Source organism: Lentibacillus cibarius (genome assembly GCF_005887555.1).
In the GTDB taxonomy this organism is placed as follows: Bacteria; Bacillota; Bacilli; order Bacillales; family Amphibacillaceae; genus Lentibacillus; species Lentibacillus cibarius.
The window spans coordinates 1,038,083-1,095,753 of record NZ_VCIA01000001.1; the positions used below are offsets into that span (position 1 = coordinate 1,038,083).

At 43.2% G+C, this 57,671-nt stretch carries 50 protein-coding genes, 7 pseudogenes and 1 riboswitch (2 of these 58 running past the window's edge); of the genes and pseudogenes, 25 read left to right on the plus strand and 32 right to left on the minus strand.

What is annotated here, in order from left to right; all coding sequences use genetic code 11:
• On the minus strand, window positions 1-479 hold the 5' portion of the coding sequence (locus FFL34_RS05055; RefSeq protein WP_138602062.1) for an EamA family transporter. 382 nt of this gene lie to the left of the window's left edge; 479 of the gene's 861 nt are visible here — the first part of the coding sequence; it begins with the start codon at window positions 477-479; the stop codon falls past the left edge of the window.
• A gap of 349 nt (window positions 480-828) precedes the next feature.
• On the opposite strand from FFL34_RS05055, the gene FFL34_RS05060 reads away from it, so the two are divergent.
• Entirely contained in the window at window positions 829-1,218 is a 390-nt protein-coding gene (locus FFL34_RS05060) for a reverse transcriptase-like protein (protein ID WP_138602064.1), read from the plus strand.
• A gap of 55 nt (window positions 1,219-1,273) precedes the next feature.
• On the opposite strand, the gene FFL34_RS05065 is transcribed toward FFL34_RS05060, so the two are convergent.
• Window positions 1,274-1,831, minus strand: a complete 558-nt coding sequence (locus tag FFL34_RS05065; protein ID WP_138602066.1) for a Maf family protein — start codon at window positions 1,829-1,831, stop codon at window positions 1,274-1,276.
• 257 nt (window positions 1,832-2,088) lie between these two features.
• On the opposite strand from FFL34_RS05065, the gene FFL34_RS05070 reads away from it, so the two are divergent.
• From FFL34_RS05070 to FFL34_RS05080, 3 genes are all read left to right on the plus strand, one after another.
• Entirely contained in the window at window positions 2,089-2,559 is a 471-nt protein-coding gene (locus FFL34_RS05070) for a DinB family protein (protein WP_234031427.1), read from the plus strand.
• A 334-nt stretch (window positions 2,560-2,893) separates the two neighbouring features.
• Window positions 2,894-3,610 (plus strand): sugar isomerase domain-containing protein, encoded by a 717-nt coding sequence (locus FFL34_RS05075; RefSeq protein WP_138602068.1) that lies wholly within the window; start codon window positions 2,894-2,896, stop codon window positions 3,608-3,610.
• 449 nt (window positions 3,611-4,059) lie between these two features.
• The gene (locus FFL34_RS05080) at window positions 4,060-4,902 is read left to right on the plus strand and encodes a YitT family protein (protein ID WP_234031428.1); all 843 of its coding nucleotides are present in this window, start codon (window positions 4,060-4,062) and stop codon (window positions 4,900-4,902) included.
• A gap of 101 nt (window positions 4,903-5,003) precedes the next feature.
• Here FFL34_RS05080 and FFL34_RS05085 read toward each other — a convergent pair whose 3' ends face one another.
• A complete protein-coding gene (locus FFL34_RS05085; RefSeq protein ID WP_171046434.1) occupies window positions 5,004-5,927 on the minus strand; it encodes a glycine betaine ABC transporter substrate-binding protein in 924 nt (307 codons plus the stop codon).
• 640 nt (window positions 5,928-6,567) lie between these two features.
• On the minus strand, window positions 6,568-7,995 hold the full coding sequence (gene nhaC, locus FFL34_RS05090) for a Na+/H+ antiporter NhaC (protein ID WP_138602074.1): 1,428 nt from the start codon (window positions 7,993-7,995) through the stop codon (window positions 6,568-6,570).
• Window positions 7,996-8,448: 453 nt separating this feature from the next.
• On the opposite strand from nhaC, the gene FFL34_RS05095 reads away from it, so the two are divergent.
• Window positions 8,449-9,279, plus strand: coding sequence for a metallophosphoesterase (locus FFL34_RS05095; protein ID WP_138602076.1), 831 nt, complete (start codon window positions 8,449-8,451; stop codon window positions 9,277-9,279).
• Window positions 9,280-9,423: 144 nt separating this feature from the next.
• Here the strand turns inward: FFL34_RS05095 and codA are convergent.
• Window positions 9,424-10,670: pseudogene (gene codA, locus FFL34_RS05100) on the minus strand (cytosine deaminase).
• A gap of 338 nt (window positions 10,671-11,008) precedes the next feature.
• Here codA and FFL34_RS05105 point away from each other — a divergent pair.
• A complete protein-coding gene (locus FFL34_RS05105; protein WP_138602078.1) occupies window positions 11,009-11,752 on the plus strand; it encodes a metal ABC transporter ATP-binding protein in 744 nt (247 codons plus the stop codon).
• Complete coding sequence (locus FFL34_RS05110; RefSeq protein WP_138602080.1) at window positions 11,752-12,612, plus strand: metal ABC transporter permease; 861 nt, start codon at window positions 11,752-11,754, stop codon at window positions 12,610-12,612. Before FFL34_RS05105 ends, FFL34_RS05110 begins: the two co-directional genes overlap by 1 nt.
• 156 nt (window positions 12,613-12,768) lie before the next feature.
• On the opposite strand, the gene FFL34_RS05115 is transcribed toward FFL34_RS05110, so the two are convergent.
• Window positions 12,769-13,998 carry an IS110 family RNA-guided transposase gene (locus tag FFL34_RS05115; protein WP_138601661.1) on the minus strand — a complete coding sequence of 410 codons (1,230 nt, stop codon included), beginning with the start codon at window positions 13,996-13,998 and terminating at the stop codon, window positions 12,769-12,771.
• Window positions 13,999-14,378: 380 nt separating this feature from the next.
• Here FFL34_RS05115 and FFL34_RS05120 point away from each other — a divergent pair, with 380 nt between their 5' ends.
• The 3 genes from FFL34_RS05120 to FFL34_RS05130 all read left to right on the plus strand — a co-directional run bounded on the left by FFL34_RS05120 (window position 14,379) and on the right by FFL34_RS05130 (window position 17,476).
• Window positions 14,379-15,323, plus strand: coding sequence for a metal ABC transporter solute-binding protein, Zn/Mn family (locus tag FFL34_RS05120; protein ID WP_138602082.1), 945 nt, complete (start codon window positions 14,379-14,381; stop codon window positions 15,321-15,323).
• 158 nt (window positions 15,324-15,481) lie between these two features.
• Window positions 15,482-16,519 (plus strand): LLM class flavin-dependent oxidoreductase, encoded by a 1,038-nt coding sequence (locus tag FFL34_RS05125; RefSeq protein WP_138602084.1) that lies wholly within the window; start codon window positions 15,482-15,484, stop codon window positions 16,517-16,519.
• Window positions 16,520-16,549: 30 nt separating this feature from the next.
• On the plus strand, window positions 16,550-17,476 hold the full coding sequence (locus FFL34_RS05130) for an NADP-dependent oxidoreductase (RefSeq protein WP_138602086.1): 927 nt from the start codon (window positions 16,550-16,552) through the stop codon (window positions 17,474-17,476).
• A gap of 88 nt (window positions 17,477-17,564) precedes the next feature.
• Here FFL34_RS05130 and htpG read toward each other — a convergent pair whose 3' ends face one another.
• The 6 genes and pseudogenes from htpG to FFL34_RS05165 form a co-directional block, all read right to left on the minus strand.
• Window positions 17,565-19,448, minus strand: coding sequence for a molecular chaperone HtpG (htpG, locus tag FFL34_RS05135; protein ID WP_138602088.1), 1,884 nt, complete (start codon window positions 19,446-19,448; stop codon window positions 17,565-17,567).
• Window positions 19,449-19,671: 223 nt separating this feature from the next.
• Window positions 19,672-20,703, minus strand: a complete 1,032-nt coding sequence (locus tag FFL34_RS05140; RefSeq protein ID WP_138602090.1) for a hypothetical protein — start codon at window positions 20,701-20,703, stop codon at window positions 19,672-19,674.
• Window positions 20,704-20,976: 273 nt separating this feature from the next.
• Window positions 20,977-23,967, minus strand: a complete 2,991-nt coding sequence (locus tag FFL34_RS05145) for a type I restriction endonuclease subunit R (protein ID WP_138602092.1) — start codon at window positions 23,965-23,967, stop codon at window positions 20,977-20,979.
• 15 nt (window positions 23,968-23,982) lie between these two features.
• The gene (locus tag FFL34_RS05150; protein ID WP_234031549.1) at window positions 23,983-25,254 is read right to left on the minus strand and encodes a restriction endonuclease subunit S; all 1,272 of its coding nucleotides are present in this window, start codon (window positions 25,252-25,254) and stop codon (window positions 23,983-23,985) included.
• Window positions 25,254-27,259: pseudogene (locus FFL34_RS05155) on the minus strand (type I restriction-modification system subunit M). Before FFL34_RS05155 ends, FFL34_RS05150 begins: the two are co-directional and overlap by 1 nt.
• 506 nt (window positions 27,260-27,765) lie before the next feature.
• Window positions 27,766-27,968: pseudogene (locus FFL34_RS05165) on the minus strand (23S rRNA (pseudouridine(1915)-N(3))-methyltransferase RlmH); the annotation flags it as partial.
• A 92-nt stretch (window positions 27,969-28,060) separates the two neighbouring features.
• Here FFL34_RS05165 and FFL34_RS05170 point away from each other — a divergent pair.
• Window positions 28,061-28,491 (plus strand): annotated as a pseudogene (locus tag FFL34_RS05170) (DUF4188 domain-containing protein).
• 262 nt (window positions 28,492-28,753) lie between these two features.
• On the opposite strand, the gene FFL34_RS18765 reads toward FFL34_RS05170, so the two are convergent.
• Window positions 28,754-28,879: a hypothetical protein gene (locus tag FFL34_RS18765; RefSeq protein ID WP_267900356.1), complete on the minus strand. Its 126-nt coding sequence runs from the start codon at window positions 28,877-28,879 to the stop codon at window positions 28,754-28,756.
• A gap of 94 nt (window positions 28,880-28,973) precedes the next feature.
• Between FFL34_RS18765 and FFL34_RS05175 the strand changes: the two genes are divergently transcribed.
• Window positions 28,974-30,401, plus strand: coding sequence for a VWA domain-containing protein (locus FFL34_RS05175; RefSeq protein WP_138602096.1), 1,428 nt, complete (start codon window positions 28,974-28,976; stop codon window positions 30,399-30,401).
• Between the two features lie 159 nt (window positions 30,402-30,560).
• Here the strand turns inward: FFL34_RS05175 and FFL34_RS05180 are convergent.
• A pseudogene (locus FFL34_RS05180) lies at window positions 30,561-30,832 on the minus strand (23S rRNA (pseudouridine(1915)-N(3))-methyltransferase RlmH); the annotation flags it as partial.
• A gap of 110 nt (window positions 30,833-30,942) precedes the next feature.
• Complete coding sequence (ltaE, locus tag FFL34_RS05185; protein WP_138602098.1) at window positions 30,943-31,971, minus strand: low-specificity L-threonine aldolase; 1,029 nt, start codon at window positions 31,969-31,971, stop codon at window positions 30,943-30,945.
• 219 nt (window positions 31,972-32,190) lie between these two features.
• Between ltaE and FFL34_RS05190 the strand changes: the two genes are divergently transcribed.
• From FFL34_RS05190 to FFL34_RS05215, 6 genes and pseudogenes are all read left to right on the plus strand, one after another.
• The gene (locus tag FFL34_RS05190; protein ID WP_138602100.1) at window positions 32,191-32,532 is read left to right on the plus strand and encodes a hypothetical protein; all 342 of its coding nucleotides are present in this window, start codon (window positions 32,191-32,193) and stop codon (window positions 32,530-32,532) included.
• 39 nt (window positions 32,533-32,571) lie between these two features.
• Window positions 32,572-33,234 (plus strand): hypothetical protein, encoded by a 663-nt coding sequence (locus tag FFL34_RS05195; protein ID WP_138602102.1) that lies wholly within the window; start codon window positions 32,572-32,574, stop codon window positions 33,232-33,234.
• Between the two features lie 94 nt (window positions 33,235-33,328).
• Window positions 33,329-33,886, plus strand: a complete 558-nt coding sequence (locus FFL34_RS05200; RefSeq protein ID WP_138602104.1) for a cupin domain-containing protein — start codon at window positions 33,329-33,331, stop codon at window positions 33,884-33,886.
• A 111-nt stretch (window positions 33,887-33,997) separates the two neighbouring features.
• The gene (locus FFL34_RS05205; RefSeq protein WP_138602106.1) at window positions 33,998-34,369 is read left to right on the plus strand and encodes a hypothetical protein; all 372 of its coding nucleotides are present in this window, start codon (window positions 33,998-34,000) and stop codon (window positions 34,367-34,369) included.
• A gap of 220 nt (window positions 34,370-34,589) precedes the next feature.
• Complete coding sequence (locus tag FFL34_RS05210; protein ID WP_138602108.1) at window positions 34,590-35,039, plus strand: hypothetical protein; 450 nt, start codon at window positions 34,590-34,592, stop codon at window positions 35,037-35,039.
• Window positions 35,040-35,273: 234 nt separating this feature from the next.
• Window positions 35,274-36,373: pseudogene (locus tag FFL34_RS05215) on the plus strand (MFS transporter).
• 141 nt (window positions 36,374-36,514) lie between these two features.
• Here the strand turns inward: FFL34_RS05215 and FFL34_RS05225 are convergent.
• Window positions 36,515-37,828, minus strand: a complete 1,314-nt coding sequence (locus FFL34_RS05225; protein WP_138602115.1) for a thermonuclease family protein — start codon at window positions 37,826-37,828, stop codon at window positions 36,515-36,517.
• A 435-nt stretch (window positions 37,829-38,263) separates the two neighbouring features.
• Between FFL34_RS05225 and FFL34_RS05230 the strand changes: the two genes are divergently transcribed.
• On the plus strand, window positions 38,264-39,664 hold the full coding sequence (locus tag FFL34_RS05230) for an alanine/glycine:cation symporter family protein (protein ID WP_138602117.1): 1,401 nt from the start codon (window positions 38,264-38,266) through the stop codon (window positions 39,662-39,664).
• Window positions 39,665-39,801: 137 nt separating this feature from the next.
• On the opposite strand, the gene FFL34_RS05235 is transcribed toward FFL34_RS05230, so the two are convergent.
• Both FFL34_RS05235 and FFL34_RS19020 read right to left on the minus strand, forming a co-directional pair.
• Window positions 39,802-41,958, minus strand: coding sequence for a YhgE/Pip domain-containing protein (locus tag FFL34_RS05235; protein ID WP_138602119.1), 2,157 nt, complete (start codon window positions 41,956-41,958; stop codon window positions 39,802-39,804).
• Between the two features lie 233 nt (window positions 41,959-42,191).
• Window positions 42,192-43,609 (minus strand): annotated as a pseudogene (locus tag FFL34_RS19020) (ISLre2 family transposase).
• Between the two features lie 233 nt (window positions 43,610-43,842).
• On the opposite strand from FFL34_RS19020, the gene FFL34_RS05245 reads away from it, so the two are divergent.
• Entirely contained in the window at window positions 43,843-44,274 is a 432-nt protein-coding gene (locus FFL34_RS05245) for an Hsp20/alpha crystallin family protein (RefSeq protein WP_138602121.1), read from the plus strand.
• 145 nt (window positions 44,275-44,419) lie between these two features.
• Here FFL34_RS05245 and FFL34_RS05250 read toward each other — a convergent pair whose 3' ends face one another.
• From FFL34_RS05250 to FFL34_RS05260, 3 genes are all read right to left on the minus strand, one after another.
• Window positions 44,420-44,938, minus strand: a complete 519-nt coding sequence (locus tag FFL34_RS05250; RefSeq protein ID WP_138602123.1) for a QueT transporter family protein — start codon at window positions 44,936-44,938, stop codon at window positions 44,420-44,422.
• Between the two features lie 220 nt (window positions 44,939-45,158).
• The gene (locus FFL34_RS05255) at window positions 45,159-45,914 is read right to left on the minus strand and encodes a 3-oxoacyl-ACP reductase (RefSeq protein WP_138602125.1); all 756 of its coding nucleotides are present in this window, start codon (window positions 45,912-45,914) and stop codon (window positions 45,159-45,161) included.
• A 255-nt stretch (window positions 45,915-46,169) separates the two neighbouring features.
• Window positions 46,170-46,391: a DUF2829 domain-containing protein gene (locus FFL34_RS05260; RefSeq protein WP_138602127.1), complete on the minus strand. Its 222-nt coding sequence runs from the start codon at window positions 46,389-46,391 to the stop codon at window positions 46,170-46,172.
• Window positions 46,392-46,675: 284 nt separating this feature from the next.
• On the opposite strand from FFL34_RS05260, the gene FFL34_RS05265 reads away from it, so the two are divergent.
• On the plus strand, window positions 46,676-46,894 hold the full coding sequence (locus tag FFL34_RS05265) for a hypothetical protein (RefSeq protein ID WP_171046278.1): 219 nt from the start codon (window positions 46,676-46,678) through the stop codon (window positions 46,892-46,894).
• Window positions 46,895-46,905: 11 nt separating this feature from the next.
• Here the strand turns inward: FFL34_RS05265 and pilO are convergent, their stop codons facing one another.
• The 9 genes from pilO to FFL34_RS05310 all read right to left on the minus strand — a co-directional run bounded on the left by pilO (window position 46,906) and on the right by FFL34_RS05310 (window position 54,428).
• Window positions 46,906-47,418, minus strand: a complete 513-nt coding sequence (gene pilO / locus FFL34_RS05270) for a type 4a pilus biogenesis protein PilO (protein ID WP_138602131.1) — start codon at window positions 47,416-47,418, stop codon at window positions 46,906-46,908.
• Window positions 47,408-47,953, minus strand: a complete 546-nt coding sequence (locus FFL34_RS05275) for a hypothetical protein (RefSeq protein WP_138602133.1) — start codon at window positions 47,951-47,953, stop codon at window positions 47,408-47,410. Before FFL34_RS05275 ends, pilO begins: the two co-directional genes overlap by 11 nt.
• 13 nt (window positions 47,954-47,966) lie before the next feature.
• Entirely contained in the window at window positions 47,967-48,872 is a 906-nt protein-coding gene (gene pilM / locus FFL34_RS05280; RefSeq protein WP_138602135.1) for a type IV pilus biogenesis protein PilM, read from the minus strand.
• Window positions 48,873-48,972: 100 nt separating this feature from the next.
• Complete coding sequence (locus tag FFL34_RS05285) at window positions 48,973-49,428, minus strand: competence type IV pilus major pilin ComGC (protein WP_138602137.1); 456 nt, start codon at window positions 49,426-49,428, stop codon at window positions 48,973-48,975.
• A gap of 31 nt (window positions 49,429-49,459) precedes the next feature.
• Window positions 49,460-49,542, minus strand: a riboswitch (cyclic di-GMP riboswitch).
• Window positions 49,543-49,597: 55 nt separating this feature from the next.
• Window positions 49,598-50,797, minus strand: coding sequence for a type II secretion system F family protein (locus tag FFL34_RS05290; RefSeq protein ID WP_138602139.1), 1,200 nt, complete (start codon window positions 50,795-50,797; stop codon window positions 49,598-49,600).
• 74 nt (window positions 50,798-50,871) lie between these two features.
• The gene (locus tag FFL34_RS05295; protein WP_138602141.1) at window positions 50,872-51,912 is read right to left on the minus strand and encodes a type IV pilus twitching motility protein PilT; all 1,041 of its coding nucleotides are present in this window, start codon (window positions 51,910-51,912) and stop codon (window positions 50,872-50,874) included.
• Between the two features lie 15 nt (window positions 51,913-51,927).
• Window positions 51,928-53,553, minus strand: coding sequence for a GspE/PulE family protein (locus FFL34_RS05300; protein ID WP_138602143.1), 1,626 nt, complete (start codon window positions 53,551-53,553; stop codon window positions 51,928-51,930).
• Window positions 53,554-53,589: 36 nt separating this feature from the next.
• Window positions 53,590-54,012, minus strand: a complete 423-nt coding sequence (locus FFL34_RS05305) for a hypothetical protein (RefSeq protein ID WP_138602145.1) — start codon at window positions 54,010-54,012, stop codon at window positions 53,590-53,592.
• Window positions 54,009-54,428: a type II secretion system protein gene (locus tag FFL34_RS05310; protein WP_138602146.1), complete on the minus strand. Its 420-nt coding sequence runs from the start codon at window positions 54,426-54,428 to the stop codon at window positions 54,009-54,011. Before FFL34_RS05310 ends, FFL34_RS05305 begins: the two co-directional genes overlap by 4 nt.
• A gap of 110 nt (window positions 54,429-54,538) precedes the next feature.
• Here FFL34_RS05310 and FFL34_RS05315 point away from each other — a divergent pair, with 110 nt between their 5' ends.
• From FFL34_RS05315 to FFL34_RS05330, 4 genes are all read left to right on the plus strand, one after another.
• Window positions 54,539-55,900 carry a prepilin-type N-terminal cleavage/methylation domain-containing protein gene (locus FFL34_RS05315; RefSeq protein ID WP_138602148.1) on the plus strand — a complete coding sequence of 454 codons (1,362 nt, stop codon included), beginning with the start codon at window positions 54,539-54,541 and terminating at the stop codon, window positions 55,898-55,900.
• A gap of 118 nt (window positions 55,901-56,018) precedes the next feature.
• On the plus strand, window positions 56,019-56,246 hold the full coding sequence (locus tag FFL34_RS05320; RefSeq protein WP_138602150.1) for a hypothetical protein: 228 nt from the start codon (window positions 56,019-56,021) through the stop codon (window positions 56,244-56,246).
• Window positions 56,247-56,329: 83 nt separating this feature from the next.
• Complete coding sequence (locus FFL34_RS05325; protein ID WP_138602152.1) at window positions 56,330-56,671, plus strand: DMT family transporter; 342 nt, start codon at window positions 56,330-56,332, stop codon at window positions 56,669-56,671.
• Between the two features lies 1 nt (window position 56,672).
• The gene (locus FFL34_RS05330; protein WP_138602154.1) at window positions 56,673-56,987 is read left to right on the plus strand and encodes a DMT family transporter; all 315 of its coding nucleotides are present in this window, start codon (window positions 56,673-56,675) and stop codon (window positions 56,985-56,987) included.
• Window positions 56,988-57,107: 120 nt separating this feature from the next.
• Here FFL34_RS05330 and FFL34_RS05335 read toward each other — a convergent pair whose 3' ends face one another.
• Together FFL34_RS05335 and FFL34_RS05340 are read right to left on the minus strand one after the other, a co-directional pair.
• A complete protein-coding gene (locus FFL34_RS05335) occupies window positions 57,108-57,299 on the minus strand; it encodes a response regulator transcription factor (RefSeq protein ID WP_171046279.1) in 192 nt (63 codons plus the stop codon).
• Window positions 57,300-57,361: 62 nt separating this feature from the next.
• Window positions 57,362-57,671, minus strand: partial view of a response regulator transcription factor gene (locus tag FFL34_RS05340; protein ID WP_138602158.1) — the 3' portion only. It continues 110 nt past the right edge of the window; only the last 310 of its 420 coding nucleotides appear in the window; its start codon lies off the right edge, out of view — the gene reads right to left on this strand; its stop codon occupies window positions 57,362-57,364.

Consider the following 57,671-nt stretch of genomic DNA (forward strand, 5'->3'; position numbering starts at 1 on the left):
AGCACCCCGATTAGCAATCCATATAAAAGCGGAACAAATGTATTAGCTTTTTTAATGGCTTGCATTCCGCCCGTTATAACAAAAATACTGCAGGTAATTAGTGCTATCCCAATGATTCCTAGTGTTGTCAGTCGTTCATCGTAAATAAAAACAGCAGCAATGGCTACCAGTAAAGGACCCGTACCACGGCAAACCGGATATACAAGAGATAGATCACCAATTTTATAACCTTTTTGCAGTAGCAACGAGTAAGCTAAATGAATCGCTGCACTTCCAGCCATAAACCCTAATTCCAGCCATCCAATGTGATGGTCCATTAGCATCAAGAGACCAATGACAAACGGTGCGTAAACGACAATGCTGACGACCATGTAAAGCCATACAAACGTATAACCACCGGCCGACCGTTTAGCTAGATAATTCCAAGTAGCATGCATAAACGCAGATATAATAACAAGTACAAGCGCTAAAAACGACATAACATAATTCCTTTCAAGCGGGGTTAACTATATATCCCGCCATTTTTTTACTTTTAGTTAGAGAATAGACGATGAAAGCTAAATATAAGTATAATCTAAATGAAAAAATCAAACAAATGTGATATTGCACATTATTCTAGAGAAATTTGTGAAAATAAGAAGAAAGACGAAGCAAACATCAAATATCATTAGAAAATCAACAAACCTAGTGACATGACAGTATAAAGTATAATATGAAGAAAACGCTCGTGTTTCCATCAAAATACTTTTTTCTTTTATGAAAACAGGCTAAACTAGATGGGACTAGGGACAATTTTTCCATGAAGGTGCAGACAAAGGAGCATGAGACTTGATTGAAATATACACAGATGGGGCAACAATCGGTAATCCCGGTCTCAGTGGGGCTGGGGTTTTTATAAGAGGTAACAATCAATCATTTGAGTACGCTTTTCCTTTAGGAATTATGTCAAACCATGAGGCTGAATTTCACGCCGTTTTGAAAGCGCTGGAAGTTTGTAAAAAACTTTTTCCCGGCGAAATACTGTCACTACGGTCGGATTCAAAAGTGGTTGTGGATGTGCTCGAAAATAACTTTACTAAAAATAAAACTTTCCTCCCCTTTCTTGAAACGTTTCGGGAAGAAGTAACCCATTTTCCGCACGTTTTTATTAAATGGATACCTGAAAAGCAAAATAACCACGCAGATTTATTGGCAAGAAATGCACTTCAGGAGCTATGATATACGCCGTATAGGGGATGTGGAGCAAGGGGCCAGCCTGTCTTCACGTCCCGGTTTAAAATAATGCCATTTCCCGTACTAAACGTGATAAAGGTAGCCCAACGACATTATAGTAGTCACCGTTAATACATTTGACTAACACCGCTCCCTTGCTTTGAATCCCGTAAGCACCTGCTTTGTCAAAAGGGTCGCCGGTTGCGATGTAATGGTCTATCTCCTCGTTCGATAACGGCCAAAACACTACGTCCGTTTTCACTGTGAATACCCGTTCTATATACCTTGTCTTAAGCATTACACCTGTGTATACTTCATGCACGTTCCCGCTAAGTGCAGACAGCATAGCATGTGCCTCCATTTCACTTTGCGGTTTACCAAATATGTTATGTTGAAAAGACACAACTGTATCTGCTGCCAGTATTAATTCACCTTCATCTTTGATTGCCACATTTCTTCCTTTTAATTGTGCGAGCTGTTTCACTTTCTCTCGCGGGTCCGTTTCCGTAATCAGTGATTCATCTGCATCCTGACTGCGCACCGTAAAAGGGATACCAGCCTGCGCTAACAACTCCTGTCTCCGTGGTGATGAAGATGCCAAAATAAGTCGATGCTTCACCAGCTCACCTCCATGTAAATTCTTGTACAAAAAGGGCGGTCGGTTAAGGTCACAACGTACTGTGCGGGCGTTTTTAGTAGAAGTGCTCCTAATGAAACGTTATTTTCACCGGACTTTTGAACAACCGCTAAAGCTATTCTTTCTTCATATTATAACTAGACAGCAAGGACAGGTCCATTGTCCCAGGCAAATCAATGGGCACTTATTATAAGAGACGTTATACTGAACGTAAATACATAAAGAAAAGAGGGTGTTATATGAGTAGCGGTATGGATGATGTAGCACAAGGATGGTTGCAGCATCGGATGGTTCTCGATGATTTACTTGCATTGACCGATAACGACTATGTGGACTACAGACCATGGGATGGTGCAATGTCGCTTGGAGAGCTGGCCATTCACATTGTCACGTCAACCGATATGTTTATTAAAGGGATTAAACAAGGGGAATTCAGCGCCCCTGCTACAGAAGATAATTTTAAAACCATCAATGATGTACGCACCATTGTTCAGCGTTATACGGATCAGACAAGGGAAGACATCAAATCCATTTTTGACTTCCAGCTGAAAGGCTATATCTTGTTCAACGGCGTTCGGGCGCCAGGTACCTATTGGCTGTCAAACGCCATTGATCACGAAATCCATCATAAAGGACAACTTTTCACTTACGTTCGCATGACCGGCGCACAAAATCTGCCATCTTTCATGCGACAGCCTAATGAAGTATAGAACAAAGGCGTAAGCGCCCGATTAGCGACGTACGGACTGGACTGAGCCGCAGGAGATAAAGGAAACACGACGACCATGGGGAGTCGATGTTGACTTATCGGACGGAGGTGAAGGAAGTCGCGCTAGTCGCTGGGCGCTGAAGCCGGACGTGGCTTAACCTTGCAAGTAAAAGTTATATCGCTAAATTTTATAGTTTCTTATCTGTGAACAAAGGGGATGAGGCTTCCTTGTCCCCTTCTTTGCTAATGAAAAAAACACCTCACCTACTATAGGCCATTTGACATTGTACTCGAGGGACAAAAGGCTGCCCCACACCCCAAAAGGAGGATAACGCATGTTTGAGTATATGGAAAAGATGAAGGGACAAATGGATCGTTTAGAACAAGTGAATAGCGAAAATTTGCAAGCGACGTCAAAGTTAATTGGGGATACACTCATTAATGATAAAATAATTCACATTTTAGGCACCGGTCATTCACACATGATAGGCTTGGAACTTTTTATTCGTGCCGGCGGATTGGCCAACGTAAATGCAATCCTCGACTCGACTGTATTGACAGCAGATGGTGCCATCAGAAGCAGCAAATTGGAAAGAGTTAGCGGCATAGCTGATATATTGTGGGAGGAACAAAACATTGCCAAAGATGACCTGGTGATGGTGATCTCCAATTCGGGCAGAAACGCACTACCAATTGAATTTGCCATGCGAGCGAAAAAAGAAGGACACACCGTGATTGCATTAACTTCATTGGAGCAGAGCAAACAATACCCAAGCAGACACAGCAGTGGTAAAAAGTTATACGAAATAGGAGATATTGTACTGGATAACTGTGTTCCTTCTGGTGATGGCCTACTTGAAATAGAAGGAATCCAGACAGGTGCGCCATCGACAGTATCAGGCATCACATTGCTCCATACCGCTGTGACAGAAGGAATGAAAATAGCTGCCAAACATGGCGTAAAGCTTCCAGTCTACACAAGTCAAAATATCGATGGCTACAGTAACAGTGAATTGTACGAAAAATATAGTGGCCGAATTAAGCATATGTAAAAGGGACGGATTCCTCCTCACACTACCTCAGCAACTTTGGACATGCCTCATGCTGTCCTGAATACAACAAACCAGACAAGGAGCCTGTCACTGTCACCAAGTCCCTCATTCCACCGATAGGAATTGTGTCATTTGATTACAAGTGGAGGCACCCAGATTCCTTACTATTCCTGATGTTATAAGCCTTATGTGCATAACCCTCACCAAATGCCACTTATAGAATATCCCACCTCTTCATCCGCAAAGATTACTTGCTTTTAAAAAGATGAAACTGTAAACTCGCTATAGATTTGACTGATAAAATTTCAGATTGGTTGTAAACCCCATTTTGACATGACGATCATGATTTAATTATATTCAATTCGGGAAATAACAGACTATATATAACGGTTTGTCTCTATAAGATAAACCGTTATAATAATGCGCACAACAAATAACAGGAGGAGGAAATGATGGGAAAACTTTTAAAAGATCTTATTTTAATTATCACTGGTACACTTATGTACGCCTTGGCACTGACCTTTCTGGCTATTCCAAACAACCTGGCTGATGGTGGTCTTCCTGGTCTGTCCATCATCTTGCACTACGCATTCGGATGGTCACCCGGTATCGTAAACTTTATTATCGCATCTATTATTATCTTGATTGGGTATCGTGTGCTGCCAAGACGATCGGTACTGTTGACGGTTGTCACAACTCCGCTCATTTCCTTCTTCATCTACATTACAGAAGGGCTTGGTGAGCCGTTGGGGGACACGCTCGTATCTGCCATTTTTGCCGGATTTTTTATTGGCATCGGAGCAGGTTTAATCTTCCGCACTGGCAGCTCTATGGGCGGGACAAGTGTCATCGCTAGAATGTTTAACCATAATCTGGGCTGGGATTTGACACGGACAAATTTTGTGTTTGACGCAGCCATTGTTTCATCGGGACTTTTTATTATCGGACCGCTTAACACGATGTATACCATTATCTCGTTATTCGTCGGCAAAAAAGCGACCGATCTCATTATAGAGGGGCTTGACACACGCAAAGCCGTCAGCATTATTTCTGCTTATGCGCCGGAAATTACTGACGAAGTGGTACAGCAGATGAAAACAAGTGCGACCGTTTTTGAGGGTTACGGAGGCTATATGAAAGAGAATGCTGATATGGCCTATATTATTATCAGCAAATACCAGCTGTTGAAACTTAAACGTATTATTAATTCCGTCGACGAAAAGGCATTTGTCGTCATCCATGACGTTCGCGACGTATTCGGTGGCAGTTTCTCCTGGGCAAAAAAGCCCTAAATGAGGCGCCTACCAAGCTTTTCTTATAAGGTCTTCCAAAATTTATACTTTCTGACGTTACAAAACAGGGCTGTCTGCACAGCCCTGTTTTTATAAATCAATTATTCAGTTGGAACGCCATCTAGCCACTCGTCTACTTTATCCGGATTATTATCGAGGAAGTTCTTTACAACCTCTTCAACAGGCTGATCGTCTTTATGAACTTTAGGCATCAGCTTGTTAATCATTTCATAACTTTCATCATATTGCTCCATCACCTTATAAGCCCGTGGCGCATCTTCTTTCAAACCTTTGCGGGCTATTGTGTAAATCTGGTCACCTTCTCCGCCGTAGATTCCCTTGGAGTCATCAAGCATTTTCAGGTCCATGACACCGAAAGCCCAATGCGGTTTCCAGAGCGGAACGATGATTGGTTCTTCATTTTCTATTGCTGACTGCAACTCAGTAAGCATTGCCGCTTCTGAGCTACGTAACAAACTCCAGTTGTCCAAACCATACTCTTTAATAGCTTCTTCTGTATTCTGCATAATGCCAGCGCCCGGATCGATTCCTGTAATTTCCCAATCGACTGATTCACCGAGCTCTTCGTTACCTTTCAAATCTTCCATGGAATCCACATCGTCCATGTAACTTGGAACAGTCAGGGCTAATGGTGCTTTATCCAGCACTTGTTTAACCTTGACAAGATCATCACTATATTTATCCCAGTATGGTTTATGGGTTGCCGGCAACCAGGTGGAAGTCTGGAAATCCGCTGATCCGTCGGCAACACTGGAGAACATGGCGCCTGCTTCTACCTGTTTCTTTTCAACGTTATAACCAGCTTTCTCAAGCAGTTGTTTTAACATCTCGGTACTGATAGTCTCCCGAGCCCAAGCAACGTAAGGCTCCGTCAAGTCTTTCTGACCCAGTTCAGGTCCTTCACTTTTTGCTTCTGCGTTTTCGGAATCCCCGCCGTTCGAGGAACCAGTATCTTCTTCCTTCTCGCCGTCACCACCACATGCGGCTAAAAGCATGGACAGCATAAGAATCAAAGCAAAAGCTACCAAGCTAAATCTAAATTTGCGGTTTGTGAAAATGGTAATAACCCCCTACAGTATTTTATGTTGGCAATCCTTATAGGTCTTTCATCTGAAAAACATATAAAGAAAAGCCTTACTTGCTGGTAATCTATCAAACCATCAAGCGGCAAATACTTACTATGTATCAAGACCGCCGGATTGATAGACAATTATTAATTGTTTAATAACCAGCAAATTGCAATAACTATTAATAATAGTAACAAAAGAACTGGAACAACCCAAATGAGCATTCCGGAGATATTAGGCGCATCTTAAACGCTCATCGCATAAATAGAAACTCAATTAAATTATTGAATAATTTCCCAAGTTTACAAACAATTTTGCCTCCATTTGGCATTTTTTAACCAGAGAGGACAATGGGGATAGGCTTTTTGCCCCATTTCAACTGCTAGATGAAGAAAGTTTAGACACTTTATATATTTTTACCAACATAGCGTATTAAAAGACGGAAAAAATACTACAAATAGCATATTCTTTCCGTCTTCTTACGGGATATTGCGTTTTTCAGTTGCGTTGATGATGAACCTAGATCCTACCGAAAACAGCTCAAACATCCTTAGATAGGACGTTTGAGCTGCTGTAACTAAACTTTGGCTAATTTTTTGATGCGGGTATGTGGTGACTTTTCGGTTTTCTTTTCCTTCATACAATAGCCAGTGATGCCGTAGAACAGTGTAAACATTGGTGTAAAAATGGCCAAAAAGCTGAACGGAATATACACTAGTGGCGATACACCTAAAGCGGCAGCAGTGAACAGGCCACCTGCCGTCCATGGCACAAGTGGTGCGCTTTGTGTTGCGGTGTCTTCTATAATTCTCGATAAATTTTCCGGGCGTAAGTTGAACTTTTCGAACAAAGGCTTCAACAATGTACCCGTCATTACCCCGGAAAAGGAGAAAGAACCACCGATTCCAAGCATCGCATAACCAGTAAACATCGATACAAAAACGAGCATCCCTCGACTTTTAATACGGGATACAACCGATTCGAGTATAACTTCCAGCACACCATACGAATATAAAATCCCGCCTAATCCTAATGCGAACAAATATAACGCAACTAAAGGAAGCATGCTGGTCAAACCGCCCTGTTGAAGCAGGGTGTCCACCATTTCTATACCGGATTCCACATAATAACCATCAAAAAATGTAGTTAACACCTGATTAACTGATACACCTTGATAAGCGATCGCTACCGCCGCACCAGCCAAGGCACCAATGAATATAGAAGGGACCGGTGGCTTTTTCATTACTAGTAAAGTGATCACAATAGCAGGCGGAATTAACGGAATGAGGCCGAGGTTGAAGTTTTCTGCCAGATAACCGGTCAGCGTATTTACTTCCGACGAGCTTACTGACGAGCCGCCGTAAATTAATCCAAGCACCGTAAAGATCATCGCGGTGATTATATAAGCGGGTCCGGTTGTTAACAGCATGTGTTTGATATGATCCATTAATTCTGCCCCTGCTACAGCTGCCGATAGGTTTGTGCTGTCCGATAACGGGGACATCTTATCGCCGAAAAAAGCCCCACTGACAATGGCCCCGGCTGTCATTCCTACTGGCACGCCAAGACTGTGACCGACACCCATCATAGCAATACCCGCTGTCCCGACGGTTGCCCAGGATGCACCGGTAGCAAGCGATACAACTGAACACAAGACAAGCGTAATAACAAGAAAAAAACTTGGTGAAATAGATTCAATTCCGTAGTAGATGATTGAAGGAACCGTACCAGACGCCATCCATGCGCCAATCAGAATGCCAACAGTTAGAATAATCATCCCCGGCTGCAATGCCTTAAGCATAGATTCATAGGCGCTTTGTTCTACTTCTTTAAATGTGTAACCTAACCTTGTAATCAAAGGAATAACCGCAATTAAAGCGGTAAACATCATAATCTGTATGGATGCTCCAAAAACTAGCATACCTGTAGAAATAATGGCTATTACCATTACCAGAATCATGAACGCATACATAAACGAGGGCTTTTTTGTCGCCTCTTTTTCCATCTAAACACTCCTTATAGTATTACCCTTCGCAAGCGAATATCAGGAGCGCTCCATTATTGTTCGAACAATTGATAAGTCAGTTTTTACTGTGGATCCATCCAGATGTTCAACTAAGTAAGTAATTTAATTCTAACAAATTGACTGTAAATTTAAAAATCCGATAAACAGCCATTCAGCTTGATTGAATCCAGTCAGAACGCATCAGCAGTACCAAAAGCACATACATTCTGATTTTTCTTCTGATTTATGGCTAGATGCTCCAAAATGATACGGAGGGACAGGCTCGTTGGCCCAGCAGATTTTGCTTGGATAAAGCCAAACCATGGAAACAATCCGCATTCTCATCATCCCCAAAATACGTTGCAACGTTTTCCTGCTTCGTTGCTTTCAAACGTGATAACGTGCTACACTTAACTCCTTATTACCTTCGTCTTATATGTTGGGTGGTGTGTTATGAAGAAAATTTCGATTGGTGTAATTACGTGTGTGGCAGCTTTAATGACGGTTTTCGTTAAAGTATATCGTGATACGCATACGTTCAAACGTGAAAGGACAACGTTTTACAGTAGTAAATTGCAAAAAGGCACGGAACTACGTATTATGCAGATTAGTGACCTGCATAATCACGTATTCGGGTTGGATAATAAGGCTTTAATAGATGCCGCCAAAGAAGAAACCGTTGATATGATAGTGATGACTGGTGATCTTATCGACAGGAAAACGATGTCATTCCAACATGTCTTTTCTCTTGTTGAGCAATTACAGGCTATCCAGCCGCACATTTATTTTGTTACCGGTAATCACGAGTGGGGAAACGCCGCCACCAACCTATTTTTGCATGGTCTGCGCCAGCGAAATGTAACAATCCTGGACAATACAAACACCCGGATTGTGAAAAACGGGGAAACGATTAACCTAGCCGGTGTTGCCGACGCATCAACCAAAAATGCGGATATCCATGCAGCATTTCGGGATTTGAATCCTGATTATTATACCATCCTGCTTTCCCATTCGCCGGGAATTGTCGGTATTTACGACACGATACCGGCCGATTTAATTTTGAGCGGGCATACGCACGGAGGGCAAGTGCGCCTCCCATTAATTGGAGCTATCGCATCGCCTGACAAGGGGATTTTCCCAAAAATGGAAAAAGGAACCTATTCCCTCGGATCACATCAATACCTATACATTGATAGTGGCCTCGGAACTACCAGACTTCCAATCCGCTTCCTAAACCAAAGCCAGTTCAGCCTAATAACGATTACTTCACGAACGAAAGAATAAATTCAAACGAGACATGGAGAAAGGCATCAAGTTGAAATCCAATCAGTTAACATTTCGTCGCCCAGGACAACGCGACTTTCGGGCCGGGACGCGCGAGTTTTCTGATTTTCGCGCGACTTCCGAACCTGCCTCGCTTCCAGCAAACTAAAAAGCCATATTTGTTTCGGATGGTTTCGTTTCGACGATGATTTCTCCGTTTCGGATGGAATATAGCACTGGTGCCTGTGTGCGAATCGCTTCGTATTCAGAATCAGTATCAATCACGATTAGATTAGCCTGGTTTCCTTCTTCCACGCCGTAACCGTCCTCGATGCTCAGCGTTTTTGCACCATTATTTGTAATTAAATCAAGTGCAGTTACGATATGGTCGTGGTCGGTCATGTGACAGGCGTGCAGGCCAAACTCCAACACGTTCATCAAATTGCCATTACCAAGTGGATACCAAGGATCTTTGATGGAATCAAGTCCGAAGCAAACATTAATGTTCTCATCTAACATATCCTTTACCCGTGTCACTCCGCGCTGGACAGGAAAGCTGTCAAACCGTCCCTGCAAATGCAAATTGGCTTTAGGCAGGGCGATAAAGTGCATGCCCGTTTTTTTCAGCGTCTGGAAAAGCTTATAGGTATACGCATTACTGTAGGTGGCCATTGCTGCTGTGTGACTGGCTGTAACCCGATGCCCCATTTTTCGTTTCAATGCCTCACCTGCCAGCACTTCCAAATACCTTGATTGATCGTCATCAATTTCATCGCAATGTACATCAACCAGCTTATCGTATTCCTGCGCCAAGTCGAGAATTCTATGGATAGAATGAACACCATCTTCACGTGTCAGTTCATAATGCGGAATGCCTCCAACGACATCCGCTCCCATTTCCAGTGCTTTAATGAGCAATGATTCGCCTTCCGGTTTTGTATAAAGACCTCCTGAGGAAGCGCAACAATCTGAATGTCCATATATTGTTTAACTTCTTCTTTTATCTCAAGTAAAGCCTTTAAACCTGTCAATGTCGGTTCACTGACATCGGAATGGGTGCGGACATGTTGGACGCCGTGCTTAAGCTGCATCCTGATTGCTTTTTTTGCACGTTTTTTTATATCCTCTTTTGTTTCCTGAACTAGCTGTTTTCTTTCCGACCAAATCTCTATTCCCTCAAAAACGGAGCCGGATTCGTTCCATCTAGGCGTACCGGCAGTGAGTGCATAATCAAGATGAATGTGTGGCTCCACATAAGGCGGCAATACCATTTTCCCCTGTAAATCCAGCGTTTCACCATCACTTGCTTTCGTGTTATCGCCAGCCGCAGTTATCGTTTGAATGCTGCCATCTTTAATAGCAATATCCCAGTTACCTTCCTGGCCATACATTTTTGCATTTTTTAAAAGCATTTTTCTCTCTCCTTCTTATTTTTCACAATTATTATTTCGCATTAACTGGCAGCGAATCCCTCACTAAATAAAATTTCACTTAATATCATAGCACATTTCTTTACAGGCAAGAAACACGAGCAAATCACGGCAATGATGGCCTTTTCTTAGCCTGTTTTTAAAATAAAATATACATAACCTGCACCAAATGATTGCGCGCTGCATTAACTGCCTAATATAAAAAGGTGTTTACTTTCAGTTGTAAATGTATTATACTGATTAAAAGTTGCACAGAGGAAACTTTCTATCGTATGTAAAACAATGTTAGTACAGGACACTACTTTTAGGAGGGTGAAATAATGCCAAAAGCAATTAACGTGAAGGGTTTGCACGTGTCCTATTATGGCAAGGAGGTGCTTAAGAATGTCAGTTTTTCTTTTGAAACTGGCAGTTTGATTGGCATCCTTGGACCGAATGGCGCCGGCAAATCGACATTGATGAAAGCTGTTCTCGGATTGATTCCACACGACGGCGGTCAGATTACAATTGGAGACAGACCACTAAAAGAGATACGCAAGCGAATTGCATATGTTCCGCAACGGTCTAATATCGATTGGGATTTCCCTATTATCGTCAGGGATACCGTTTTGCTGGGGACCTACCCGAAACTTGGCTTGTTTCATAGACCAAAAAAAGCCGATAAAGAATGGGCATTGGCGTGTCTCGAACAAGTCGGTATGGAGAAGTTTGCCAACTCCCAAATCGGAGAACTGTCAGGCGGACAGCAGCAACGGGTGTTTCTAGCGCGGGCATTAGCACAAAACGCTGAATATTTCTTTCTTGATGAACCGTTTGTTGGGATTGATGTAGGAAGTGAAGAAGTCATCATTAATAAGTTAAGAGAGTTACAGAAGAATGGAAAAACCATTTTTGTTGTACACCATGATTTATCAAAGGTAGAAAATTACTTTGATGATCTGATTCTCATTAACAAAGAGTTATACGGGGCCGGACCAGTTCAACATGTATTTCAGATGGAAAACATGGAAAAAGCCTACGGAATGCCGTTTGCCATGGCCGGTAGTTTGGGAGGTGGCGTGTGATGGATTTTATCCAAGATCTATTTGACTATGAATTTATGCGCCGAGCATTCATAACATCCGTTGTTGTCGGTATCATATGCGGCATTATTGGAAGTTTCATTGTATTACGCGGCATGGCATTGATGGGAGATGCGATTGCTCATGCGGTTCTTCCAGGGGTTGCTATCTCGTACATGATGGGCATTAACTATTTTTACGGGGCTGCTGTTATAGGCATATTGAGTGCACTTGGCATTGGGATCATTAACCAGAACAGTCGTGTTAAGAGCGATGCATCCATTGGTATTGTATTTTCGGCGGCTTTTGCCCTTGGAATTGTGCTCATCACCATTGCCCAAAGTGCCACCGATCTGACACAAATTTTATTTGGAAATGTGCTGGCTGTAAGACCGTCGGATATGTGGCTAACGATAGTTATCGGTGTAATCGTGTTAGTAGCAGTGTTTCTTTTTTACAAAGAGCTGCTCGTATCTAGCTTTGATGAAACAATGGCTGCAGCGTACGGACTGAAGACGCGAATGATTCATTACGGTATTATGGTGCTTTTGACGCTTGTAACTGTCGCATCGCTGCGCACAGTCGGTGTCATTCTGGTAGTATCCATGCTCATCACACCAGCGTCAACGGCTTATTTGCTGACAAACAGGCTATCAACCATGATTGGTCTGGCTGCATTTTTCGGTGCCCTGTCATCGGTTATTGGTCTATACATCAGTAATATGTCCGACTTGCCTTCAGGACCGATTATTGCCATGGCTACAACCGGCATTTTTATCCTAGCATTTTTATTCGCACCTAAGCAGGGCGTTGTATGGCGCAAACTGAGAGTTAATAAACATCGAGCAAGTCTCGGTAATTAATACATGATAAGACCTGCGGTGATATGTCAAGAGGAAAATAACTAAATATTCGATTGTCAAGGTTCAATTTTGCGAAAAAAGGCATCAGGAAACTAGACCAGTAAATAAATGGAAATTACTGGTAATCAGTAAAAGGATTTAGAAGCTATTTGTGCTTCATGCATTCACGCTCCTTTTTGGCGTGTAGATTTGGTGATTGCGTAGTAGCACATCCACCAAACGCACTAATTTTCTTGCGGTTAAGACGAGTGCTCTTTTGTGTTGATGCTTAGGTACTTCACTGTATTTTTTCGCGTAATATGCTTGATACTCAGGAACGTGCCGTCTTACCGAGTTGGCGGCTTCAACCAGGTAATATCTGAGGTACTGATTCCCGTTACGCGTAAGTGAAGTGTCGTCAGCTGTGAAGCGGCCTGATTGGTGCTTTCGCCAATAAAGGCCTGCATATTTGGCTATCTTAGTTTCATCATCAAATCGCTCAATTTGGCCGATTTCGGCGATGATTCCCGCAGTAAACACGGGCCCGATGCCTGGGATAGTGACAAGCGTTTGTGGCAGTCCAGCCATGATACGCTCGATTGCTTTATCAATTTCCTTTATCTGTTTTTGGAGTGTGCGAATGACTTCGATAGTTGTACCAAGAATAACATCGATAGAGTCTTCCACAACCTTGTCCAGACGGTAAGAAGAACGAACGGCTTTCTGAATGGATTTCGCAACACATTCCGGGTCACCAAAGCGATTTCTGCCCTTTTCTTGTAGAAAATCAGCTAGATCTTCAACCGGCATTTGCGCAAGTTCATCCAGACTGAACTTCTCGAAAAACAGTTCCATCATGGCATTCCCAAAAACGGAAGAATCGACTTCCTCTTTGAAGGTATTGCATTTAAAACTCAAGTGTTGAAGGAAGTGCTGCTTTTCCTTGGTAACCTGATGAACTAGCTGATACCTGGAGCGTGTAAGCTGTTGGAGCGCAACATATTGGCTCTCTTTGACAACAGACATTGGCAATCGGCCAAAACGCAGATAATCGGCGATGACGAACGCATCAATTTCATCGGTTTTGTCCATGTCGCTATAACTCTTTTTAAAGTTCGCAATCTGTTTTGGATTCATGACAAATACCTCTGCGCCAAGTGCTTTGAGTGCCTCATCATGATGAAGAAACATGGATGGATGAAAACTATAAACGGACGTGGATTCAAGCCCGAATTTGAGCGTATCAACAGCCTGATCACGCAAATATTCCAAAACAGTATCCCGAAGCTCACTAGCACCAGGAAGGTCATTGGAAACCGTGAAGGATTTAACCTTTTCTCCTTCACCATCCAGCAAACAAATCTTGATATCAAAAGAACTAACATCTAATCCAGCAAATAATTTCATGGGGGGTTCTCCTCCTTTCGATTTAGAATCATTGGTACTATTTCTTGGACGCCCTGAGATATCCCTAGTGTGAACGCCGATCAGCAACCTCGTGTATAAGTACTAACCCTGATTCGAAAGCCGCCCTGGGGCTACTAACACCCAGGTTCGAGATTCAGGGTGCACAGCCTGCGAGTAGGAAGGTCCGAACGCACACTGGGAAACAGTCTTTACGTGTGGTCTAGCCACAAGGGGGAAAAGAATTGTCCCAAATGATCCTAAGACCATTATCTAGGAACATCACGGGACGTCCAAGACTTTTGACTATATCCAGCAGGAAAAGTAAGAAAATATGGGCTCAAATGATAGGGCCTAAACATAATATACGAGGAGGAAGAGAAATGAAAAAACTTTTATTTGCAGCTGTTATGGCTATCACGCTCATTCTGGCTGCCTGTGGAGGCGAAGAGAAAAGCGCTACTGGGGACGACGGAGGCAATGGAAATGGTAAACTCCAAGTCGTCACATCATTTACCATACTTAAGGATATGGCAGAACAAATCGGCGGTGAGCACGTTAGCATCCATAATCTTGTACCAACAGGAACAGACCCGCACGAATATGAGCCACTACCCGAGGATATTAAAAAGGCAACAGACGCTGATGTTTTGCTGTATAACGGGCTAAATCTGGAAGGCGGTAAAGAAGGCTGGTTTTTCAAAATGATCGATTCCGTTGGTCAGGATGAAGCGAACGTTTTCAGCGTGACTGACGACGTCGATCCCATGTATATTGGCGGAGGTGAACACGAAAAGGAAATCAATCCGCACGCATTTATTGATCCAGATGCCGGCATTAAAATGGCCAAAAGCATACGTGATGCCTTCATTGAAGTAGACCCTGATCGGAAAGAGGAATATGAAAAACAGGCAGCTGCATATGTTGACCGATTGACGGAAATCGAAAAGGAATACGATAAGAAAATGAGTGAGATTCCTGAAGAAGAACGGATACTGGTAACGAGCGAGCGGGCTTATCAATACCTGGCAGACCACTATGGACTGAAAGAAGGCTTTGTCTTTGAGATTGATACGGAAGAAAACGGGACACCAAAGCAGATCAAAAACCTCGTTTCCTTTATTGAAGACAATGATACACCAGTGTTATTTGTTGAATCGAACGTTGATCCAAGACCAATGGAGACTGTTTCCAAAGAATCGGGGGTTCCGATTTATGACAAACCGATTTACTCCGATGAAATTGGGGAACAGGGCGAGGAAGTAGACACGTACGTAAAGTATTTAAACTATAACCTGGAAGTCCTTTATGACGGCCTAACCCGGTAAAAACCAAACGCCTCTTTGCATGTTTATATGCAGAGAGGCGTTTTGCTGTTTCAGGTGCTATAAGCGTCCCCTCTTAACCACTTTCTTTGACATCTCCAGGTCCCTACTATTTAATGGAATATATCGGTATTGGAAACGATTCTTGAGGAGGTAACCCTATGCGTACGAATACAAACGAGAACGACTTCAAACTTTCCGTTCTCGATTTAGCAACCATTTATAATGGGGAATCGGTAACGCAAACATTACAAAACTCGACAGAACTTGTTCAACTGGCGGACAAGCTCGGGTACACGCGTTACTGGTTTGCCGAACACCATAATACGAAACACCAGATAAGCACATCACCTGACTTGCTTGCGGCCCATGCTGCGGCAGTTACAGAACATATTCGCATCGGTTCCGGCGGTGTCATGCTGCCAAACCACAGTCCGCTTAAAGTAGTGGAAAACTTCTCCTTATTAGAAGCATTACACCCGGGCCGAATTGATCTTGGAATGGGCCGTGCACCGGGAACCGACGGAATGACTGCGTTGGCATTACGCCGCTCCCGTGAGGCAGTCAACAGTGATCAGTCCGGTGAGCTGCTGAATGAACTACTCGCGTATTTTACAGGTAATTTTCCAGATGATCATCCGTTTGGCAAGATTACCCCGACACCGGATCGCTCCCTACGACCGGAGTTATTCATGCTTGGATCGAGTGATGGTGGAATGAAAATGGCATCCCAACTTGGACTTGGCTATGCATTTGCCGCGCAGATCAACCCAGATTGGGCGGATCCTGTTTTGCAAAACTACCGCAAACAATTTCAACCGTCGGAATTCCTGGCTGAGCCGTACAGCATCCTGTCCATTGTCGTCGTCTGTGCCGAAACGGATGAAGAAGCGGCGTATTATGCAGGACCTGCCGAACTCCAATGGGTACGCTGGGGCACTGGCCAGTTCCAATTCGCACCACCAACATTAGAAGAAGCAGCAGCCCATACGTACACACAAGAAGAAGAAATGGTACGCCAGCAAAATAAAGGGCGCTTTATCATCGGCAGTGTGGATACGGTAAAAGAACAAATTCTACAACTGAAAGAAGATGCGCAAATTGATGAGCTGATGGTCTTGAATATGATTTCCGATAAAGAAGCAAGAAACAAATCCTTTTCATTACTTGCTGACGCTTTTCAACTGACCAATCACTAAACTAAATCCAGCCTAAGGAGGAACGCTACCATGCAAACCATGCAAGCATTCGTTCGAACCGACGCCAATAGCAGAGAGGTGGAAATTGCTAATGTCCCGATACCTTCCATTAATGATGATGAGGTCCTTATACAAGTGGAAGCATTTGGTGTCGGCATACATGACCGATATTTTATCCCAAAAAATGTAGACTTCCCCTACCCGATTGGCATAGAAGGAGCAGGCACGATTGTCCAATTAGGGGATCAGGTTACCGATGTTGCAGTCGGCGACCGAGTGATATTTACGACCAGCTTCCAGCCAAAAGGCGGCTCATGGGCGGAGTATGCTGCTGCTAATCAAGCGACACTCATTCCCATGCCCGACCACCTTACCTTCCAGCAGGGTGCAGCGGTTCATGTCGCTGCAAAAACAGCACTGGAAAGCATGCGTGCCCTCGACCTTAATAAAGGTGACAGTCTGTTTATCGCCGGTGCATCCGGGGCGATTGGGACCTTTGTCATTCAGCTGGCGGCAGCCAAAGGTATTCATGTAGCCGGGTCAGCTTCAGCAAGAAATCATGACTACATGGCATCCCTCGGCGCGGAAAAAACCGTCGACTACCATGACGCCGACTGGCAAAAGCAAGTCAACGAATGGGCTAGTGGCGGTGTCACAGCAGCCTTAGCCATTCAACCGGGCACAGGAAAAGATAGTTTGCCCGTTGTCAAAGATGGTGGCAAGGTCATTACCGTGTCAGGTGATCAACTGGAGGGTGAACGAGGAATCACCATCCAGCAAATGAGCCATCACCAGGATACCCATCAAGACGTCATCCAGCTAGTTCGTGACATTGCTGATGAAAAAATCAAGCTTGTTATCGAAAAAGAATATCCGTTCGAACAAGGCTTAGAGGCACTTGAGAAAACCGAAACAAGACACGCAAGAGGAAAATTAGTCGTTACAACGCCTTCGTAGGCAGGGATTATGGGGGACGGGCGCTTGGTCCCCTCCAACAAAAAGGGAACGGTGGCCGTTTATGCGGCTCCGTTCCCTTTTTTATTATTTAAGAAGTCATGACTTTACATATATCATTGGTAAAGGTGACCGGATCATTGACTGGTAATCCCTCAATCAAGAGTGCCTGGTTGTACAATAGATTTGTATACAACTTGAATTGTTCCTCATTCTGATCATACACCTGCTTTAAGGCGTCAAATACTTCGTGGTTGACGTTAATCTCCAGGACTTTTTCTGCGTTTATTTGCTGATTGTTTGGCATCATATTTAGTGTCTTTTCCATTTCTAATGAGATATCGCCATCGGTTGTCAGGCAGACTGGATGGGATTTCAATCGCTTGGAAACACGTACCTCTTTTACCTTATCGGACAAAATGGATTTCATTTCGTCGAACAAAGCTTTATTCGCATCCGCTGCTTCATCTGCTTGCTGATTTTCTTCGTCCAAGTCAATGCCTAAATCACCACTGGATACCGAGCGGAATTCTTTGCCTTTATAATTCATCATCATGGTGATGGCAAATTCATCCACTTCATCCGTGAAGTATAAAATCTCATACCCTTTATCCGCCACCAGCTCGGTTTGCGGAAGCTTTTCAATTCGATCGCGGGATTCCCCTGCAGCATAGTAAATATATGGTTGATCATCTTTCATTCTAGATACATATTCATCCAAGGTGACCAATTTCTTTTCCGTAGACGAATAGAACATTAACAGATCCTGCAATGTCTCCTTGTTAGCACCGAAGTCACTGTAGACGCCAAACTTTAACTGACGGCCAAAGGAATCATAAAACGTTTCATATTTTTCACGGTCATTCTTCAGCAGTTGCTCGAGCTGCTGTTTCACTTTTTTATTGATATTTTTCGCGATCAGTTGAAGCTGTCTATCATGCTGGAGCATCTCCCGCGAAATATTCAGCGATAAATCCTCAGAGTCAACCATTCCTTTGACAAAACTGAAGTGATCCGGCAATAAGTCCGCACATTTTTCCATAATCAGCACACCATTGGAATACAGCTGTAACCCTTTTTCATACTCCTGTGTGTAATAGTCAAATGGCATGGTTTCCGGAATGAACAAAATAGCATTATAGCGAATCGTACCGTCCACTTGCAGATGGGCATGCTTCAGCGGTTTATCATGACCGAAATGCTGTTCCTTGTAAAATGTTTCATAGTCTTCATCGGTCAGCTCGCTTTTATTTTTCTTCCAAATCGGCACCATGCTGTTGATCGTTTCTTCTTCAACATAATCGACGTATTCATCGCTATCGTCGTCTTTCGGCTTGCTCTTTGTCACGTCCATCTTAATCGGATAACGGATAAAGTCGGAATATTTCTTAACGATGCTTTGCAGCCGCTGCTCGTCCAAATACTGATCGTAATCTTCATCTTCACTGTTTTCCTTCAGTTTTATATAAATTTCCGTACCTGCTTCCGCTTTTTCGTGCGGTTCAATGGTATATCCATCAGTGCCTTGTGACTCCCATTTAAATGCTTCATCACCGCCATGCGCCTTGGTGATGACAGTTACGGCATCGGCAACCATAAATGCGGCGTAAAACCCTACACCAAATTGCCCGATAATGTCGTGGCCATCCTTCATTTCATTTTCATTTTTAAACGACAAGGAACCACTTTTGGCAATAACGCCAAGATTGGATTCCAGTTCTTCTTTTGTCATGCCAATTCCGGTATCGATGACTTTTAATGTGCGATTGTCTTTATCAGCCTCAATCTTAATATAGTAATCTGCCGGGTTAAATTGGATAGAGTCATCGGTCAGCGCTTTATAATAAATCTTGTCGATCGCATCACTCGCGTTGGAAATCAGCTCCCGCAGGAAAACCTCCCGCTGCGAATAGATGGAGTTAATCATCAGTTCTAATAACCGTTTCGATTCCGCTTTAAATTGTTTTTCAGCCATCCGTATTCCCCTTTCGCCATTGTTATCGAGGTAATGCCAGGGCTTTTGCAGTCCAATAACCCCTATTAGCACTCGACCTTGTAGAGTGATAATTACAATATATTAAATATCACATTCATTTTTTTGTGTCAATGAATGGGGGGTGGTAGGAAGGCTTTGATGCTCATTTGTATCAATAGCATAGACGTTTTTTAATAGAAGTGGTTGGAACCGTCATAATGCTCTATACTTCCCATGTTTTGTTGTTTAATAGATTAGCAATATTAAATGCATTCATATCTTGTTGAAAACCATCTATCTCCGTTAAATCAATATAACGTGTGCCTTGCACAGCACCTTTTGTTTTTTTCATATAATTAGTTTCATGGAATTTCTCAACAAAGAAATATCTTCTTCCTTCTTCAAGTGGATAGCTGTAGTTTTGCTTCGCTTCAATTGTTACCTCTTTAATAATATCCTTTTGTGTTTCTGATACTTTTCCTTTTACTTCATTAATAATATTTACCTTATTCTCTTTAGGCAAGTACTGTGCGTCTACAATACATGTAATTTCACCAATTGCCCGTACAGCCTTATTTTTATATAGACCTAAATATCTCGTATTTTGGTAACCCCTATCGGCAGGATTATAGTAAACATTATGTTTTAGATTTTGTTCCAACGTTTTGCTTGTTAATACAACTCTAATTTTTGAATCAGAATTATCGATTAAGTTTGATTCATTGCAAAAGGATTCATAATCAACTATTAAACCTTGCATTTCTAAATCATATTCATTTAGAACGGTACTAAAACTATTACAGATATCCTTAAAAGTTGTTGCCACAAATTGAATATTTTGTCGGTTGTTATCGTTATAATTATTCAATTCTTTGTTTATCTCATCAAGATAATCAACTGAGATAGGCTCTTTATTTATCCATAGGAAAATTTGTTGGTCTTCATTTTTAAACGCATCCAAATGTTTTGTTATTTGGGATAACTGTTTCTGTCCATAAAGTTTTGTTTCAATTACCATTTTAATGCTTTCTTGTTCAATTAAGCCATCAGGAACACTACCACTTGATGCTTTTTCCTGCTGCTTAAATTTTACCGTCGTATTTAACACTATGTCGTTGTTTTCGATAAGGGTATTCATAAACTCAGTAAATTTAATAGGACTATGATTGTATAGTCTTCTAAATAATAATAATGTATTGTTGGTAACCATGTTTTCTTTTTGCGAGTATCTAGGAAAATAATGAACCTCTGACATTTAAAATCAATCCTTTATTGTGTTATTGGAATCACGAAGTTACTTTAGTTTTTATTGTCTAATTACTAATATTTAATCTCTGTCTGCTTCGCCCGTAAGTCAGGATATTCAACCTTATTTATCGTGAATTGCCTTGGGCTCCCTTGAAAAGTCCATTTTTGAACAACGCCACTCCTCCATAAGCTTTTAATTTTCATTAAGTACTCCATTCGTATCTAGTATAATTATTCAATCCAGCAAAATAAGCTAAGCTTATTTTGCTGGATATCTATGTCACGTTTCCTTCAACCGATAATAAACTTCCTCCTTCATCTCATTCATCAGAAACGCCCGTTGCTCTTCATTTTCCATCATTTTTTGGAAGAAGTTTCGCTCAGTCATGCGATCGATCAAGAAATCCATAAACCTGCCCTCGAAACTGAAGGTGAAGTTATCAATGGAATTATTTTTAGCTCTAACCTGCAGCTCTTCGTCTTGTACCATATCCTCTACAAGCTGATCTCGTGACAATTTATCCTGCGGGTCAAAGTTAGTGCCGAACTTTTCATTCATGCGGTCAATGACGGAAGACAATCGTTCCTTTTCTTCCTCCTTCGCTGAACCTCCCCCTGCATGTTGGGGCGGATCAATATCCACTCTACCTTGGGTCTCAAGTTGAATAGTCCCTTCAAATACTTTTTGATTTCGATAGTATTCAAGTGCAACATCATCAGCTAAATAGACGCGTTCATTTGGTTTCTTAGGTAATTTACGCAGAAGATAACTTAAATAAACATATAGCTTATGAAGATCAACATCGGTAAATGGCCCAATCTGCAGAACAAAAGAGTACGTGCGGATAAACTTGGACGCTGAACTCTTAAACTGGTCTTGGTTTTCTTCTGTTAACTCTTTATTAAACCGGTCAACCGCCTGGTCCAAGATGGGATTTAGTCGTTCCTGAGTACGTTTGTCTTTTAACTTACCGTTAAATTCCAATTCACTGACTGAATTGATCTCACTTGCTGTATACACTTGCATAGCATCAAGTTCATACTGCAAATCATATAGAATGTTTGGATCGGTTACATCGCTTAGGCCAGTTACTTCATAGTAACTCTGAAATGCTTCTTGAATATCTTCAGGTTCATTCACAAAATCAAGGACAAATGTATCTTCTTTGCCTCGGCACGTTCGATTCAGTCGAGACAAGGTCTGCACTGCTTTTATACCATTTAATGGCTTATCGACATACATTGTATGAAGTAAGGGCTCGTCAAAACCTGTCTGGTATTTTTCGGCAACAATCAGCACTTGATATTCGTCCGTCGAAAATTTATCTGTCAATTCACTTTCACTTATCTGATTGATTCCGGCTTCCGTATATGACAACCCATCGTCATCAACCGTACCCGAAAAGGCAATAAGTGTTTTCATATCTGTATAATTCTTTTTCTTAATATACGCATCAAACGCATGCTTATATCTGACAGCATGGAGCCTGCTGCGGGTCACAAGCATGGCTTTCGCCCGTCCGCCAATTTTGTGCCGTGTCACCCGGCGGTAGTGTTCCACAATGATGGCTGTTTTCTGGGCAATGCTATGCGGGTGGAGGGATACAAAACGGGCAATCTCCTGGGTAGCTTTTCCTTTGGCTACTTCCGGATCATCATTAATATTTTTTTCGACTTTGTAGAAGGTATCGTATGTGACATAGTTCTGCAGCACATCAAGAATAAATCCTTCTTCAATTGCCTGACGCATCGAATAGATATGAAAAGGTTCCGGTACTTTCGTTTCCGGATTGATAGTACCGAATTTTTCAATCGTCTTAGGTTTAGGGGTTGCTGTAAAGGCAAAGAATGAGATATTATTCTGCTTCCCACTCTTCTCGACCGTTTCTACAATCTTTTCTTCTGTACTATCCAACTCGTCTTCCAAAACCTTATCCGCTGCGTAAGCATCTTCCAGCGACTTGTCGGATAAAATACTTGTCATTGCTGTGGAGGCTTTTCCGCCCTGTGAACTATGAGCTTCATCAATCACAATACCGTATTTACCACGTGAAAACTCACCCACTTTTTCGATGATAAATGGGAATTTCTGCAAAGTCGTAATAATGATTCGCGTTTTATTCTGAATCGCTTCAGCAAGCTGGTTGGAGTCTTTGTCAATCTTCTGGACGACCCCTGCTTCATGTTCCAACTGATAAATCGCATCCTGCAGCTGTTTATCAAGTACACGACGGTCTGTAATCACAATAACACTGTCAAAAATGGGTTCATTGTTTTCGTCATGGACTTTCGCCAGGCGGTGTGCCAACCAGGAAATGCTGTTCGTTTTCCCACTTCCTGCCGAGTGCTGCACAAGGTAATTTCCACCGACCTTGTTCTTTTGGATATCGGTTTCAATGTCACGCACAACATCCAGCTGGTGATAACGGGGAAAAATAACGATTTCTTTCTTATCAACGATCTCCCCTGTACTATCACGTATATCCTTTTGTTCGATATACACAAAACGGAATAAGAGGTCTAAGAGGCTATCTTTTTGTAAAATATCATTCCATAAATAGGAAGTGCGGTAATCATTGTAGATAATAGGATTTCCTTTACCTCCCTGATTGCCACGATTAAATGGCAAGAAGGAAGTACTATCCCCATCCAGCCTGGTCGTCATCCATACTTCATCCGTATCCACAGCAAAATAAACCATGACACGTTTTTTCGGCTGGAATAACAATTCTTTCGGGTCACGGTCTTGCTTGAACTGGCGTTTGGCATGTTCAACAGTTTGCTTTGTTAAAGGGTTCTTCAGTTCCATGACGACAAGTGGAAAACCATTGAGAAACAACACCATATCAAGACTGTTGTTGTGCTTACTGCTGTAATACACTTGCCGGCTAACCGTAAAGATGTTGTTTTCATAGTTCTGCATTAGGAGCTGATTCAAGGTGCTTGGCGGTTTATTAAAGGCTAACCGCAATGACACCCCTCTGTCTTTAATCCCATGCCGCAGACAGTCAATAACACCCCGACGATTCAGCTCTTGGTCCAACCGGTCAAGGAAACGTTTCTCGAATTTATCACCGTGAATCGTTTTGAGACGTTCGAATTTCTTCGGTTGAGTTGCTTCCAGGAATTGAAACAACATCTCGACGTCGATGGCACGTTCCTGAAAGACTTTAAGTGCTTCTCCGTGCAGACGACGCTCTATATATCCGGCATGTGTTAAACTTGTTTCAATATTTTCTTCCAGTCCCGTCTCTGAGTAATCTATCGCCATTTGTAAGCCTCCTTTCTAGTGAACTTCTTCTGTTTCCGTTGCATAATCACGTACATCTATCTTGCCTGTGACAGCTTCGTAAATTAAGGATTCACGGTATTCTTTTAGTTTGGAGATTTGAATCCTAATATATTCTATCAATTCTTTTGTTGTTGAATCTAATTCATCTAGCTTGCTTACTATTTTAGCCAACTCACTTTTTGGTGGTTTAAGAAGAGATAACCACTTTAAATCCTTATAATTCATTGTTTGCCTTACTCCGTCTCCCAAACCATAATATATTTTTTGTAAATCGTAACTGTGCAATAAGTAATAGTAGTACTTACTTCTCTCTCTACAGTTATTAGATAAAGATAGGGTGGTATAGGCTGAAGTGATAATGCCCTTCTCTGTTACATATCCTACCCGTAAACTTCTTTTATCATTTTGCAGATCCGTAAGCCTCATTACTATATCACCTTGATTTACTATATTGTACGTATTAAAGGAGGCTGGGATTAAGCCAAAATTTGCCTCAACATTTCTCCTTATAATTCTTCCATAACTTAGAGACAAAACGTTTTGTTCTTTCAGATTGATGTTTTTATGTTTCACCTCAGCTAATTCTAAAAAAAGAGGGGATACTTCCCAATGCTCTGGTATCTCACCAATCCACTCGATCCCTGAATCTTTCATTTTTACATTTGGATCAAGCCCTTTGGTCACGGTCTCCGTAATCATCGCCTGACGCTTTTCTTCCAGTAATTCAATTAAGCGTTCTTTGTCTGAGACGAGAGCATCTATTTCGGACGTTCTTTGATCAAGGTAATCACTTATAGCTTTTTGCATCGGTAATATTGGTACCGATAATTCAAGGTTTTTTAAAGCTGAATTTGATAACTCAAGAAAAGTAGTACCTCTTCCTAATTGATTAAGATATTCTTCATTAATACTCAAGTAATAATAAAAAAACCTAATATCCGTTTTCTCATTTTGTTCTAAGCTTTTACAACCTTGATTTGTCGCGTATGGAGTTTTAACAATTTTCACATTACCTATCGGCGCTCTGGTTGAAAGAACGATGCTTCCTGCTTTAACAAGGGTTGCCGAGGAGTTTTCTAAACCTTTAAAGCTTATTTTTCTAATTGAATTTCTAATATGTGAATTTCCAGTGCTCAAATCTTCTGGGGTAATCCATTTTACTTCTCCAGGTTCCCAATATGAAGGTTCATTACTTTTGGGTGTCCCCCCATTTTTTATCTTAAACAATCTTTTTAGTTTTTGTTTATTCCAGTTTTTTTGCGCCATCACTCCATCACCTTCTTCAACTTCTCCATAATACTTTCTTCCAATTCTTGTATTTCTGCCTTAATCTCACTGGAAGGTCTGAGTTTCGTATATTTATAAAAATACCGTGTAAATGGGATTTCATAACCAATGCGCGTCTTTTCTTCATCTATCCAGGCATCTGGCACGTGTGGCAATACTTCTCGTTCAAAATAGGCATCGATATCATCATTCAAAGGAATGATTTCCGTGTCACGCAGCTCTGGGTCCGGCTCGATGTCGTTCTTATTTTTCATGCAGGCATCTGCTGTTTCATCCCGTTCAGATAAAGCAGTCCAAATCGCTTTTAATAAAGGTGCACGAAGGGTGATATCCGTATCTTTAAAAGCTGTTTTAATAACATCAATAAACACGTCACGATTTTTATATACCTTATCGCTTTGCATATCGGTTAAGACCTTTTTAATCGTTTCCTGCTGTGCTTTTCCTGCTTCTATCTCTTCTTCTTTTTTCTCACCGCTTTTACGAGATTTGGCCAAGTTAGCAAAGGCTTTCTCCTCATCAAGTCTCGCGATGCGTTCCTCTGTAATTTGGAAATTTAACCGTAACGGGCGTTCAACGGTTACACGGTAATAGCCAAAGTCTTCATTGTTAAAGATTTTCACGTTTTCGCTTTCTTTTGTTTGGCCGTACATTTCCACGATCGTGTTAATCTGCTCTTCTGATATTTCATTACGCTTATTCCCAAGACTTTTACGCATTTTTTGATACATATCCACGGCATTCACAAGCTGTACTTTCCCTTTTTGGTAAGAGGTTTTGTTATTGGTTAAAATCCAAATATAAGTAGATATGCCTGTGTTATAAAAAAGCTGTTCAGGAAGTGCAACGATTCCTTCGACTAAATCATTTTCAAATAGATAACGGCGGATTTCACTTTCTCCACTGCCGGCATCTCCTGTGAAGAGCGGTGAGCCATTCATAATAATCGCAACACGGGAGCCATTAGGATTCTGTTCTGTGACCGGCTTCATCTTGGACACAAGATTCTGCAGGAACAGTAATTGCCCATCACCAACCCTTGGCAGCCCAGCACCAAAACGACCACTAAACCCTAAATCTTCATACTCTGCCTCAACCGCATCTTTCGCAGGCTTCCACTCAACACCGTAGGGCGGATTCGTTATCATGTAGTCAAACTTTTCGTTTTTAAACTGGTCATTGGAAAGTGTGTTCCCTATTTTAATATTACGCGCATCTTGTCCTTTAATAAGCGTGTCTGCTTTCGAAATTGCGTAGGATTCACCGTTAATTTCTTGAGCGAAAAACTCAAGGTGGCCTGTTGGATTATATTCCTGTATATAATCCTGGGCAACCGTGCCCATCCCCCTGTTCCCGCACAGCTGTCATATAGCGTACGCGTGACATTTGGCAGAAGGATTTCGTCATCGTTTAAAAACAACAGATGAACCATAAGCTTAATTACTTCACGTGGGGTATAATGATCCCCTGCTTCTGCATGCTCTGAGAATCGTCGAATAAGCTCTTCAAAGATATAACCCATTTCAATGTTTGATACTTGATCAGGATGTAGGTCAATCTCACCAAACCGTCTTACAACAAGATACAACAAGTTATTTTCATCCATCTTATCGATTTCATTGTCGAAATTAAAGTGACTCAGTATCTCGCGTGCTTCTGATGAAAAACCATTTATATAATCACGCAAGTTGTCCGCAACATTATCGGGGTCACTCAATAACTTAACAAAGTCGAATTGACTTGTATTGTTGAACTTTTGCTTGGCAACACGGTTTAGGATTTCATCTCGCGTTGTTTCCGGAAGAGATTCATATTTTTTATTTTCACGCAGCACATCTTCTTTCGTATCAGACAGCACAGCATCAAAGCGTCTCAGAACGGCCATTGGTAAAATGACATCCCCATAATTTTCTGGCCGATATGGACCTCTCAGTAGTTCTGCTATCGACCATATAAAACTAACTTTTTCTTGGAAGTTTTGCATTATGATTCTCCTTTAACTGTATTCCAGTTCTCGTTTAATTGTATATATAGTGCTTCTCGCTACATTTGTTTTTCCATGACTATCCATTACACGTGTGTCTAATAAAAGGACAGTTATTGACTATATATCACTTTGATAATAGCCGAACAAACCCTTATTTTATTATACAATAGTGTATAATCTTTATTAAGGCTAAAAAAATTCAACCTTAACTAAATATTATCAACCGGCACTTTCCGGTTTGACTCCGTGACATTTCTTTATATAGTATCCTTGGCATAAATTGTAGATTCAATGTTTGATTGAGTTAACAATACCGGTCAGAGCGAATATCGCGGATGCGTTCAAGCAATTCATCGAAATAATCCTGACTAAAATTACCCATTTCCTTCAGTCAGTAATAGTCCATTGTAAAGCCTTTGATAAGATATTCATTCAAACGTTCTACTTCACCGGAAACATCCATTACATCTTTCTCCAGTTAGAGTTAATGAATCCGATCACATATCCGGGTTCAAGTATGCTAAAATTCGTTCGCTTTCCTTTTTGTCAGTCATGTCTGCTTCACTCATGTTTTCCGGGGCCTTTTCGTCAGCGACTTCGACGATTTGGACGTTCGCATAGGAACGCAACCGCTTCAAATATTCCTCGATGCCTTCTTCATATATTTTTCCTTTAATTTTCCGACTGTGAGGAGAATTATTTTCATGGATTGAACTTCCTTTTCCGTTGAATTCTTTTCTTCAGTTTATCAGAAAACCTATACAAAAACATGCACCTATATAGGAGGACGACCGGAACATGGTTGTGTTTCTGATTGGCATGCGGATTAATAAACGGCTGGCCGTCCGGAAATGGCTGCCAGTGTTCACCGCAATCCGGCGATGATCTAGGAACTGTATGAAATTCAGGAGGAGCTCGGTTTTCTGTCGATGGAAAATTACTTCGGCCTGCGCACAACGATTATGATTATCTATTGGCGATCGGAGGAGGTTCTGCTTGCCTACTCAATGGTTCAAAAGCATTTGACGGCGTGGAAAAATTTCAACCGAAAAATCGGGGATACGGATGCGGTTGGGATTAACCACGAAACCTATGTTGTGCCAGCGGGAAGGTATGAGGCAATTTATGGGAATATGCCAATTTACGGGCTTGCTAAAGAGACTGGGCATATGCCGGTCACTTCTGAGAAGAGGTATGCTAAGAAGCGGTTGCGGACGGGGGTGAAGTGAACCACCCCATAGTCCGATTAACTGGTTTAGAGGCCCAAATAAATGTGTACAAACATTGATTTTGTGGTATAATTATCATAGAAAGATGTTGAGTGCATAAACTAATAAAGACCGTTCCATGCAAGTACATGAAACGGTCGCTATAGACTGAACCCCAACAAGAGGGGTCGGCAGCGTTGAGAATAATCCCTCACTTACCGTTCAAAGTGCATGAGGGGTTATTTTTTATGGTTTCATTCAATACCTTCCAGCCATTTTTCCTTCAGGTCGGGTTGTTGTCAATAAATTTCTGTGCAGCAGCTTCTTCTTCCATGCCTTTTTTAATATCAAGCATCATCGCTTGCGTACCTTCTTTTTTAATTGAAAATTGTTCAAGAACGGATTCCATGAACTGGTTTATGGGACCGTTTACTTCCCGCCCGAAGTCTTTTATACTATCTAATAATGAGCGTAAATATGGAAATGTTTAGGAGGAGAAACATTTGAGAAACAAACATTACATTGTATTACTGCTATTATTCGTCATGGCTATTCCAATCACTGCATGCAATTCTAATCAGGATGAAGAATCCGGAGATAGGAAATCCCCGGAACAACATGTGGAAAAGAAAGCTGAAGCAAACGAATCAGATGAAACAAAAGACAGTGAGCGAGAAGAGAAACAATCCGAAGCCCCCGATACATCTGACATTCCGGAAGCACCACCTTTAGCAACCACCTTTGAAGAAGTAGCTGACTATCCAATTATCGGAAAGTTTTCTGGAGAAATGCATCAAAAAGAATTAAAGGACAATAAAGACATAACGGAAGTTCTTGATGCCATACCGCCACTGACCATTGACAGTGAAAAGGAAACGATTGAAAAAGCAAAACGGTATATTTATTCTTTGTTTAAGGAAGATCTGAATAAGCCGAATGTACCACTGGATCAATGGAAATCAATGCAATTTGGTGATCCGGAGTCTTCAAGTGAAAAGGTTCATTTAAAAGAAAGCTATAATGTTGCCATTTTGCTAGACTCAAGTGGCAGTATGGGGTACATGGAAGGTAATGAAACAAGGATGGCTTTGGCTAAAGAAGCCATCAGCCAATTCGCCGAAAACCTTCCTGAACAGGCGAATGTTTCCCTGCGCGTGTTTGGACATATTGGAACGGGTGATGACAGCGATAAGGAAAAGTCGTGCTCCAAGGTAGAAGAAGTCTACCAGCTTGATCACTATGATGCGGATAAATTCTCTAAAAGTCTGGACCGGTTTGAACCTGCTGGATGGACTCCCATGACCAAAGCGATAAAGCAAGTGGAGAAAGATTTTGCATTATTGGATGGTAAGAACAATACAACCATTATTTATGTTGTCAGTGATGGTGTGGAGACGTGCGGCGGTGACCCGGTAGCTGCCATTCAGTCGCTTGACGAATCGGGTATTGATCCGGTTATCAATATTATCGGCTATCAGGTGGACAATGAAGGGTTAAAACAGCTTAAAGAAATGGCAAAAGCATCAGAAGGGCGCTACATTAATGCCAAATCACAAGCGGATTTAACCACTGAGTTTGAACAGACAGTTGATATGTCACAGCTTTGGAGAGAATGGCAAAGCGATTCAAAAGATATTATCAGGGATTTGCACAGTACCATTAAACACCAGCTATATGACTGGAATAATAACGAAAAGAAAAAACAGTACCGGCAGCAGGAAAACTTAAAATATGCATTAAAGTACCTGTTTGATACTGAAATTATTGATCATGACCTCCGTTCGGCATTTTCCGATGAATACCGAGGTAATTATTTGGACATTTCCGATGAACGGGGCGAAATTTACTCTGAGCTGTATGATATCAACTATGAAACATACAACGATAAATTTAATGAGGTAGAAAAACGATTTGAGGACGCCCAGGAATGAACTATTAAACAATGCTTGGAAATTGCTTGATCCGGAAGTGTAGATTTTTTAAGTCCGTGATTAGGCCGCGAAACAGGCAAGTATGACTTTAACAACCAAAACCGATTCTCTCTTCTCGCGGGAAATCGGTTTTTGGTTTATATTTCAGGAATCTGATATTTATTTATGATATGGCTCATTCCTATTGATACGAAACCTCCCGATAAACCTGCTCCAGCAAAACCGGTCGCATCAATGATGAGAAAATGCCATTTTGGAAAACGATAACGCCAGATCACTCCGCTTCTGAACCTCCTCACTAATACTGAGTGAACCGCCAATGACAAATGACACTTTACTTTTTCCATACGTTTCGAGCTCGTCCATTTTGGCTGCCAGCTATTCGGAGCTAGCATTTTTCCGTTTATCTCGAGGGTGATGACGTACATATCCGAATTCACGTAGGAATAAAATCCGCTCTTCTCACGAGACTGCATCTAGCCGTTTGGCAAACGAAAAGGAGGACGCAAACACCACCCCCCTTTTTCAATCACTTATTTATTCACTTTTCCCCTACCACTTCTTCAACAGCTTTTATCGCTAATTTGATTTGCTCCCTGTCTACATCTAGATGTGTTACAAAGCGAACGGTATACGGACCTGCTGGATTAGCTAGAACCCCTTTCGATTTGAGCCCTTCCGAAAATTGCTCACCCGTTAGTCCAGCTTTTTCCGTATTCACAAATAATATGTTCGTCTCCACCGTATTTTCCATTGTCACGCCAGGAATCGCACGCAAACCGTCTTCCAGCAATGTCGCATTGGCATGGTCGTCAGCGAGCCGGTCGACCATCGTCCGAAGCGCAATTAGTCCAGGCGCGGCAATGATACCTGCCTGCCGCATACCACCACCGAACCGTTTACGCCATTTACGTGCCTTGTCGATAAATGCTGCCGAACCAGCGATTATCGAGCCAACAGGTGCGCCTAACCCTTTGGAAAGGCAAAATTGAACTGAATCGGTACAGGCTGCATAATCTTTGACATCAATCCCCGAAGCAACCGAAGCATTAAATAGACGTGCACCATCCAAATGAACGGGAATGCCATGTTGCTGGGCTATGTTGTATATCTCCTGCATGTTTTCCAATGGCACAATCGCACCGCCTGCACGGTTATGGGTATTTTCCAGACAAATCAGCCCTGTTTCCGGAAAATGGATATCGTCCGCACGAATCGCACTTTTAACGGCCTGTGGATCCATCACGCCACGCTCACCAGCGATCGTTCGCGGCTGTACACCGGCAAAGGCAGCTATGGTCGCACCTTCATTATAGAAAATATGAGATGTTTCCTCCACGATGATTTCCTGACCGGACTGGCAATGGGTGACGACTGCGATTTGATTTCCCTGGGTACCACTTGGAACGAACATCGCCTTTTCCTTCCCAAGCTTGTCGGCCGCTAGTTTCTCCAATTCGATAACCGTTGGATCTTCTTCATACACATCATCCCCAACTACCGCATCAAAAGCGGCTTGTCGCATGTCTGTGGTTGGTTTTGTAACCGTATCACTCCGCAAATCTATCATACATTTTCCCTCCCAATGCTACTACTCTTTACTAGCAGTCTAGCGTAAAATACGAGGTCTGGAAAGGGAAAATTGTTTTCTGACCTGCGTGGTTGTGCAAAGTGGACTTCGAGTAGTATGATTTAAACGAAGACCCATATCCGGTTGCATTAATATCAGAACCAATGTTTAGCTTAAGCCGGCTTGATGCTGGCAATCCATATACTTGGAGGAAGAAAAATGAGTGACACTGTTTCATTACATGCGTTGAAAGCTTTGGTGGAGAAGAAAACCAACAAAAAGACCCTTGTTAAAGTGATCTGGAATGAGCAGGAAAAATTGACGCTGTTCATCATACCGAATATGAAGATCCAATCGTTTATTTATGATGAAAAAGAAGGCTATATGTTTTACGATCAAGAAGGAAAGCCTGTGACACGTGACATCCCGCTTATTGTGTCGGAAAAGAATTTAGCTGACGGGAAAGTATTGCTAGGCGAGTCTGGCAACCGCGGGTTATTACTGAACCATCAGCCTTTAACCCACGAGGATAGATTATTTTTACAAACATATTCGTTGTAGTAACATGAACATGGACGATTATTTAGAGGGGGAATGAACTTGCGTTTGCGTTTATTAACAGTTATGGCCATTCTATTGGTATTCGTGTTAACCGCGTGCACGGATACAGATGAATCGGCACCAGAAACAGATCCTGATAAGAAAGGTGATGCAACTATTACCAAAGCAGATTTAACGGAATTTGAAAAACAATTAATGGATTTGTCCAATTACACGGCATTTGCCTATGACATTAATCTTCATAATCAGAAGGCAAAAGGGTTACAAATAACGGTGGAACACTATGAAAATGGCGAAAAAGTCGATAAGGTGATCAATATGGAATCCGGCTTAGAAAGGGTGAAACCATCTGATCAACTAAGGGTCGTGTTTTTGCGGCAACAGATGAATCAGGGAAAAGAAAAGTGGATCGGCTCCGTTATAAGGGATAACGGCTATGGCAACACTGAAAACATCATTGATTCACCGTCCGACGACTATACAAGCGTCTCCTCGGGCGGCATCGGTTCCGACATGCCAATGAACATAGGAGAGCGGCAACACGCGGCAACCATAAAACATACGAACAAAACAAGTGTATCGCAGCGGACCAATTTGGAAACGGAAGAAGACATCAAACAAGCAACAGATTATGAACAAGTTTATCTGCTGTCGGTACAATTAAATGAAAAAGCACTGGACGAAAAAGCAAGTGAGAAATGATAAATGCGTTAAAAGGGAGATTATCGAAAAATGCACACTTTCCCTGCCCTCACACATAGGATGGTGTCATCACCTTTGAAAGGAATGACCCTAAATGTACAATTATCCTTACATGTACCCCTATCCATATGATGTGAATCAGCCAGTGTACCCTGCTGATATGCAGCGTGGTTGGACTTACCCGGGGATGGTTAATCACGGTAGCTATAACCAGCCTATGTACGGAGCATATAACGGAGCTTTTGCAGATTTCGGCAGACAGCCGTACACCGTGAATATTAACCAGGCCGCCAAACACAACAACATGTACCGTACGGCAATTTGGACTGGTGAACACTTACAGGTGACGTTGATGAGCATCCCGGTTGGTGGCGATGTCGGCTTAGAAGTGCATGCGGATGTAGATCAGTTCCTGCGTATTGAAGAGGGGCAGGGCCTAGTGCAGATGGGCGATCGCCGAGACCGCTTAAATTATCAGCGGCATGTCGGTGATGATTCCGCCATTATGGTTCCGGCACGAACATGGCATAATATCATCAACACAGGGCATCAACCGCTTAAACTATACTCTATCTATGCACCTCCCCATCACCCATTTGGTACGGTTCATCCAACCAAGGATATCGCTTTTGCGTCTGAAGAAAATCATTGATAACGGGACGGTGGCGCCGTCCTGTTATCCCGACATTCTCTAAGACGAGACCGTTTGCATATGATTTTTATATGATAGCATTTAGCCAATTTTAACCAAGAGGGTGTGTTTATGTATTATGTGAACGGTCCAGGTCATTATTATCCGCATCATTATCCTCACATGCCATACTGGTCGGCTCGTCCGCAGTATCCAACGGTTGATACATCCCTCCTCAATCAATCAGCTAATGAAACAAAAAAGCTTATGAATGATGCGAACACTATTATCGACAAGCTAGCGGAATCGCAGCAATTTAGCACAGAAGTCATGCAGGCTGCACAGAGGTCCGATCACGAAAAAGTTAAAAGCTTAATGCATGCTACCGGTATTGCCTCTGACGTAGAAACTCAATTCAATCCAGACGGTCTCCGTTTAATTTTCAAATCACAAATTGATGGCAAAGACTGCTGCATACTAAGAATAGCATTACGCTGGCGATGAAAGATGCGGGGATAGGCGTCTGTACTACCCTTTTCAACTAGCAAGATGTTGGACCTATCCCCATGTCCATGATCGTAAAAATCATTCAACGTCTGAATATTCAGATAGGTAGCAAGTAAAACAAGTTCTGACGTGCTCATGATCGTTACGCTTATACAAAACAACCTATAAATGATATCATAAAAACCAAATTCTAAATCACATTTGTTATGGAGGTCTCATGCTTACATTTGAAGAAAAACTGACTATCATTGAATCCTTTCCTGAACTAACGCGTAACGACATCTCCCTTGGTCGTGTCAACTTTCACTTTGAAGAAAGTGTCAAAGATAAAAAGGTGGTCGTGTATCGCCTTCACCCGAATGGCAATGGTTTTGTGTACGCTGGAGAAATAGAGAACAGCGATTATGTGACTGATTCAAAAGGAATGGTCAACATACGTGATTTTACCGAGAAAGAGCTTCGTGATGTCATACAACAATCAATTGCATCTCTATCGGAATCCGAGCCTGTTACTGAAACATGGATCAACAGTGAAGGCGTGACGCTTCTGTTAACGGAGGAGTCTGATGTGTGGAATATATACGCAGACACTATATTAGAGGCGACACACGCCACTTACCATGCAGCAGCTGATTATCTGTATCAAGAAGGATTTCGGCTTTTATAAAAAACGGACCACAGGGACACGCGGGACCACAGGGACACGCGGGACCACAGGGACACGCGGGACCACAGGGACAGGTTCTTTGGTCCATTTAAAGGGCACGAGAATAGACCTGGACCGATGAACCTGTCCCCACGGGCCGGGGGTGATGAAACTATACGAGGGAGGGTTGCCATGTCGGCGTTTGCAAAAGCAAAAGATAACATTCCATTGATTTCGTTAGTGGGGTTGCTGACAATGTCTCTTGTTTTCGGCTGGGTCCGTTACGGTTACGGGCTGCTGTTGCCTGACTTTCAGGCGGACTTCCATCTGTCGAAAACAACGCTTGGCATCATTTCGAGCCTTTCCTTTCTGTCCTTTCTGGTTGGTGCGTTATTGGTTACCTTTTTTATTGCAAGATTCGGTCCGAGAATGTTTATCGTCAGCGGCCTTGCTGCAGCGTCGGTTGGCTTATTGATGGCCGCCTTCGCACAAAATGGGCTGCTGTTTTCAATTGGCTGTATAATTGCCGGGCTATGTCCGGGGCTTTGCTGGGCGCCGTTTTCGGAGAGTGTCAGTGAATATGTAAGAGAGCGTTTACAAAAACGATCTCTAGCGGTTATTAGTACGGGATCGTCGATTGGTCTGGTGCTTATTTGTGCACTTTATTTGTTTTTTTCTGAAGGCAGTTGGCGATTATTATGGACGATTGGCGGCGTTACGGGGTTGATTTTATTGCTCGTTGTGCTCAAAACCATCCCGGCTCGTACCGTAGCTGCGTCGCCACACGAAACCAATCGCAATCGCCCGAACCTTCCTTCTTTTCATAAACATTCAGTGCATCTGTTTACTGCGGCGATTATTTTTGGTGTCACGGAAGCCACATATATTGGACGTATGCGGCTGATTTTGCGGAGGAGTCATTTCATATGGACGCCTCGAACGCCCTATTTTTCCTTATTACGGGAATTGGGGGGATTGCAGGTTTATGGGCCGGGGAACTTATTAATCACTTGGGTTTCCGCAAAAGCTTTTTTCTTACGGTGCTGGTATACGCGTTAAGCATGTTTGTCCTATTTGTATCGCAATCATGGCTGGCGATAGGCTTATCCGGGTTTCTATTCGGACTCACCTTTATGATGTATGCAGCCTTTTTGCCAATTTGGAGCGCGGAAGTATTTCCGAGTGCACCGGCTCAAGGCTTCAGCATCAGCGTCGTTATTTTGAACATCGGTACCATCATCGGGCCAGCACTATTCGGCGGCATGTTAACATTCACCGGGTACAAATGGATGTTTTTGCTTGCGGGCTTGGTTGCCTGCAGCAAACTCTTTCTTGCCCCTATAGAAGAAAACTAACGCAGGAACCACAGGGACAGGTTTCTCGGTTCATTTGGCGCGGGCGGACCACAGGGACAGGTTCTTTGGTCCATTTAACAGGGCACGAGGATAGACCTGGACCGATGAACCTGTCCCCTTGGTTCAGTTCCCTTGGTTCAGTTACGGCAGGCTTTCACAGACGACGCCGTCATTGTCGCGGTCCAGGCGGTGTGGGTCACTTTCTGGTCCGCCCGCTGCTTTAAAGAAATTTTGGGCTTGCTGTTGGGTATCAAAGTCGCCACAGTCACGATCAGGTCCATTCGGGTCATATTTCTGGTCGCCTGTCTGCTGTGCGGATGAATCACCCCGTGTGTTGCTGTCGGATGAGGTATCCTTACCTTTCTGATAGTAAAATCCTTCATCTGTTACATAGCCATCTCTGCTCCAGATTCCTCGTTCAGCACGTTTGGCACGGTTTTGTGCTTTCATATACGTCTGATAATGGGTATACGGCGGGTCATAGACATAGGCCAGTCGTGCAAGTCCCTTTTCCAGAAGCATTTGATTAAACATCTTTCCGTCCACCCACACGTATGCAAGCAGCCGGTCATATTTATCACGTTTCGGCCCATCATATTCCAGTTGGATTGATTTGCCAGACAGTGTTCGCTTGGCAAAATCACTTGCTTCCGGGCCGAATGGCTGCACCGGTTTGGATGGATGTTTCGTTTCCGGTGTGTCGACGAGCAAGAGCCTTACTGTTTCCTGTTTTCCGTTCAAATTAATTTTAATCGTATCGCCATCAACTACTCTTGTTACGGACGCATCAACACCGTGATCCGGCTGGTTTGATGGAGAGGTGTTATTTTTTGATGTCTCCTGATTGGTTTCATTTTTTTCCACTTGCGAATGGTCACTGCCCTGATCGTTCTGGTCGTCCGTTGACGCTTTTCCGGGTGATTCTCCCTGCTGCTTCTCTGTTTTGTTTGTTTCGTCCTGTTTCTCGTCCTTTGCAGCTTCCGTTTTTTCTTTTTTCTTTTCCTGATTACCCTCTTCTTTTGGTTTCTTTTCCTTATCTGCTTCAGTCTCTTGTTCTGATTCACTAGTTTCCTGCTGGTCTTTCAAGTTTTCATTTTCCACATTTGCTTGGGGTTTTTCTTCTATATCCGAGTGTCCTCCTGCTGCTCGTTCGCTGCCCGCCGGAAATGGCAGGGTACCAACTGCAATTGCGGAGACAACCAGCACAACAGCTGCACGTTTACGATTCCGAATATGGAAAAAATTGAGATTTCCTTTCATTAGGGCAATGATCGATCCAAAGAAAGCTAACATAGCAACTAGATTGATAACGTTCCAAATTGAATCCATAAATGATCCTTGTAAAATGATCGGCACAAACGTGATTAACAAAAATAAATATCCTATACTCGCAAGCACTTTTTTCCAGGTCGTATCCGTCCGAAAACCAGGCACACGCTTAATAAATCCTTGCACACGATATCCTCCCACTTGATGAAAATAATTGCTCTAAGCTGTGATTTGGAGCTCTTTTACCGGTCCTATTTTAACAGATAACAGAACACAGAACCACGGGGACAGGTTCTTTGGTCCACTTAACAGACAACAGAATGCGGGGGCAGACATGAACCGCGGTGCCTGTCCCCGTGGTGCTTTTGGACAGATGAACTGTCCCCGCGGGCCAAACCTGTCCCCGCGGTCCAAAAAAAATCGCGTAAAAAGACTGTACATTTTCATTAAATTGTACTATTCTAATAGAGTAGTTTGTAAGCGTCTACAAAGGGTGGTTTGTACATGACATTAAATATTGTGGTCTGCTAATCTATTGGTTTAGTGATCAAAACAAAGCAGTTTTTGGGGAGATAAATTTATTTTGCATCAAAGACTTACTACAGGGGGCAATGCATATTCATGCTTAACATTTTAGAAAACATTAACGACGTGCTTTGGGGAACACCGAGCTTAGTCTTATTGGTTGGGACAGGCTTATTTTTAACTTTTATATTAAAGGGCTTACAATTTAAAAAGTTGCCATACGCGTTTAAACTAGCCTTTTCAAAAGATAAAGAAGATGACGGCACGGAAGGAGATGTCAGTAACTTTAAAGCTTTGATGACATCCCTTGCCGGTATGGTAGGAAACGGAAACATTGCTGGTGTAGCAACCGCTGTTACACTTGGCGGGCCCGGGGCTATTTTTTGGATGTGGATCGTCGGACTGGTAGGAATGGCGACGAAATACGCTGAGGCACTGCTGGCGATGAAATACCGGGTAAAGAATGCAAACGGCGAATATTCGAGTGGTCCGATGTATTACATTGAACGAGGTATCGGCAAGAAGTGGAAGCCGCTTGCGATTGCATTTGCGTTTTTCGGAGCGTTTGCAGCACTTGGAATCGGAAATAGTGTCCAATCCAATACGATTGCAGATGTCATGCAAAATAGTTTCAGCGTTAGTGGATTAACGACAGGGATTATTCTTGTCGTGCTGACTTCCTTAATTATTTTCGGAGGCTTGCAGCGAATTAGTTCCGTGGCCGGGGTGTTTGTACCGGTAATGGCTGTTTTTTATATCACCGCAGCGTTAATTATACTTGGACTTAACTATGACAAAATCATTCCAGCTTTTAACTTGATATTCACGTATGCGTTTCAGCCAATTTCAGCGGTTGGTGGATTTTCCGGAATTATTATCTCAGAAGCTATTAGAAATGGTGTGTCAAAAGGGATTTTCTCAAACGAAGCTGGACTTGGTACCGTTGCGTTGATTGCTGGAAATGCGAGGACAAGCCACCCGGTTAAACAAGCTTTAGTTGCCATGACCGGTACATTTATCGTAACGATTATTGTTTGTACCATGACAGGTCTTGTGTTACTTGTTACAGGTTTCTGGGATTCAACAGGTGGACTGCTTTCAGGAGTAACACATGACGCAAGCCTTGATGCCGGCGCCCTAACGAGTGCAGCGTTTGGCTCGTCACTAGGTGATATTGGTGAGTATATGGTTTCTATATCCGTCGTTTTCTTCGGATTTTCAACTATTCTCGGCTGGTATGTATACGGATCAAAATGCTTTGAATATTTATTTGGCTTAAATTATATGGGCATCTATCGGATTATTTATGTCGGCGCTACATTTATTGGTACCATCGCGAAATTGACAACCGTCTGGGCATTTGCCGACATGGCGAATGCGCTTATGATGATTCCAAACTTAATCGGTATTTTGCTTTTATATAAAGTAGTCGCCAATGAAACGAAAAGCTATTTTGGCAGATTTTATATGGACACAGAAACGAAGAAAGTAGGTTAACAAACAAAGTTTCTTATCTTTAAAAAAAGTATCCTTCCATCTTTTTTAGAAGATGTGAAGGATACTTTTTTCGTTTTGGGTGTGGGCCGCGGGGACAGGTTTCTCGGGCCGCGCAACTTTCTAATTTATGTGCTATTTCAATGAAACAAGCCAGCTTCTCGGGATTTTTTCATCAGTTTTTCCGTGTGTTTATTCACCACATTTTTAAACAGTAGCCCGAACAGTAAAAATCCAAGGCCGATACATGTTAACACGATGATGTCCTGTATGGCTGCCTTCCAAATAATGCCGCCTACTGCTTCCCGCATTAAATCAATAGCATAAGTGAATGGAAGGAACGGGTTGATGACTTGAAAAAATGCAGGTAACAACACAACTGGATAGGTACCTCCCGCACCGGCAATCTGCAAGACAAGCAGAACAATGACCCCGGCTTTGCCAACATCACCAAAAAGTGAGACGAGCGTATAGATCATCACCATGAATACCATGCTGATCAATAATCCAAATACAACAAACCAAACAGGATGCACTGTGTAAGTATCCAAGAGAAATAAATCCCCCAATGTTACAATTAATGTTTGTAGCAAGCCAATCGTTAGAAATGTTAACAGCTTACCAGCATATCTTTCCCTACCTGTCAGCCCTTCTGCGTGATGAACATCTGTGGCCAGTAAGGAAATGAGCAACAATCCGCCGACCCATATGGCAAGAACCGTATAGAATGGTGTCATTCCGGAACCATAATTCGGAATGGGAAAAATTTCATTCTTATGCAGCTGAACCGGCTCGGAGAAAAATCCACGCTCAGCCTCAGGATTATTTTTCAACAGTTCAATCATTTTGTTGATATCCGTTTCATCCTGAATAGCACGTATTCTGGCAGCTAGCTGATTGACTTTATCATGGACATAAGGATATTCTCCTAAAACCGAATGAAGCAGTTTCTGGCCTTGGCCAATATGGTTTTCCGTATTGGCCAGAACCTGTTTCACCTCGGGAATAGTTGCTTGGATGCCGCCTAATATGTCCTTAGCATTGGCTAGTGTGCCTTGTGCTTGATCAATGGTTTGTTTAACTTCGGGGGCAATCGTTTCGTTATAATCTTTTAGAAGTTCCCCGATTCGGTTTGCCGTATTACCGGACAGTTCCTTTAAATCGGCAATGATCGAATCGACTTCCTGTTCTTTATTTGCAATGAAGGAAGTAATTCTATTGCCATTTTCCTTCATTTCTCCAAGTGCCGCCCGTAATGCTTCCAGTCGTTCTATAGCTGCAGCAATGACCATATTGCCATTACCTTGATTTCTATTTTGCAGATACTGCAGTTTTTTCTCTATGCCTTCAATCCGGCTAATGGTGTCGCTTAATGAATTATTGATCGCTCCTTGAAGTTGCTTTCCTTTGCTGAAATCAATGTCCAGATTCTGCACATCTTGGAGCAGTTGATGTATATCATCGGCCGTGCCTTGCGCTTTTTTCAAATCTTGCTTTACTTTTGGCGCCAGCTCATTTAGACGACTTTGCGCTTTCGACAACAACTCTACAGTATCGTTCACAGTAGAAAGCCCGTTCGCCGTTGCCTGCTCCGCCTTAGGTATCGTCTTTTGTGCTCTATCTATCATCGCTTGAATATCGTCGGTATCTTTTACACCGTTTTCTAATAAGTCATGGATTTTCGGCAGCTTTTCTTCCATAGTAAACACGTAATCCTCGAACTTCTTAATGTCAGGCAAATTTTTATTCAGTTCTACACCAATGTCATTAAACATTTCAAAGATGACACCATTCACGGTGGAGATGAACTTGCTGCTAATCTCTTCTACAATCGTACTGACACCTTTATCAGTAATTTTTGGTGAGATTGCGTTTATCTTTTCATTTACATAGTATTCCACATTACTTTTTTCCGGATTGTCATTTACTACTGTTGCTAATTTAGCCGAAAAATCATCTGGAATGACAATAACAGCAAAATAATCGCCATGTTTCAGTTTATCCATAGCGGCTTCACGGTGGGTAAACTGCCAGTCCATGGCATCACTGCCCTTGAGAGTATCCACCAGATCGGCACCGACATCTATCTCATTACCCCTGACCTCGGAACCGGTGTCTTCATTCACAATACCAATGGGAATTTGATCGGTCTGACCATATGGATCCCAAGAAGCCTTGATGTTAAACCAAGCATATAAGGATGGTAGGATGATTAAACCACCGATTAAAATAGCAGCAACCCAGTTTCGTGTAATATTCTTTAAGTCTCCCGAATAAATATTCCAAGTATTTTTCATGGCTGTGCTCCTTGTGATGGCAAATGATAAAACAAAATAGGTATCGGACCGTATTCCATATTTAAGCATTATACCATATAACATAGACGGAATGCAGAAGTGGTGCCAGTCAGATTGAGTCAAGTACTTGTGGGAGATTTTTTTTCAAGTCCCTTTTTTGTATTGTTTTAGTCAACTTTTGGTAACGGTTTCATGTTTATATCATTTTAATCAGTTGGTGCTTTTTTACTTTTTCAAATTCCCCGTAATCCTTTTAATGCGTCTGTAATTGGTTTCCCGATAGCCTGCTTGAGATAACCCAGATTGTTGCGTGTTGCTTCTGCAGCACTTTCTTTTAGCTTTTCTACAAAGTGTTTAGGCGGCTTTTCTTCTTTGCTTTCCTGTATTAATTCCTGCGTCTGTTCAAGTATCCCCTGCAGCGTTTTTATCTCCAGATTATCTTTGAGGGCAACCATGATATCGATGAATTTATCAAGCCCTTTATCACTCCAACTACGCCCGTTTTTGAGCCTTCTAGCGAACACACTCATCGTTCCCTCTGCACTCCCCATCGGGCGGAATCCTGTTGTATCTATGCCCCTCTCTTTTAGTTTTTCACGGTAATCTCCCAGTGCCTCTGGATATTGGGAAAGCTGGGCAATTAACTCTTCCAGCCGTTCTTCCTTCTTTTCATTTTCAAGCGTACCCACCGCACTGTTTAATTCCACCATGAAACCTTCCCAGTCATAGCTTGCTAGTTTCTTTCGGATGGAGCGGTATCTTGAATGACCCCGAAACAAACGCTGCACATCCCGGGCAACATGAAAACGGTCGATGACAAAGGTCGCATTATGCTGGAAATGATCCCGGCAGGATGTGATCCACTTCGCTCCATCCCCATTAATAACGAGGTGGTGCCTGGTCGGATCATACTCATAAGTAGCCATTAGATACTGCTCAAATTCTTCCCAGAACGGCAGATTTCCTTCATGAATGAAATGTCGCTTCTCTATCAGCTTTGCTCGTTTCCATTCATTTCCCAGCCCTGATGCACACTGGCAATCTTAATTTCCTTGCCTTTTTTCTTTTTCTCTTGGCTTTTCGTATAAAGCCCGTCCACCTCCACGAATACAACATCCTGTTCGAGTGGCACTGACTCTTCCGGCACAACCTCCGTATTCAAAAGCTGCTGGCGTATACCTTCATGACTAATGACAGGGTAGCCCAAAAGCTTCTCCATTGCCTTCCCAGCCTGTCGATAGGAAACGCCTGTTACAGCCAGTTCAATAGCCAAATCTTGCACCACCGGACTCATTCCCTTTGTGCCGTCAAAAGCTAAATACTGATCCAATAAATAGACATACTTTCCCGTCTCTTTATCTTGATAATAATTTCTTTTCAGTTCCACCTGCCCAAAGACGGACTCAAACTTTAATGTTCTTTTATCCTTCAAATAAAATCGTTGCTTATCCCTTTCTGAAGCAATCGCCTCATCTATTTCCTGTAGCGTCTGTGCCATCACCTGAGAAAAACTTTCCTGCAATGCACGGTATGTAATTTGTTCTAATTCTTTCATTGTAAGCGCAGATATGATATCTTTCATTAGAGGACCTCTTTCTATAGTTGTTGTTGTAGCAGACTTAACTATACAAGAAAAGGTCCTCTTTTTCATGTAAAACACCCTTTAAACTACCGCGCTTCGCTTGCTGGCCTCATCTTTGGTGTAGAAGTCTTCCGACTTCAACACCAAAGATGAGGTATATGTTCTCCCATAAACATTTTACTCTAACTGCCAGTCATGACGACTTCTAATACCGGACGTTTACATGTTTAATAACAGAATACATGGGGTATATAGAAAGTGAAAGGATAAAAATCAATATGAAAACTAGGAGGAGATTTACTATGGCATTTTTACCACGTCATCCATTTCAGAACATGGATCATCTAGGAAGGAACATTGACAATTTCTTCACTGGATTTCCTGCTATGTTTTCGAATGAAGGTACCGGCATCAATGTAGATGTGCACGAAACCGCAGATAAAGTGATTGCAACCTGTGATATTCCAGGAATTGAAAACAAAGACGACATTAATATTGACGTAAACAACAACATGCTTAACATCAACGGAACCATCCAGCGCTCCAACGATATTAAAGATGAAAACATGCATCGTAAAGAACGTTTTCGCGGCACGTTCCAGCGTTCCATTACATTGCCGAGCCCTGTATCGGATGAGGGTGTGAAGGCTTCCTATAAAAATGGTGTTCTGGAAGTGAGCATGCCAAAAGCACAAAAAGATGAAAAGAAACAGATTGATATTTCATTTGAATAAAAGGACAGGCCTCACCCACAGGCATTCGGGATTCACCCGGATGCCTGTTTATTTGGATAATTCCATTAAGGTGTCAGGTTGTTTTGTTCGGATCAGTCGAGTTTTGCTGCAGGCCGCGCGGGTTTCGGACCGGACCACGCGACGGTTATTTCGTCAAGTCGATTTTTTTGCTCAAGAAGTAGATAACGATGCCACCTATGGACATGGACAGAAGCTCGCCTGCTGCGGTTGTCATCCATGTATAGAAAAATGGCAGGTCAAATAAAATGACAAGCTGCGCGGCAACTGTAAACATAGAAAAAGCAAACACAAGAGCGGTGATAGCTATTTTCACTACATCATTTTTTATACGTTTGGTGAGCAAACGGCATAAAAGCAATACCAATAGTGTCGCAGTCCCGCCAATCGGCACATCAAGGACCCATGTAGGCGACATGAAGTTGACAATCAAAACTCCCATGGTGACAGCGATGACATATCGTTTGTTGTACAGTGCAAGGTAATTGAACATTTCCGAGAGACGGAGCTGAATTGCTCCAAAACTAATGACTGCCAAGAGGGCCGTAACAGCAACATATAAAGAAGCGACAAGCGCTATTTTAGTCATTTCTGTCGCTGATAAAAGAGGAGGATGAAGCGGGTTGTGGACTACAGTTTTATTCATTTTCATTTCTCCTTTGTAAAATAGCAACACACGGCTATTTTAGTAATAACTGCGACCAAAGGAAGATTAAGTGCCGCAGTGCTGACATCTATGCCAACCACTTTATAATAGCAAACTAATGAAGAGCTGTCTATAATTTGACGGGAAATAGAGTGATAGAAACGGTACCGAACGACGCAAATGCCTGTCTATCTATTAAACAGGCATATCGTTCCTATCGCTATTTAACCGTCCAGCCACCATCTAGCGGCAGCACCGCTCCATGCATATAATCCGCAGCGTTACTTGCGACAAATAGCGTCAGATCAGCCACTTCTTTTGGTGTTGCCCATCTGCCAGCAGGTGTTTCTTCCGCCACCCATGTTGCCGTTTCTCCGTCCCCTACAAAATCCGCCTGATTCATCGGTGTCTTAATCGCACCAGGGGCTATCGCATTTGCGCGTATTCCGGAACGACTGTAATCATATGTAAGCTGCTTCGTATAGCCAATGATGGCATGCTTTGATGCTGTATACGCCGCTCCACCACCGCCAGCCACGAGCCCGGCAATCGAAGCAATATTGACCACAACACCTTTTCCGCGTTTTAGCATACGGGGAAGCACGGCATTGGTCACTACATACAACCCTTTCACATTTGTGTCCATCACAGCATCCCACAGTGCTTCGTCCGTATCGAGTGTTGGTGTATACCCGTCTAGCATACCCGCTGTATTCAGCAAAATATCAATTGTTTGAAACTGCGCAAGACATTGATTGACCGCCGCAGCCACAGCTTCCTTGTCAGATACACTCCCAACATAATACGCAAAACGTTCTTTATGTAAAGCGGACAAATCATACAGACCTTCTTCTTGTTTATCAAATCCAAACACACATGCCCCATTTTCCAGAAACCGTTGCGCTTGGGCCTGGCCAATTCCGGAAGCTGCCCCTGTCACAAAAACTACCTTTCCGTTATATTCTTCAAACATCATCATCCGCCTCCTTTCCTCTATGTATTTTTTATTGTAACCGCTAGGAAAATAGACGCTCCTACGTTATCGTGACAACCATTCAGACACGTATATTTGGATTCTTGCAATTATATATGAACAAGGCGTACAGGAAAAAGTTCAGACGATTCTTGTCGCGCTTGACTCTTGCAGAAACATTCTTCAATGGAACGTTCTTTCATTCGGCTGGACCACATTAATCTTCATTTGCATCCAATACGTTGCCTAACTTGAATATTAATCAACAACTTGCCAATCATCAGCTAAGATATCACATACGGTTGGGGTGAACATCGTATAGCCTTCCCCTTCTACGTTGATTAACATATACGGGTTTAACTTTTCCCCCTCGTGAACACTTTCACCCACGAGTTTCACATACAATTCAGGTCCGCCCCAACCAGTACGAATCACTTTTTCTCCTGATTTAAGCAAAGGCAATACATCTTCAAAAGTCATTATTAACCAATCCCTCCATTATTTTTATATCATCCAGTATAACACTTCAAAAAATGATAGGCACCCTTCCTACTAATGGATAGCAGAAACGGGTGTCGCGCGGGTTTCGGCTCGGGTCACGCGAGTTTCCAATAAAGAAAGTATGTGAACGATAAAAATTTTAAGTTATAATTCTCAGCCACTTTTGGCATGTTAGCAGACGGAAGTGTATAAGAAATAAGGTTGATTTTCGGCGGCTGGAAAATCGTCTTTTAGGTATGGGTGGGCTGCTCGGGTTTGGGTGCGTGTCGCTCGAGTCGGACGGGCTGTCGCTCGAGTTGGACGGGCTGTCGCTCGAGTTGGGCGTGCTGTCGCTCGAGTCGGACGGGCTGTCGCTCAAGTTCGGGGGCGTGTCGCTCGAGTTTGGGCGCGTGTCGCTCGAGTTGCGGGCGCTGTCGCTCGAGTTGCGGGCGCTGTCGCCCGAGTTACGGTGCGTGTCGCTCGGGTTGAAACCCGACAAATGAGCCGTCCTGTTTCATCCGCTATAAAATGTTGCTATTTCGACTGATAGGTTTGCTGAGTCGCCTTGCTCAACTGAGATAGTGTCTATCCTCATAAATCGTTCACCTTTTTGGACTGCCTTTAGAAAGGCATTGATTTCATTTATGTTGGCGCCGGATACTTCCAGCATGTACCCGGCATTGCTTAGATCGCCTTCTTCAGCTGCACTACTACCAGAGGAAGCAATCGACTCAATAACGACATTCGTCTTGTTGGCCATTTGCCGCAGCTCGTTTAGTACTGCATCGGGCTTTTTGTCGGCCGGTACTTGTTTGGTAACTTGCTGTAGTGACTCGTCCATAGGCTGATCCTGTTTTTCGAGCTGATTGACTTGTCGCTCGTATAAATCTACCTGTTCTTCGGTAGAGGCGAGGTCATTCTGCAGCGGTTGAATGATCATCCGGTAACCGGCAACATATAAGAAAGCGGCAAAAGCGATCAATAAAATAAGAATTAATGTATGGCTTCGGTTCCAGTTAGTCAGCATCCGCACTCATCTCCTCCCGCAACACACCGCTGTCAAAAGTCACCACTAATGATGCATCATATCCGTCACCAGCCTTCGAAATGTCGGACATTTTTGCATCGAGCACATACGGTTGTTGCAGCAGTTTGCCAATATAATCCGAAACAGCAGACAGTGTATCAAACGCCGCTTCTAGTTGAAATTGCTCTCCACTATTATACGCGAAGTCCTCCATCTGCCCCGGGTCACGCAGCATGTCAAGCACTTGCTCATAAAGGGCCACACGCGGAACCGTTTGTGCTTCGATGGACGCTAATGCTTCCTTCGTCTGCTCGAGCTGCTGCACTGTGCCGGATGCTCCCTCCAGCTGTGAGACTTGGTTTTCCAGGACGGCCATCTCTTTTTGCTGCACGTCGATGGCATGTGTTAACCCATTTCGCTGCACCAGTAATACAGTAATCACAGCTATAACCAGCAGCAGAAAAATCAGAAACAGAACAAGCGGCATTTTTAGTTGTTTACGTTCTTTTTCTAAAAAGTTTATTTCCGTATTCATCACAAGTCCACCTTCAGCCGCCATTTTTCAAGCCAAGTCCCAGCAAGTCAACATATTTAAGGGAGAGTCTTTCTTCGGGAAATTCATAAATCGGTAGGGCCAGACTGTCAGCAAGAAAGCTTTTGGCCGTGGACAGATAAGGGAAATCCCCGGATACAATCAGTTGGTCGATGCGTGCTTCTCCCTTGGTAATCGAATATTGATAAAAATCGATAATCCGATTGATCTCTACCATATAATCACTGATGATACGTTCAGCCGTCTCCTGCGTCATTTCTTCATGCGAAGCCATTTTCATATGCCTGCTGAACACTGCTTTTTGATGCTGGAAGGCTGTCAAAAACAGCGCATCTTTGTTCCAATGAACGAGCATCACATGGTCGGATGCTGCTTGTGTTGTTTGAACATAATAGCGGTACACCGACAGAGACGTCAAATCAGCAATAACCGGGTGAAGCCCCGCCGCTGTAAACGCCTGTTCAAAGCTATTAATTTTTCCCCGCGGATAGGCATACAGCCGGACATTGGTTGTCTCCCCATCCCCTTCCAGCATGTCAATGGCGAGCGCCGGATCGTCAAACGGCAAATAGAAACTGTTACCGATTTGTGTGCGAATATAGCCCATTGCTTCTTCCTTGGACATTGCTGTCGGGATGGTTATATCCCTAATGACGACCGTATCATCCACGAGGCAAAAGGCTAGCTTTTTCCGTTTCCAGCGGTACTTTTGCACTAATTGCTCAATCGCGTTCTGAAAGGCCTTAGCATCCGCGATGGTACCACCCTGCATCGTACCCGCAGGCAGTTCGTGTTCCCCATGCACGACGATGCTGTCAGTTGTGGTATTTTTTTGATAGGCATAGCGGATCACCCGGCTCGTGATGATCATATTAACCCTGCCATTGTTGAAGAACTCCATATGACCACCTGCTTAGGTAAAAGTGTCGAATCTCGGTAAAAACGCCCTGCAGCAGAACGTGCAAGGCGTTTGGGTTGGTGATTGTGTTTTATTGAATGTATTAATCGTCATCTTCTTCGTTATTGTCATCATCGTCATCATTGCCGCCACTAGTGTCATCACTAATTTCTTCTTCATCTTCACCAGGTTTGTATTCAAACGTATAATCATCCACATCAGAATCATCAGCCTCATTTGTCACTTCTACAGTACCATTGTAATCTTTATCTGTATTAGGGTTAGTAGGTTTTTCTTCAAGAAAGCCCTCTTTAACTAGATTATCTAGCGTATAAGCACCATCTTCAGGATCAACCCCACTTGCATGAGCCAGCCTTGCCGCATTCTCCATTAATTCCCTATTCGACTTATCAGCATCTTCTTTCGATTTACCAATAACCCCTGAAACACTAGGTACCGCAATCGCCAATATTACCCCTAAAATGGCCAAGACAGCCAACAGCTCAACTAGTGTAAAACCTTTCTGCTGCTTAAATCTTTTTTTCAAACGTTCCAACATACGCCTCTCTCCCCTTTTTAGTTTAATAAGGTAATAGAGCGTCGGTTGCACTAGTTGCTCCTGGCTATCCAAGTGCCCATATACAGATAGCCGCTCATCACACCACTACCTTTTTCTTACATCTATTATACTAAATACTATGTATAATAACCACATCTTAGCAATTTGTTCACTGAATGTTCTCAAATAGCGAGAACATCGGCAAAACTATGGATACAATAACACTTCCAACGATTACCGTCAATAGAATAATCATTAATGGTTCGACCAATGTTTGAATGCGGTTGGACATTTGATCTAAGTCTTCTTCGTAAAATTGCGCGGCTTTTTGCAGCATGTGGTCGAGTGTTCCGGTTTTTTCACCGATCTGTACCATTTGCACAATTAACGGTGGGAAGGCCCAATGACCATCCATCACTCGGGTTATCGATTCACCGTTTTCCAGCGATTTCCGGGCGTCTGCTAAAACGTTTTGCATTACTTTATTGCCGACAACCCGTTCAGTAATCTCCAGCGCCTGTAAGATTGGCACTGCACTGTTGACGAGGGTGGAAAGTGTCTGTGTCATCCGGACAAGCACTGCTTTATGGGCAAGCTTGCCGAGGAAGGGAAATTTGATTTTCAAGCCATCCACACGGTATGCCACTGCCGGAAATTGCACGACATATTTGTACACGAGTACGCCGATTACCACGAGAACGAGCAGCATCCACCAGTAATACTGCATCCAATCGCTTAAGGACAGGATCAACTGCGTAAATACCGGGATATCCTCCCCGAAGGATTCAAACATCGATACAAACTGTGGTACGACAAACACGAGCAAGAATACCGTTAACAATAGCGTAATAGCCCCGACGATACTAGGATACATCAAGGCGGAGACGAGTTTTTTCCGGTTGGTATGTTCTTTCTCATAGTAATCAGCCATTTCGTTTAGAATGTCATCCAGTTTACCACTCGCTTCTCCGGCATGGATCATGTTGACGAGCAGCTCCGGGAAAACGTTCGGATGACGCTCGGTTGCGACAGAAAGCGCCTCCCCTCGATCAAGCTGCTTGTCTATGTCTTCAAGCGCGGATTGGAGCATACGATTGTCCGTTTGTCTGCTCATTGTTTTCGTCGCTTCCGAAATGGAAATCCCGGCATGAATCAGTGTCGCGTATTGCCGGAGAAAAATAACAAAATCAGCGTTTTTAAGCCGCTTGTTCAACATAATATCTTTATTCCACGGCTTCGTTTCGGTAATAGAGACGATAATGATACCGCTTTGTTCTAGTTCCCTTAACGCATCACGCTTCGTTTCCGCTTCTACTTTTCCCTTTACGCGCTGGCCGGACAATCGTTTACCGCTATACTCAAAGTTCACTGCATCACCCCCTGCTGGTCAAAATTTCCGCAAGCCCTTGCCAACATTATTCTACCATTCGCCACGCCCGGTCTTTATACTTCCCTAATTTCCAAAAACGGTGCGACGGTCTCATATGCTACGACGCCCTCATTAAGCAGCCGCTTCAAATCCATATCCATGGTATGCATGCCTTGCGCTTTGGATGTCTGCAGCACGTTCTGGATTTGGTGCAGTTTTTCATTGTTAATGAGATTTTTAACGGCCGGTGTGTTGATCAGCACTTCTGTTGCCACCCGACGGCTCGTCCCGTCTGTTGTCGGAAGCAATTGCTGGGAAATGACCGCTTTTAAAATAGAAGCCAATTGAATGCGGATTTGCGTTTGCTGCGCGGGTGGGAATACGTCAATCATCCGCTCAATCGTGGAAACCGCACCACTAGTATGCAACGTACCAAGTACTAAATGACCGGTTTCAGCTGCTGTAATCGCGGTGGAGATTGTTTCCAGATCACGCAGTTCCCCGACGAGAATAACGTCCGGATCCTGCCGCAAACTTGCCCGCAATCCGTTAAGAAAACTGTTCGTGTCGATCCCAATCTCGCGCTGATCAATAATCGAATAATGGTGCGTGTGTACATACTCAATTGGATCTTCCAGCGTAATCATATGCCGGCCCATCGTTTGGTTCATAAAATCAAGCATTGCCGCAAGTGTCGTACTTTTTCCGCTTCCGGTCGGTCCGGTGACAAGCACAAGGCCTTGCCGCTCGGTCGTAATTTCTTTGGCAATCGGCGGCAAGTGTAGCTCCTCAATGGACGGAATATGTCTCGGCACAATTCTGAATGCGAGCGACAACGCCCCGCGCTGGTAAAATAGATTGACTCTGAACCGGGAAACACCACTGATGCCACAGGAAAAATCCAATTCCCGCCGCTCCTGCAGCATCTGCCACTCGTGATCACTCAACAGTGAACGGCCCATCCGCTCGGTATCGGAAGGTTGTAACACAGGAAAATCCTGCTCAAGTAACAAACCATTAATACGAAACACGGGTGCTTTGCCGACCGTTATATGTACGTCGGAAGCTTTTTGATGAAACGCCTGTGTCAGCCATTGTTGCAATATATCATCCATTGTTTGCTTCCTCCTTCACATTTGAATCGACAGCTGCATAATCTCCTCCAGCGTCGTTTGGCCATTTTTTACTTTTTCCAGTCCGTCATGAATGAGAAATGACATGTCTTGTTCGGCGGCGTGAGCTTGTAAATCAGCCATGGACCCTTGATGTAACAATAAACTTTTTATCGCGTCATCGACCATAAACACCTCGTGTACTGCCAGCCGGCCGCGGTATCCCAGATAGTGACAGCTGCCACACCCTTTTCCTTCATATATATGGTCCACACTCATGTGATGTTTACTGAAAATATCCTTCTCCATGGGGGTCGGCTCGCGCTCTGCCTTGCAATCCAGGCAAATTTTCCGGACGAGACGCTGTGCTACAACGCCATTCAATGATGAGACGACGAGATATGGCTCAATCCCCATATCAATTAGGCGAGGTATGGCATCAACCGCACTGTTTGTATGCAACGTACTGAATACCAGATGACCTGTAAGCGAGGCCCGAATAGCGATTTCCGCCGTTTCCTGGTCGCGGATTTCACCGACCATAATCGTATTCGGATCCTGGCGTAAAATAGCGCGCAATCCAGCTGCAAATGTAAGGCCGACATTTGTATTCACTTGTACCTGGTTAACGCCTTCCATCTGAAATTCAACCGGATCTTCAATCGTAACCATGTTAATATTTTCCTGGTTTAGGTGATGGATAGACGCATAGAGTGTGGACGTTTTTCCTGACCCCGTCGGACCCGTAAGCAACACCAATCCGGACGGCCGCTCGAGCAATTGGGTATATTTTTGCCTATTTTCCTTGGAAAAGCCGAGGTCGTTTATTTTACGGAGCGCATTCGCTAAATTCAACACCCGGATGACGATCTTTTCCCCGTTCACAGTTGGCAAGCAGGAAATACGCAAGTCCACCGGCGTTACACCAATCGTCGTTTTAATCCGTCCGTCCTGGGGCAAGCGCGTTTGGGTAATGTCCAGCTCGGCGAGTATTTTAATGCGAGCCACCAGCGGATTCTGTAAATCCTTGGCAACCGTTTTATCTTTACGAAGCTCGCCGTCAATTCGGTAGCGCACGTCCACATGCGTTTCCTGGGGATCCAGGTGAACATCACTCGCTTTCAATTGAATCCCGGCCGTTAAAATCTGATCGAGCAGGTTGACGACAGACGCTCCTGTCCCTTCATCAGTCGTCGCAGCGTGGGCCTCGTCCTGTTTATAATAATGTTTATTGATGGCAAATAAAATATCGTCCCTCGTGGCAATCACCGGATAAATGCTGAAGCCTGTCGACAGCTCCAGATCATCAATGACATAATAATCCATCGGGTCCTGCATCGCGACAATCAACTCGTGATCCTTAATCTTGAGCGGCATCACATATTTCTCTTGGGCAAATTCACGCGACACATAGCCAAGCACCCGCTCCTCGATTGGGTACTGATAAAGCGAGACATGCGGAATGCCGAGCTGGAACTCCAGCACTTCAATCAATTGCTTTTCGGTAATAAACCCATGCTCGAGCAGCGCATCTCCTAATTTTTGGTCTGTTTTTTTACTATCCAGCGCTTCGTTAACTTGCGCTTCGGTCACGATCCCTGCTTCTTGTAGTAAATCGCCTAGTCGTTTACGTTGTTGTGCCATGGTCGTATCCCTCCTCGCCTTTTGCTTGATGAGCCCTTATTCCGTCTTCTTTAATGTAATTGTTATGGTTTGATGGACCTCCTCCGTGCGGCCGTGCGCTGTTCCTTCACTGGTAAATGCGATCTTCAGTTTTTCCTCATTGATATTAGCCCGGCTGTCAACTTTAATCGAGAAGGCGCGATCACCGTCAAGTCGATACTTCCTAGGTGCCGCCGGTAGTTTAATAGTCTGTACCTTTTCGACTTTTTGATTTTGAACATGCCCATTCACTAGCTCCTGATAGTAATCGACACCCATCTCCGCCACCAGCCTTGCATCGATATTCTCCTCCATCGTCGCGACTTGTCTGGTCGTATTGGTCACCTGATACAGGAGTGTCAGTACGAACAAAAGGATCAGCGTAATCATCATCAGGGTCAGTACAAGCGCCACCCCGCGTTCATTCATCAGACGCTTCATCCGGACCCACCTGCCTTGATGTAAGTATATGACTCACTTAGCAGCTTGTCGTCTTCAGAGAAAATTTGGATGTTTGTCCGGTACAAATGGACATCCTCTTCCTTGCAAACATTCAGTTCCACTGTATATGGATAGGATGGAAGTGCACTTAAATCGCCCCCCGTGAGCGAGCGCATTCTCCCACAAGCTGGCGCCCCGTCTAGCGGCAGATTTCCGGCATGGTCTTTTACATCGCTAGCTACCTGGCCCAATAAATTGCTTGCGGTCAGATTCTCTTCCGATTGGGATGACCAATTTAAAATTTGTGGAAAAATGGGTAACATCACAGCAATAACCATGGTCAAAAGCACAATCGATGTTATAATTTCAATAAGCGTGAAGCCATTTTTTTCTGAGAAGGGGGCATGTTCAGGCATTGGATTCTCTCCCTGACAAAAAACTTGACGTACATATAGAAGCACATTGACCGGGACTTTTTTCCGTACCGATTTTAGCCCTATTATACCATTGGATCGGACGTGATGATATGTTTACACACAAATTAAACAATGAACAAGGCGTCACCCTCGTCGAACTGCTCGCCGCACTCGCTCTGCTTTCGCTTCTGATTGTGCTGTCGACAGGGCTAATTGTCTCCATTAGCAATAACCAGCAAGCGGCAAACAACGACATCACCCTTCAGCAAAACACCAACGTACTCATCAGCGAGATGCGAAAGGCGTATTACAATGGTTCCGGTGAGGGCGAGCTGCCTTTTCGGACGGATACAGAAAAACTCCGCATTAAAGAGTTGAAAATCAATGGGAACACTAGGAGTGTCGATTCCCCTGTCGAAGTGGATTTTGATCATCCTCTACATATGAAGCTAACCACCGCTTCAAGCGACGACCAGACCGTGACCGTGGAAACGACATGGCGGCCATCGGAAGGGAGAGATATTGTGCTGAAGAAACCGGTGACCAAGCCGGATACAGGGAATTATGATTGGGTGGAGAAAGATGTTCTTCCTTGTTATAGTACGGAAAATATTAAGTTGATGGAGGAGTTTGAAGCGGAAGGCGACGATGACGAGGATGAGGACGACGACGATGAAGACGACGATGACGAGGACGATGAGGAAAATAATTGTAATAGATATGATATTCAAGGTGCGTTGTGGCTTACGGAAGAACTTGACGACGATAAACACTTGCAGTTGGAAGTCGGACTTGATTTGTTTGCAGATGATGAATTTGAGATAGGAAAAAACAGCGTGGTTACTGTAGGAAAAAATGCTGTATTTAAAGATGAAGCTGATTTGGATAAAAATTCACGCCTTGAAATAAACGGAAGTGGTTTTTTTAATGGTACCAACGAGGAAGATAATGAAGTTGAATTAGACAAAAACACTGAACTAATTATCAAGAAAAACGGCCTATTTCAAGGTGAACTGGATGCCGGTAAAAATTCTAAAATTGACATCAATGGAAATGCAAATTTAAAAAGCCTAGTTAATTTAAGTAAGAACTCTGTTTTCATTATTGGTGGAAATGGTGAATTTAACGGCCAAACAGATATAGATAAAAATGCCAAAATAGAAATCACGGGGACTGGTTCATTTAAAAAGCAGTTTGAGATGGATAAGAATGCAATGGTTTTTATCGAAAAGAATTCTTCTTTTAAAGACCAAGTTGATTTAGATAAAAATGCGACCTTGAAAATAAAAGGTGGTGGGACATTTTTTAATCAACTTAACATGGACAAAAATTCATCTTTATTCATTTATGAGAATGCTACCTTTAATGATGTGTATAAAGAAAGTCTTCAAGAACGGGAAGGTAAATTATGTGTTAAAGGATCAATCTCACCTTCAAGCATTATAACTGATAAAAACTGTTTTTTTGATTAAAACAGCTTAGTTAGGTTCATGAGCTGATAGATACTAAGATTTATTGCTAAAGCCGGACAGCTTGTGGTATTGGTGACCTGTTTAGAACAGTTAGACTAGCAAAATGGATGCAGTAAATATGGGTAGGCTGCTCGAGTTTGGGTACGTGTCGCTCGAGTTCGGCCCGCTGTCGCTCGAGTTGCGGTGCGCGTCGCTCGAGTTGCGCGTGCTGTCGCTCGAGTTCGGCCCGCTGTCGCTCGAGTTGCGGTGCGCGTCGCTCGAGTTGCGCGTGCTGTCGCTCGAGTTCGGCCCGCTGTCGCTCGAGTTCGGCCGCATGTTTTGCTCCCTCCCGGAAACCGAAGACTAACAGACAACACAGCATATGTGCTATAATCGTGTGGATGATTTTTAATGGAATTTCTTTTCAAGAAGTCGAAGGAGGGCGTCTGATTGGGTTGGCTTTACGTACTATTTGCAGCTATTGTTGAAGTGTTTTGGGTGATTGGCCTGAAATATTCGGATTCATTGCTGGAATGGATTGGAACAGCTATCGTGATTGTTTTCAGCTTCATTTTTGTCGTTAAGGCTTGTGAAAAGCTTCCGTCTGGTACCGTGTATGCTGTCTTTACCAGATCAGGGGCTGCCGCTATCGTATTGATCGATTTTCTCGCATTTGGAGCCGAATTTTCGATGGCAAAACTGCTGTTTATCGGGTTGATTATCGTTGGTGTGATTGGAATCAAAATAACGACGGATGAAACGCAAGAAACTGCAGAGCAAAGGGGGAATTAGCATGGCGTGGGTATTTTTGGTTATTGCCAGCTTCGGGGAAATTTTCGGTGTGATGAGCATTAACTTCTATCTCCGTCAAAAAAGTATCATCCGGATACTCCCGATAGTGATCTCGTTTGCGGGTGGCTTTCTATTTTTGTCACTGGCCATGCGCGATATTCCGCTTGGGACTGCCTATGCCGTATGGACCGGGCTCGGTGCAGCCGGAGCCGTTCTCATGGGCATTCTATTTTTTAACGAATCCGCTGGTTGGAAACGAATAGCCTTTTTATTGTGCATTATTGCCGGTGCGGTAGGATTGAAGGCGATTGAATAAGAAGGTAGGGGACCTTGTGCTGGGCTTGTACAGTGGGTCGAAATGGTTGCTTGCGTTGGGCCGAGCAATTTCATCTCAAAACATGGTGAAATCATCGCCTATTCCCCCGTCCCCGGCAGGCTAGCTAGGCTGGCGAGGGATGGTTTGAAGATTATCAATGAGCTCTTGGCGGCTGTCGCAATACATCTTCTCATAGACGTGGCTGACATAGACCCGAACGGTGCCTTTTGTAATCATTAGTTTTTCGGCAATTTTCTCATTACCTAATCCACGTCTGAGCCAGTATGCTACTTCGGTTTCTCGCCTCGTCAAATGAAAGCCTCTTTCTTTGAGTTGAATAGAAAATATATCGAAACTAGTTGTTTTTAAAGTCATTAGCCTTTTTTCAAACGGTCTATCAAGTGGTGCGGCATAATATATTGATTGTTCATAGCCGCCTCAATTGCGTTTATGACCTGATTACGGATTTGCACCGTTTTTTCCAGCAGACTGTCAATATCCGCTTCCATCATGCGCAGTAATTCTGATTCTTTCCGGCCATATGAAACGAGAACAATTAGTTTAGCATGGGGGAGTTCCGTTTTTATTTTGTTCACGGCGGATACGGCATCACCTACTTGCAATCCGTCCATATCAAAAAGAACAACATCCGGCTTAAACAGCGGGACAAGCTTTCCGACTGTC

Coding starts and splice junctions, on each gene's coding strand:
- FFL34_RS05070 (WP_234031427.1), top strand. CDS start 2,089: ATGAGTAGCGGTATGGATGATGTAGCACAAGGATGGTTGCAGCATCGG.
- FFL34_RS05295 (WP_138602141.1), bottom strand. CDS start 51,912: ATGGATGATATATTGCAACAATGGCTGACACAGGCGTTTCATCAAAAA.
- FFL34_RS05125 (WP_138602084.1), top strand. CDS start 15,482: ATGCGTACGAATACAAACGAGAACGACTTCAAACTTTCCGTTCTCGAT.
- ltaE (WP_138602098.1), bottom strand. CDS start 31,971: ATGATAGATTTGCGGAGTGATACGGTTACAAAACCAACCACAGACATG.
- FFL34_RS05330 (WP_138602154.1), top strand. CDS start 56,673: ATGGCGTGGGTATTTTTGGTTATTGCCAGCTTCGGGGAAATTTTCGGT.
- FFL34_RS05310 (WP_138602146.1), bottom strand. CDS start 54,428: ATGCCTGAACATGCCCCCTTCTCAGAAAAAAATGGCTTCACGCTTATT.
- FFL34_RS05150 (WP_234031549.1), bottom strand. CDS start 25,254: ATGGCGCAAAAAAACTGGAATAAACAAAAACTAAAAAGATTGTTTAAG.
- FFL34_RS05300 (WP_138602143.1), bottom strand. CDS start 53,553: ATGGCACAACAACGTAAACGACTAGGCGATTTACTACAAGAAGCAGGG.
- FFL34_RS05230 (WP_138602117.1), top strand. CDS start 38,264: ATGCTTAACATTTTAGAAAACATTAACGACGTGCTTTGGGGAACACCG.
- FFL34_RS05115 (WP_138601661.1), bottom strand. CDS start 13,998: ATGAAATTATTTGCTGGATTAGATGTTAGTTCTTTTGATATCAAGATT.
- FFL34_RS05275 (WP_138602133.1), bottom strand. CDS start 47,953: ATGAATACGGAAATAAACTTTTTAGAAAAAGAACGTAAACAACTAAAA.
- FFL34_RS05305 (WP_138602145.1), bottom strand. CDS start 54,012: ATGAAGCGTCTGATGAATGAACGCGGGGTGGCGCTTGTACTGACCCTG.
- FFL34_RS05200 (WP_138602104.1), top strand. CDS start 33,329: ATGTACAATTATCCTTACATGTACCCCTATCCATATGATGTGAATCAG.
- htpG (WP_138602088.1), bottom strand. CDS start 19,448: ATGGCTGAAAAACAATTTAAAGCGGAATCGAAACGGTTATTAGAACTG.
- FFL34_RS05205 (WP_138602106.1), top strand. CDS start 33,998: ATGTATTATGTGAACGGTCCAGGTCATTATTATCCGCATCATTATCCT.
- FFL34_RS05210 (WP_138602108.1), top strand. CDS start 34,590: ATGCTTACATTTGAAGAAAAACTGACTATCATTGAATCCTTTCCTGAA.
- FFL34_RS05320 (WP_138602150.1), top strand. CDS start 56,019: ATGGGTAGGCTGCTCGAGTTTGGGTACGTGTCGCTCGAGTTCGGCCCG.
- FFL34_RS05085 (WP_171046434.1), bottom strand. CDS start 5,927: ATGCTGTCCATGCTTTTAGCCGCATGTGGTGGTGACGGCGAGAAGGAA.
- FFL34_RS05235 (WP_138602119.1), bottom strand. CDS start 41,958: ATGAAAAATACTTGGAATATTTATTCGGGAGACTTAAAGAATATTACA.
- FFL34_RS05110 (WP_138602080.1), top strand. CDS start 11,752: ATGGATTTTATCCAAGATCTATTTGACTATGAATTTATGCGCCGAGCA.
- nhaC (WP_138602074.1), bottom strand. CDS start 7,995: ATGGAAAAAGAGGCGACAAAAAAGCCCTCGTTTATGTATGCGTTCATG.
- pilO (WP_138602131.1), bottom strand. CDS start 47,418: ATGCTGACTAACTGGAACCGAAGCCATACATTAATTCTTATTTTATTG.
- FFL34_RS05120 (WP_138602082.1), top strand. CDS start 14,379: ATGAAAAAACTTTTATTTGCAGCTGTTATGGCTATCACGCTCATTCTG.
- FFL34_RS05190 (WP_138602100.1), top strand. CDS start 32,191: ATGAGTGACACTGTTTCATTACATGCGTTGAAAGCTTTGGTGGAGAAG.
- FFL34_RS18765 (WP_267900356.1), bottom strand. CDS start 28,879: ATGGAATCCGTTCTTGAACAATTTTCAATTAAAAAAGAAGGTACGCAA.
- FFL34_RS05250 (WP_138602123.1), bottom strand. CDS start 44,938: ATGAATAAAACTGTAGTCCACAACCCGCTTCATCCTCCTCTTTTATCA.
- FFL34_RS05245 (WP_138602121.1), top strand. CDS start 43,843: ATGGCATTTTTACCACGTCATCCATTTCAGAACATGGATCATCTAGGA.
- FFL34_RS05145 (WP_138602092.1), bottom strand. CDS start 23,967: ATGGCGATAGATTACTCAGAGACGGGACTGGAAGAAAATATTGAAACA.
- FFL34_RS05075 (WP_138602068.1), top strand. CDS start 2,894: ATGTTTGAGTATATGGAAAAGATGAAGGGACAAATGGATCGTTTAGAA.
- FFL34_RS05285 (WP_138602137.1), bottom strand. CDS start 49,428: ATGTTGGAACGTTTGAAAAAAAGATTTAAGCAGCAGAAAGGTTTTACA.
- FFL34_RS05130 (WP_138602086.1), top strand. CDS start 16,550: ATGCAAACCATGCAAGCATTCGTTCGAACCGACGCCAATAGCAGAGAG.
- FFL34_RS05080 (WP_234031428.1), top strand. CDS start 4,060: ATGATGGGAAAACTTTTAAAAGATCTTATTTTAATTATCACTGGTACA.
- FFL34_RS05315 (WP_138602148.1), top strand. CDS start 54,539: ATGTTTACACACAAATTAAACAATGAACAAGGCGTCACCCTCGTCGAA.
- FFL34_RS05105 (WP_138602078.1), top strand. CDS start 11,009: ATGCCAAAAGCAATTAACGTGAAGGGTTTGCACGTGTCCTATTATGGC.
- FFL34_RS05255 (WP_138602125.1), bottom strand. CDS start 45,914: ATGATGTTTGAAGAATATAACGGAAAGGTAGTTTTTGTGACAGGGGCA.
- pilM (WP_138602135.1), bottom strand. CDS start 48,872: ATGGAGTTCTTCAACAATGGCAGGGTTAATATGATCATCACGAGCCGG.
- FFL34_RS05095 (WP_138602076.1), top strand. CDS start 8,449: ATGAAGAAAATTTCGATTGGTGTAATTACGTGTGTGGCAGCTTTAATG.
- FFL34_RS05260 (WP_138602127.1), bottom strand. CDS start 46,391: ATGACTTTTGAAGATGTATTGCCTTTGCTTAAATCAGGAGAAAAAGTG.
- FFL34_RS05140 (WP_138602090.1), bottom strand. CDS start 20,703: ATGTCAGAGGTTCATTATTTTCCTAGATACTCGCAAAAAGAAAACATG.